The organism is Ruegeria sp. HKCCA4633, assembly GCF_013034605.1.
In the GTDB taxonomy this organism is placed as follows: Bacteria; Pseudomonadota; Alphaproteobacteria; order Rhodobacterales; family Rhodobacteraceae; genus Ruegeria.
Window position 1 is genome coordinate 57,672 of record NZ_WQGJ01000010.1, and the last position, 55,051, is coordinate 112,722.

Genomic DNA, 55,051 nt, shown 5'->3' on the forward strand with positions numbered 1-55,051 from the left:
GTTGCCGACTTCCTTGCGCGTGAGTATCAGGTGGACAAGCAAGGGGCCCGCGCCGCGTTGTTTGGGCATGAGCCGGATATGAGCGGCAATGACCGGGTCAGCGATGACATAATCGCTCGGGTCGGTCCCTGGGGTTCGGTGAGGAAAGGCTGATATGATCGGATTGTTGCGCCTGTTGCTGATCTTGCTGGTGGTCCAGACGATTGCCTATGTGGCGCTGTCTTTCTATTCGCGCGGCATTCGGCGGCGTAAGCTTGAGGACTGGTGGGATAAAAAAGGCAAAACGGGCAACAAAGAAGCCTTTGTCGAACGCGGATTGCATGTGTATGACAATTCGTTCCGGCGTAAACTGATCCTGGGTGTCTATATTGTGCCGTGGGTGGCGATTGGCGCGCTGATCTACATTGTGAATTACATGTGAGGATTTAGGCATGGCCTATGTGAAATGGGCGTTCATTATTATCTTCTGGGGTACGATTGCGGCGGTCTTGCAATACTCATTGCCGCAGCATGACATTGTGCGCATCGTCAATACCTATGAAGAACGGCAGGATCTGAACGACTGGACCCGGATTTTCTGGTCTGAACCCCAGGACCAGTCCGCAAGCCTTGCCAATCGGGACGTGCAGTTCATTCAGGCCGTTCGCGAAAGCGGTAAACCCATCGTCTATCGAAACGAGGATACTGGATGGGGTTGGCCCCCCTATTTCAAGTTCGATACCGCAAACCTGTATACCGAAGCCAATGATGCGAAATCGACCAAAGAGAATCCGAAATGGGTGGTTGTTACTCACTACGGCTGGCGCAACGAGTTTCTGTCGATCTTTCCAAACGCCATCTTCATCAACCATGTAGATGGGCCGGATGCGCGGATTATCCCCTGGTTCAACATCATATTCCTGACGATTTTCGCCGCGGTGGTCTGGGCGATATGGGTGCGCTGGCGCAGGTTCCGGGAGGCCCGGATCGACCCGATGATCGAAAACGTGGAAGACGGGCTGTATGCGGCGGGTGACGCAATTGAAGAACGGCGCACCAGGTTTCGACGCTGGCTGGACAGCTGGAAGTCAAAGTAAAGCGCAAGGGGCGTGCAATCAGCACGCCCTTCCGCCGTCACCTGACTATGAACTCTGCGTGCAGCGCGCCCGCTGCTTTTATGGTTTTCAAAATGTCGATCATGTCCTGAGGCGACACGCCCAGCGCGTTCAATCCAGCAACCACTTCGGACAGAGTTGTCGCCTCGGGGATTTCGGCAAGACCGGTGCCTTCTTCCTCTTCGATGCCAGCGATGGTGCGGGGCACGACCACTGTTTCACCTCTGGCAAACGGGTTGGGTTGCACTGCAATCGGGGCCTCTTGCACTGTTAACGTCAGATTACCCTGAGAGACAGCAACGCGCGAAATGCGGACCTCTTGACCCATAACGATGGTACCCGACCGCTGATCGACGACCACGCGCGCTTTTGTTTCCGGTTCAACCAGTATGTTTTCGATTCGCCCGATGGCATGGGCCGTTGATACCGCTTGCGTCGCGGCAATGTTAAGTTCAACCGTTCCCGAATCCCGCATGATGGCCACGGCCCTGTTGAACTCGGTATTGATCGCGGATTCGATCCGTGCGGCTGTGGTGAAATCGGGTTCTCTCAGAGCAAGACGCATTTGGGTCAGGGTCGACAGGTCAAAGTCAATTTCACGCTCAACCCGTGCACCAGATGGTATGACGCCCGACGTCGGCACCCCGCGCACCACCGAAGCGGCCTCACCTTCGGCAGAAACGCCGCCCGCCAAAATTGTGCCTTGAGCGACAGCATAAATTTGACCGTCGGCTGCGTTCAAAGGTGTCATGATCAGCGTTCCGCCCAACAGGCTGCTGGAATCGCCGATGGCCGAAACAGTCACATCGATCTGACCGCCCACCCTGGAGAAGGGTGGGAGGCTGGCTGTGACCAAAACCGCTGCCACGTTTTTTGGTCGAAAATCTTCGCCGTTCACGTTGACGCCCAGACGTTCGAGGATGTTGGACATGATTTCTTCGGTGAAGGGGGCATTGCGCAATCCATCACCGGTTCCATTCAAACCTACGACTAGGCCGTAGCCAACCAGATCGTTGCCGCGCACGCCGTCAAAATCGACCAGGTCCTTAAGACGGATTGCCCCCGCCCAAGCCAGGCTGGGAAGGAAGACCAAGATAAGTATCAGCGCCCTCATCTCAGAAAATTCACCAGCGATAGGTTCGCGTTGCGAACAGTTACGGAATACAAGCTTTCCAATTGGAACTGCACAGTTTGCAGTTTTGCCGCCGTTTCATAAGGGTCCGCCGCGATCAGTTCGTTTCGGCTGTATTCAAGGCTGGTGCGAGCAGCCGAATTGCGTGTCGCTGCCTCTTCTATACGGGCCTCCGCCGTGCCGACTTCGGCCCGGAGTTGCACGGTATCATCCTGCGCGTTGGCCAGATCAACACCCAACTGCGTGAACAGCATCGTGCGTTGATCTGGGGAAAGCGCCAATGCGCTGTCTGTGGCCAATGCGGCCACTGCAACGTCCCTGAGGGCGGCTTTGAAAGCCGGGTCCGTTGCAGTGATCGGCAGAGTGACGCTTTCATTTTCTGATACCTGCATCGGGGAAAGCGTGTTGTTCGATCCTTGGTAAATTACGGCGTCAAACCCGGCCGGGTCATTGAACCATGTGTCTGCTGCCAGACGGATATCTGACACAGTCGCAAGCCCGGTCAACTGCGGCCTCAGCGCCGCCAAAAGATCGTCTGATGATTGCAAAGGCGATACGTCGGTGGCCGTGCCGGAAAACAGGCTACGTCCACCGACGCGCGTGTTCAGCGCCGAGATCATCGTGTCCAGTTCGTTTTTCGCCTGCACCGATGCTTGTTCATGGTTCGCAGGCTGATTTGCGGTTCCATAAGCCAACAAGGATGCGGTCATTTCTCCGACAGAATCGCTGAAGGTTGTCAGGCTTAACTGCATGGCATCGGCGAACAGAGCCGCCTCAGATGTTGCTATGCCAAAGGCGTCGAGCCTGGCGAGGCTGCGATCCAAGTCGAGAAGCTGCGAATAATCGCCCCCCAACCGGCCTGAGATATCCTGTACCTGTCCAGTGGACATCTCAAACGAAAGCGTTTCGATCTGTGTTTTTATGTCTGTGGCACGCGTGCGCAAGGTCATACCGCGCGCCAGATCGCCGATAGATGTCAAAGTCATAGTTACAACCTCAGTAGAGTTTCAAGCAATTCATCCACGACCGAGATAACCCGTGCATTTGCGGCATATGTCTGTTCAACCTGCATGAGACGTTGCAGTTCCTGATCTGTATCTACACCTTGCTCGGCCTCGATCTGGGCCATTTGTTGTTGGGCGCTATTGGCGAAGGCCTGGCGTTGATCTGCTGCATGCGCATGTGCACCCGCTTTAGAGAGCAAAGCCTCGGTCAACTCGGCGGCACGCATGTTTCCTGTACCGAACACTCCGCCAGGTATCGGACGCGCGTCACTCAGGATGTTTCCGAAGGCACTTAGTTGAGCGGCTTGTCCGGGATCACCTGCTGTCACAGCGCCCAGACCCGAACGCAGCTTCCAACTGTCTCCGCCAACGTCAGGATCCACAGTAGAATTGATTGCAATCCGAGAGGCGAGCCCGACAAAAGCGGTAGGATCAAACCGGTTGCCATTGTCGGTAAACAGGCCCGGATCGCTAACCAGGGCGGTGAGGTCCAGCCCCGACGTTTCGAACCGTTCGATCAGGTCGCGGGCAACAGTGTCCAGTTGCATCTGTGCCTCAATAGCCAGTTCATCGCGGATAGTGAACTGGGCCATCAGCGCTCCGCCACGAATCTGTGCGGTGTCACCGCTTGTGCGCACAGGGTTTCCGTTCATCTCCAACCCTGACAGAAGGCCGTTTGCCACCGTCATATGCGGCATGGTCTCACCCGTTGTGGAAAAGGTGAACTCTGACGCTTTGCCCTCCAGCAGTATTAAGCCGCCATCGGAATATAGCGACACCTGATCATTTACGCGCGGCACGACGTTGACCGGAATCATCGTGTTGACTTGATCGATCAGGACATGTCGTTGATCCAACAGGGCACCAATGTCTCCACCCGAGTTTTTAATGGCAGGAATCTTGGCGTTCAGGTCTTCGATATCCTGCAAAGTCCGGTTTAGGTTTTCAACTTGAGCGCCGATCTTGCGATCTGCATCCGAGCGCGCCTGCCGCACGCCTTCAGATGCTTTATTCAGCGCGTTGGCCAGATCGCCTGCCGAGCGCGCGACCTGATCTAGTCGTTCGACCGAATCAGGCAGGCTGGCTGCAGTTATGAAGCTGTTTTCCAAGTCCGACAGGCGCGTGGACAACGAGGACCCGTTTGCTGGAGACCCGACTAGTTGTTCGAAACGCGTATGAAAATCCGAAACTGCGGATTGTAACGCAAGTTCGGCGTCCGTTGTCGATGGGCACCTTGTCCGGGATCAGTTCGTCCAACAGTTTTCGGTTGGCTTCGGCGCGCACCGGGTCACTGAGCCGGGTCATTTCGGACAGCAGGCGACGCAGGGACTTCAACGTCAGCAGGCGCGAGAAATTCTGTTTGATGATCTCAAGAAGATGGGTGGCCAAAATCTCGGGAGGCGAGACGATGGTAGCGCCGCTCAGCGCCGCGTCTTCCTGATCTTTCGGAAGAATCCAGCGGGCAGGTGCGCCATAGACGGGCTCGGTCACATCGTTGCCTTCTGGAAGCAGATCAAACCCGTCCTGTACAAGGGCCAAAACAAGATCCGGATTGAGAACGCCGCGCGCCTGTTCGACACCGTGAACCTTGATCACATAGGTCCCGGTTGGCAGATCGGCGCGGTCCGTCAGACGTATTTCAGGCAGGATCAACCCAAAGGTTGACGCCACATAGGTGCGCATATTGGCGATCCGGGCATCTAGGCCAGTACCTGGGTTCAGCACCATGCTGACCAGATCGGGGGCGAACTCAAGGTGCACATCGTCCAAATCAAGGATATCTCCGATGGCCTGAGTAATTGGTGTATCCGTTTCGGTCGCGGGCAGCTGCGCCGCGGTTTCTTCCTCTTGCCGTTTGCGATGGACGGAATAGGCCGCGTATCCCAAGACACCTACCCCAAGAATGAAGGGCAGAAACGGTAGTCCGGGCACCAACGCAAACAGGACCATCAGAACCGCCACTGTGGACAGGGCCGCCGGGTGGCGGCCCAACTGCGAGAAGATGGCGTTGTCCGTAGCCCCTTGCGTGCCGCCGCGTGCCAGCAACAAAGCGGAAGCGATAGAGATGATCACGGCCGGAATTTGCGACACCAACCCGTCGCCAACGGTCAGGATCGCATAAGTCTCGAACGCCGATGCCACGGGCATTCCGTGCACGATTACGCCCATGATCAGACCCATCACAAGGTTCAGCAAAGTGATCAGCAGACCGGCAATGGCGTCACCCTTGACGAATTTCGACGCACCGTCGAGCGAGCCGAAAAACGTTGTTTCCTGCTGTTCGCGTTCGCGTCTTTCCTTGGCCTGCTGGTGGTCAATGGCCCCGGCGGACATGTCACTGTCGATGGCAAGCTGTTTGCCCGGCATCCCGTCCAGGGCAAAACGCGCGCCGACCTCGGCCATCCGGGCCGCACCTTTGGTGATGACCATGAAGTTTACAATCAACAGGACGCCAAACACCACAAGGCCCAGAAAAATACTGCCGCCCATGACGAAATTGGCAAACCCTTCGATCACATCACCCGCCGCGTTTGGGCCGGTATGTCCTTGCCCGATGATCAGTTTTGTCGAGGACACATTCAGCGACAACCGCAGCATAAGGGATGCCAGAAGGATCGTTGGGAAGGACGAAAAATCCAGAGGTCTTTCGATGAACAGGGTCAGTGTGAAAATCAGGATGGCCAAGGCAAACGATGCGGCAAGCCCCACATCCAGCACCCAGGCTGGCATCGGAAGGATCATCATTACGATGACCGTCATCAGAGCCAGTGCCAGAAGAACTGTGGGTGAAAACAGGGATCGGGCGTCGATTTTGGGCACACGAAACTCCTAGTTGAACGCGATAAATGCGGTGGCGGCGCCCGCGGTCGGGACCAAAGAGCCCAATGCCCCACCGTGCTTCACGCTTGACCGCAGGGGGATCAAAGGTGTTCCTGTCCCGGTGAACGGATCGCGTGACATGGCTGCAAGCCGAGGCGAGGTCTCGCCGCTAAGCTGGGCCAGCACGGCCTGAAACCGCCCCGTGTACGCTTTGGCCAGCGATTCCGTACGGGAGTGATAGGCCCCGGCGGCAGCGGGCCACGTGCCAAGCTCGGTATACAGGGCTTTCAGGAAGCGGGCGGCGTAGCTGGCGTTCTCATCGGGGTCGAACATCGCGTCGATCGAGCGGAAGTCTTTTCCGTGCCAGCGGTAGTTGATCTGGAAACAGCCGACATCAAAGCTGCGCGCACCTGCTTTGAAGATCTTGAAAACATGGGCTTTGGCTTCATCTTCGGTCGTGAACCAGTATCCCTGACCTTCGGCGTTGATGGTCCATGGCCAGGGTGAAAAATGCCCCGCCAGTGTACGGCCGGTTTCAACACGTGAGATTGCGCGCAACACGTCCAGAGGCACCCCTTCGGACAAAGCCGCACGTTGCGCGGCTTGATCGCACAGATCCCGTGTATGGGCATTGGGCGCGGCAAACACTGCCTCAGCCAGCGCGCCAAGCAGGAACATGATGAAAAACGAAAGCTTTCGAATTGGCATTCTGCCGGTCCGGGATTCTGAACTGTCCCGGCCAAGCTAGCCAATAATCGGTTTACAGAGGGTTATCGCCGCTTCAGTTTCGATCGATCCTGCGCCCAAAGACAACGCTGGTATTGGTGCGCAGGACGCCGGGAATCTTGGCCAGGTCGTCGACCAGAATGTCCAGATCTTCCAACCGGGGTGCTTCAGCCGAAAGCATAAGGTCGAATTCACCGTTGATTGACAGACACAATTTGACTTCGGGGTAGGCTTCGAGCCGTTTGATGATGCGGGTCGTTTCTTTTTGCTGCACCTCCAGCATGACGATCACCTGAACCTTGGGTGTATCTTCCGTCGCCCCAAGGCGCACGGAATACCCCGTGATGATGCCGCGCTGTTCCATCCGGTTGATCCGCTCATGTACCGTCGTGCGCGCGACGCCCAGTGTGGCTGCGATCTGTGTTGTCGATGCACGCGCATTGGCTTGCAGTGCGGCGATGATGCGACGGTCTAGCTGGTCCATTGGGGCTCCGGTATGCTATGACTCCGGGTTTAGTTCAGATCGAAGCTCTTGCTCAAGGCTCACGCGGGAAGTGCGGGTGCAGGTCGTCAATGACAATTGGATGCACATGCGGGCCTGACCCGGCCAGGTGCGGGTGATCGGGCGGTAAATCCGGATGATCGTGAAGGATCGGTTCCTGATCAAGCCGCGGCCAAAGGCTGATTGCACCTACAACGCCCACCACGGACAATGTCGCCATGCTGCTGAGGGTAACGGTCGGCCCGTACACGGTCATCAGCCATCCTGCCAGTGGGTAAAGAACCAACCAGCAGCCATGCGAAAGGGTGAACTGTGCGGCGAACACGGCAGGGCGGTCTTCGGGCTGCGCCGACCGGGTTAATAAGCGGCCCGAAGGTGTGAGCGTTGTGGAATATCCGAAACCTGTAAAGGCCCACAACAGGGTCAGCAGACCCAGTGACAAGGGAACAGTTGCTGCAAGAACCGCAGCGACGGCCATCGATCCTGTAGCAAAAACGGCCCCCGAGAGCATGACGCGACGGTCTTCGATCCGATCCAGAAGGCGAGGCAAAGTAAAGGCTGCCAGCATCGATCCGCCTCCGAACCCGGCCAAGGCTATGGCCACGGCGCTTTCCGACAGGCCCAGATTGGCGCGCACGATGACCACAGTGTTGACGATAACCGTCGAACTCAACGCGGCTGCGCTCCAACTGAGCGAAAGCAACCCACGCAACCGGGGTGTCCTCAGATAAATGCGAATGCCGCGTGTCGTGCGGTCATAAATGCCGCGGGGTTTGGTTGGCCTTGGAGAAGGCAGCCCGACTGAAATCACAAGTAAAGCAGAAGCCAAAAAACCCAATGCAGTGCCCCAGAACAGGCTGTTGAAGCTGACAAGCAGCAGCAGGGTTGCGGCAAACATGGGGCTGAGCAAGCTTTCCATGTCATAAGCCAGGCGCGACAGAGACAACGCGCGTGTGTATTCAGCCTCATCAGGTAACACGTCAGGAATCGTTGCCTGAAAGGCAGGCGTGAATCCCGCCGAGGCTGATTGTAGTACGAAAATCAATACATAGACCTGCCAGACTTCAGTTACAAAAGGCAGGCATACCGCAACAGCAGCGCGGATAAGGTCCAGAAAAACCAGCATTTTGCGACGATCCAGGCGTTCGGCAAATGCGGCCGCCAATGGGGCGACGGTGACATAGGCCACCATCTTGATCGTCAACGCGGTGCCCAGCACAAGGCCAGCGGCGTCCCCTGCCAGTTCAAAAGCAAGCAAACCCAACGCAACCGTGGCCAACCCGGTTCCGGTCAGGGCGACGATCTGGGCGAGGAACAGGTGGCGGTAGGTGCGGTTTCTAAGAATGCTCAGCATGGTTCAAAGGTATTTCGTAATCGTTTTGAAGTCTTCGATCCCGCTGCCACCGTCTTCAGAAGACAGGCAATGGTCGATATGATCATGGATCAAAGCGCGCTTGGCATTGGTGACGGCCCTTTCAACAGCGAAAAGCTGTTGTGCGACGTCTGAACAGGGGGCGTGTTCTTCCAGCATGGCAATGACCTTGGCCAAATGACCGTGGGCGCGTTTCAGCCGGGCCGTGATTTGTGGGTGCGACTCATGTTTGTGATTTGGCATGATTTATCCTTATCCCCCCCTTGAGGATAAAATCAATTGCTTGGTGATGAAATGACCGCGATTTTTGGACGGCGTTGAGTTTATGGACCAAACCGCCTATCTCGGAGGCGAAAGCGCTCAGAGGAATAGTTGCGTGGCGAACCATTTGTACAAAAACGATCTGCCGGACGGGCTGGATTTGGGGCCCATTGTGGCCATTGACTGCGAAACCATGGGGTTGAACCCGCATCGCGACCGCTTGTGCGTGATCCAGATGTCGGGTGGTGACGGCAACAGCCATATTGTTCAGGTTGAACGGGGCCAGACCGCAGCGCCGAACCTGTGCGCCATGCTGGAAAACCCCGACGTGCTTAAGCTGTTCCACTTTGGGCGTTTCGACATTGCCGCGATGTATCACACCTTTGGCGCGTTGGCTGCACCGGTTTACTGCACCAAGATCGCCAGCCGGTTGGTGCGCACTTATACGGACCGGCACGGGCTGAAAAACCTGTGCCAGGAACTGATCGGTGTCGATATCTCGAAACAACAGCAAATGAGCGATTGGGGCGCTGAAACCCTGACGGACGCTCAGTTGGACTATGCGGCATCGGACGTTCTGTACCTGCACCGCCTGCGGGACGAATTGAACAAACGGCTGGCCCGCGAGGACCGGACCGAGATGGCGCAGGCGTGTTTTGATTTCTTGCCAATGCGTGCGAAGCTGGACCTCGCCGGTTGGCCCGAAACGGATATCTTTGCGCACTCATGACCGATACCGAAGCCTTTCTAAGAACTGCCCGACAGGTTGTCACTGATGAAGCCCGCGCCCTTGACGTGCTGGCCGAAAGCCTTGATGAACACTTTGCCGAGGCTGTGCAACTGATCCTGCAAGCAACGGGTCGCATCATTGTCAGCGGGATCGGCAAATCAGGCCATATCGGTCACAAGATTGCTGCGACTCTGGCCAGCACGGGTACGCCGGCCTATTTTGTTCATCCGGCCGAGGCCAGCCATGGCGATCTGGGGATGGTATCCAAGGGCGATGTTGTCCTGGCGATCTCAAACTCGGGCGAGGCTCCGGAACTGGCCAACATGTTGGCATTTACCCGACGCTTTGGCATTCCGCTGATCGGCTTGTCCAGTAAGCCCCAGAGCACGCTTATGAAGCAGGCGGATGTACATCTGCTGATCCCGTCAATGGGTGAGGCATGTGGCTTTGGCATGGTGCCTTCGATCTCGACGACATTGACTTTGGCAATGGGCGATGCGCTGGCGATTGCTTTGATGAAGTACCGGGATTTCAAGCCCGAGAATTTCCGCGACTTCCACCCTGGCGGTAAACTCGGCGCGCAGCTCAGTAAGGTGCGCGACCTGATGCATTCGGATATGCCTGTTGTCGCATCGGGCACTCCGATGAGCGAGGCTTTGCTGGTCATGAGCCAAAAAAGCTTTGGTGTCGTTGGTGTTACCGATGACGCAGGCCGTCTGCTGGGCATTGTCACCGATGGCGATTTGCGTCGTAACATGGACGGGCTGTTGGACAAGAGCACGCAAGATGTCATGACCCGTGATCCGATGACCATTGCTCCCAACGCACTGGCCGAAGAAGCGGTCGCGATCATGAATGATCGCAAGATCACTTCGCTGTTTGTGGTCGACCCCGAGGCGGATGGACAAGCACAGGGCTTGTTGCATATCCACGATTGTTTGCGCGTCGGTCTGGGCTGAGGGGGGGCGAAGTGGACAGATATTCCCGCATGGTGCAGTTCCTGAAGGTCCTGTTGCCGCTTGCGGCCATCGTCTTGCTGTCCACTGTCTTTCTGCTGTCCCGCAGCATCGAAACAAATGTGTCAGTGCCTTTCGCGCAAAATGACATTGATGAACGGCTGGCGCAGCAAGTCGTGACCCAGCCAAATTACCAGGGTACAACCCGCAAAGGCGAAGATGTGCAAATTGAAGCCACGCAGGCCACCCAAGGCAGCGAAGGGTCAACTCCGGCAGCGTCTGAATTCCGCGGCCGGTTTGGTTTACTGAATGGCGGAACGATCACATTGGATTCCAACTCTGGGTTAATTCGTCCGGATGAGGGCACGGCCACCTTTGTCGGCGACGTGGTGATCACCACAGCGGATGGTCTTCAGGTCACAACAGATCTGCTCAACACGTCGCTGGACGAAATTCGCGGCGACACACCGGGGCAGGTGAACGGAACCGGGCCGATCGGCAACTTTTCCGCCGGGCGCATGACCTTTGGAACTGAAAAAAAGGATGGTCCCGTCCATATTGTTTTTACAGATGGCGTGAAGCTGATATACGAGCCTGAAAAGGCAGAAAGATAACCTGTGTTCGATTTTCGTTTTGTTCCTCTGTGTCTCGCTGTAATTGTGGGTGCCGGGTCCGCGACTGCGCAAGAAGCGCAGGTGGCCTTTGGTTCTGCGAATGCCGACCCAAGTCTGCCGGTCGAGGTGACGTCTGAAACGCTGAATGTGAACCAGGAAGACGGCTCTGCCGAGTTCCTTGGAGATGTCATCGTTGTACAGGGTGAAATGCGGCTGACAGCTGAACGGGTTTTGGTGATCTACAATCAGGAACGCTCGGCCATCGAACGGATGGAGGCAAGCGAAAACGTGGTTCTGGTCAGCCCACCTGACGCTGCTGAAGGCGATTGGGCAGAATACACAATCGACTCGGGCGTGATCGTGATGAAGGGGAACGTCCTTCTGACACAGGGCCCCAGTGTTATCAGCGGCGATCAGATGAACGCCAATCTGACGACGGGTACCGCAACGATGACAGGGCGTGTCAAAACGATCTTGCAGCAGGGCAACAACTGATGGCGCGCCCCGAGCTTTCTGTGGCCGAGGGCAGTTCAGGCCTACGTATCGAGAAGCTGCGAAAGTCTTATCGGAAAAAGACGGTTATCCGAGAGGTTTCCATGACACTGGACCGGTCCGAGGTCGTGGCGCTGCTGGGACCAAACGGATCGGGTAAAACCACAACTTTCTATTCCGTGGCGGGTCTTGTGTTTCCCGAGGCGGGTAAAGTGACAATCGACGGCCAGAATGTCACGACCTTGCCGATGTATCGGCGCGCTCGAATGGGGATCGGCTATCTGCCACAGGAAATGTCGATTTTCCGCGGGATGAGCGTCGAGGACAACATCGCCGCCGTTCTGGACATCACTGTCGCACACGCCCATCGGCGGAAAGAGCGGCTGGAAGAACTGCTGTCTGATTTCTCTATCGAGCATTTGCGCCGGGCCCCGGCCTTGGCGCTTTCGGGTGGTGAGCGCCGCCGTGTCGAGATCGCGCGCTGTTTGGCAGCAGATCCGAAATATCTGCTCTTGGACGAACCCTTTGCAGGCGTCGACCCGATCAGTGTCGGGGATATTCGGCATCTGGTGGCTGACCTGAAAAAACGGGGAATCGGTGTTCTGATCACAGATCACAACGTCCGGGAAACGCTGGAAATTGTGGATCGCGCCTATATCCTGCATGATGGCCAGGTGCTGATGTCTGGCACACCTGATGAAGTTGTCGAAAACGAGAATGTGCGTCGGGTCTATTTGGGCGAAAACTTCCGTATTTCATAGGGTTGTGCTGAATGGCATCCGGTTCACGACGGAAATCGCGTATATACACGCCTGTTTTGATTGACTCTTCCTTCGTCTCTTGCCTCAATTGGTCTATGGCATTTACTCGGTTCCAGTCTGGATCTCGATGTCCCTTCTTCGAAGGGCAGGTTTTAAGGCAACCGCAGAAAATGTCGCGACCCCCCACCCGATAAAAACAAGTTCGTCGCGGACTGCGACGTCAGAATGGGTGTGAATTGTGAAGGAGATCACATGCGTTACCAAATCAGCGGAAAACAGATCGACATCGGCGCGGCCCTGCAGACACACGTGCAGACCGAGCTGGGCGAGGTTGTGGGCAAATATGCTCAGCGGCCAACAGATGCCAACGTCGTCTTTTCCCGTTCAGCGCATGAATATGTATGCGAAACAACTGTGCATCTGTCGACGGGCCTTACCGCCCAGGCCAAGGCGCACGCAACTGAGATTTATGCAGCATTCGAGGCATGCTGTGACAAGATGGAAACCCAACTGCGCCGCTATAAGCGCCGACTGAAGGATCACCACAAGGACCGTTCAGAGCCGGTTGAACTCTTTGGTGCGTCCTCTTATATCCTCGCCTCTGACGAATCGGACACGGCAAACGAACCCGAATCGCTGCAGCCCATGATTGTGGCTGAGATGGAGACGAAAATTCCGTCTCTGAGCGTTGGGGAAGCCGTGATGCAAATGGAACTTGCTGGCGCTCCGGTGCTGGTGTTCAGGAATGAGAACAAGGATGGATTGAACGTTGTCTACCGTCGCGATGACGGTAACATCGGCTGGATCGATCCGTAACAGGCAAGAAAACGGGACCGCACCCGCCAAGGCGGGTGCCGTTCCATGGAGCGTGATCATGGAGCTTTCGAGCATTCTCAAGCCCGAGGCAGTACGTGTACTCTCGGCCGCTTCCAGCAAGAAGCGGTTGTTTCAGGAAATCGGCGACGTCGCCGCCGCGACCCGGAGCCTTGATGCTCAGGCCGTCGTTGATTGCCTGCTTGAGCGCGAAAGCCTTGGCCCCACTGGCGTTGGGCATGGTGTGGCTTTGCCGCATGCGCGCCTGGCCGGGCTTGAAGCGGTTTCGGGCGTGTTTGTCATGCTGGAAAAACCCATCGATTTCGGGTCGGTTGATCGACAGCCTGTAGACATCGCTTTTGCGCTGTTTGCGCCGGAAGAGGCGGGCGTGGATCATCTCAAGGCGCTGGCATTGGTGTCGCGCACGTTGCGAGATACTTCGGTCTGCACCAAGCTGCGAGCGAACCCAGATCCGGTTAAGCTCTATGCGATATTGACCGAAGCTCAATCTATGCAAGCTGCTTAAAAGACTAAAAAAGCCCCCGTTTTCCGGGGGCTTTTTTAGGCAGATCTGGATCAGCCGCCGGATCCCATTTCCAGCGTCCACCAGATTTTTCCACCGCTTTCCTGATGCCAGGCGAACCCCATCTGGGTTGCCTTAGGGTCCATGATGACAGCGCGCGGTCCCGGTTCTTGCATCCAGGCTGCCAGTGTCTCGGTCTCGGTCTCGTAGGTTTCGGAAATGGCCTCGCCCAGAAATGTGCCGAAATACCCGACCCGCGCGGCCCGATCGATCGGCGAAGAACCATCTGACCCAAAGTGCCAGGGCCGGTTTTGTCGGGCCATATCCTTGGAATGCGTTGCTGCCGCCGCGTTAAGCTGAGAGTTCAACTGCACTGCCTGCAGACCCTGAGCCTGCCGCAGAGCGTTGACCGAATCCAACATACGGAACTGCAGCTTTTCCGGGTTGCCGCGAATCTTGTAAACCGTCGGCAAGGGGCGGCCATCTGCGCCAATGGCCGTGGTGCGGGTGTCAGTACATGCCGCAAGTGCGACAAAGCAAATCAACAGTAAAGAAACGATACGCGTCATGATCGACCTGATAATTGTGTTGTCACCCGGCATAGCGTGCCTGACTGCGCTGAGCAAACGTACATTCGTCATTACTCGCGTGATTCTGCCGGTTTGGTTTGCGACTGAAGCATTCTCGCAATAGAATAGGCCAGATTTCAGAACTCTCCAGAACACAGGACCCATTGTCATGGACAAAAAGCGTTTTCTGTCGCCCACACGCCGGGGGTTTCTGACCGGTGCTACCGCGTCGTTGGCGTCTCCGGCGCTGGCCCAGTACATTCCGGGTGATCCGCTGCGCCCCGCGCCTGAACCCGAGCCGCCCGTGCGTCGCAACGTGTCCGGTTTCCGGGCTTTGGACTGGCAGCCGTATTTCTCGAACACCAGAAACGGCGCTATTCTGGTCGATACCGTGTCTCGCGCGCTGCATTATTGGTCAGATGATCAATCCGTATACAAACTCTATCCATCTTCGGTGCCTTTGACCGAAGAGATGACCCGTCGCGGGCGCACCAGCGTGATCCGCAAAGTTGAAGGCCCCAGTTGGTCGCCGACACCGTCGATGAAGAGAAGAAATCCGGAATGGCCCGACTATATCCCGCCGGGGCCAGATAACCCTCTGGGAACGCACGCTTTATATCTGGGCTGGAAATATTATCGCATTCACGGCACCCACGATACGCGCAAAATTGGGCGACGTTCGTCGAATGGCTGTATTGGCCTCTTCAACGATGATATTGCTGAACTGTTTTCTATGGCGAAGGTCGGCACGCAAGTGTTGCTAATTTGACGACATTTTCCTTCGCGAAGCCGCTTAGCGCTCAAGTTGCAATTGCAATCCAGCGCCAATGCTGATTAGAAAAAAACACGAGGTAAGTCTTAGGTGCGCGGTTCCGGGCATTGGAACCGTGCAAATTCTGGAGGTTAATATGAAAAAACTCGTTCTCGCCGCAGCTCTGACCGCCGCAGCTTCGACCGCATACGCTGGCAACCTGGAAGAGCCGGTTGTTGAAGCACCTGTTGTTGTTGAAGAAACTCAAGGTTCGTCGCAGGGCATCATCCTGCCGCTGATCCTGCTGGTTGTTGTTGCTGCTGCTGTTGCTGCAAGCTAAGCCAACACGGAATTCTTGAAAAAGGCGGTGGAGCAATCCACCGCCTTTTTTATTTCCGACTGTTTGTCTCGGCCCTCGGGGATTCATTGTTGAACGAATCGCCCGTCCACCGTGGCGATCGCCCGAGCGAAATTATTCCAGCCAACCGCGCAGGTTATCTTCGACCACCTTCCCAAGGGCCGCTATGTGCGCATCGTCGTCGTTCAGGCATGGAATATAGGTGAAGGTCTCGCCTCCCGCCTCTTCAAAGCTTTCCTTGATCTCTTCGTTGATCTCTTCCAGCGTTTCGATGCAATCGGCTGAGAACGCGGGCGCGATGACGGCAATGTTTTTCTTACCCTGCTTTGCCAGATCCGCCACATGATCCACGGTGTAAGGCTTCAGCCATTCCTCGGGACCGAATCGAGATTGGAAGGTCGAAACCAGTTGATCATCCGACCAGCCCAACCGCTCTTTCAGCAGACGTGATGTCTTGGCGCACTGGCAGTGATAGGGATCGCCTTGCTGAAGATAGCGATCTGGCATTCCGTGGTACGAACAGACCAGAATGTCGGGTTTTGTCTCCATTGCCGCATAGGCGCGCTCGACAGATTGCGCCAGCGCGTCGATGTAACTGGCCTGGTCGAAATAGGCGGGCACAGTGCGAGATGCTGGTTGCCAGGCCTCTTCCATCAACGCACGGAAGAACTGGTCATTGGCTGTGGCCGTCGTTGCGCCTGCGTATTGCGGGTAGAGCGGGAAGAACAGAATGCGGTCACACCCTGCCGCCACCATTTCACGTACCTTGGACTTGGTTGAAGGGTTGCCATATCGCATACAAAAATCGACCATCACCTGATCGCCATAGCGGTCATGCATCGCCGCCTTAAGCTTGGCGGTCTGATCCTTGGTGATCGTCATCAAAGGGCTTTCGCCTTTGTCGTGATTCCAGATCGATTTATAAGCTTCGCCTGAGCTAAAAGGCCGTTTGCTTAGGATTATGGCCTGCAGAATCGGCTGCCATTTCCATTTCGGATAGTCGATGACGCGCTGGTCCGACAGAAACTCGTTCAGATAACGGCGCATCGGCCAATATGTATAGTCATCCGGTGTACCCAGATTTGCCAGCAGAATGCCGACGCGGCCCATCCTGATCTTGGGATGATCCGTAGGAGCGTGTGCAGGGCGGATAGCGTCGAACATATGGGACTTCCTAAATTTCTTATGGTCCGGCCTGAGATAAGGGGATTTATCCGCACGTCAATCAGGCAGTTTGCCCTCGGTGGTGCGCAAGGCGTCAGCCAGACGGGCTTGGGCCGATCCTGGGCGCAGGGGTTTGGGTTGGCTATCGTGCGGCGACCAACCGGTCAGACAGATCAATTCGAAAGTGGCGGTCAAGCGGCCTGAGTCGGTCGAAAAGTGATCCGCATAGATACGTTGTGCGGCCTCGAACACGGTCCGTCTGGTCGGGCGTTTTAGCCGTGCAGACAAAGCGTTGGTTTCGCCCATATGGCGCAGATCGCGCATCAGATGCCAAATGTCGCGGTATTCCGCCGTCAGAGGTATCGAATCCGCCACGGGCAAGGCCAGACCTGCCCGCTGTAGCAGCCCGCCCAGATCTCTCAGCTCGGCCATTGGTGCGACACGGGGGCTCAGCCCGCCTGTACTTTCGACTTCGGCTTGCCCCAAAGCCGCGCGCAGTTCGTGAAGTGTTTCGCCGCCCAAACATAAGACCAGCAAAAGCCCGTCAGGTTGCAGCGACCTGTGGCATTGAATCAGCTGCCCAACCGGATCATTGGCGCAATGCAGGGCCATCGCGTGGATGACCAGATCATGGGCGCCGGGCTGCAGTGCCAGAACGTCGTCATCCTGGACCAAGGTAGCTCCCGAAAAAATGCCGTCCCAAAGCTGTGGAAACGGGCTCACGATCGCAGGCGCTGTAAAGGCTTTGTTAACTATAGAGAGCCGATCCTGCGCCTCGTCAATCGCGGCGCGATGCAGGAAGAAGGCGTCATCCTGTGCACGTCCGCGGTGGCGCAGGATAGTTTTGCGATCAAACAGAGAGGGTGCGTTGGACTCGGGCAACTTCATAGCTCGCAAGTATCGCATCGCGCGGCGGATTCAAACCGCACTCGCACTGATTTACCCGCCTCGTTGTATGGGATGCGGCGCGCTTACCGCGTCAGATTTTGGCCTGTGCGGGGCGTGTTGGCGCGAAACGCCCTTTATTGGAGGCACCGTATGCGAAAGCTGCGGAGTGCCGCTGATGGGCACACAGGATGGGTATCGGATCGAGTGTGACGGCTGCCTAAAAGCCCCGCCGCCCTGGAAGGCTGGCAGATCAGCGTTGCTGTATGATGGAAAGGCGCGTGCGCTGATCCTGGCTTTGAAACATGGCGACCGGCCCGAGCTAGCCCGCCCGGCAGCGCGTTGGATGGCGCAGGCAGGGCATGAGCTGTTGCGACCGGATATGGTGATTGCCCCTGTGCCGCTGCATTGGTCCCGTCTACTCAAACGGCGTTACAATCAATCGGCCCTGTTGGCGCAGCACCTGGGTCAGGACAGTGGGCTGGACTGTGTGCCGGACCTGCTGGTGCGAAAAAGACGGACACCGGTTCTGGATGGCAAAACGGCGCAAGAACGGGCCGAGATCCTGAAAGATTCGATTCGCATCCACCCGCGCAGGGTACAGCATCTGAACGACCGGGACGTGTTGCTAGTGGATGACGTGATGACATCTGGCGCAACACTGGCGGCCTGCGCCCGTGTATGCCAGGATGCAGGAGCAAATCATATTTTCGTGTTGGCTCTAGCGCGCGTTGCCAAGGATGCCTAATTCGCCCAAGATTGCGCGAAACCCAAAGGGAACGGAAAATGAAGCCGGTAGAAATTTATACCTCGCCGCTATGCGGTTTTTGTCATGCGGCCAAACGTCTGCTGAAACAGAAAGGCGTTGAATTCAAAGAAGTCGACGTGCTGATGCATCCCAAACGCAAACCCGAGATGATCAAACGGGCCGGTGGCAAGCGCACGGTGCCGCAGATCTTCATCGGAACACAGCATGTAGGCGGCTGTGACGATCTGTATGAACTGGAACGTCAGGGCAAGCTCGACCGGTTGCTGGCGGCCTGATGAAGACCGCGCTGCTGCAGATCACCTCGTCGGACGATCCGGCCGAAAATCTGAACACGGTGCGCGCCATGATGGCCGAGGCGGCTGGGCAAGGCGCGCGGTTTGTTTTGACGCCTGAGGTTACGAACTGTGTTTCGACCAGCACAACGCGGCAGCGCGAGGTTCTGCAGCATGAAGAAGACGACATCACCCTGGCGGGCTTGCGCGAAGAGGCCGCCAGACTGGGTGTGTGGCTTTTGATCGGTTCGCTGGGGATTAAAACCCATGACACGGATGGACGCTTTGCCAACCGGTGCTTCATGATCGACCCGCAGGGTCAGGTCGTGGCGCGCTATGACAAAATCCATATGTTTGACGTGCAGGTTTCCGAATCCGAGACCTTCCGCGAATCGAAGAACTACCGCCCGGGCGAGAAAGCCGTGATTGCCGAGACCGATTTTGGCAAGGTGGGGCTGACCATCTGTTACGATATCCGCTTCCCCAATTTGCACGCTGCTCTGGCGCAGGCGGGGGCACGCATCCTGACGGTTCCAGCGGCGTTTTCGCCTGTCACAGGGGCCGCGCATTGGGAATCGCTGTTGCGCGCCCGCGCGATCGAGACCGGGTGTTGGGTGCTGGCTCCGGCACAGACCGGAGAACATCCCAAGACGCGCGGAAAAACCCGCTACACGCACGGCCACAGCATGGTTGTCGCCCCGTGGGGGGAGGTGCTGATCGACGCAGGTACCGATCCGGGCATTCACATTTTCGATTTGGATGATAGTTCTGTGACAGAGGCGCGCCGACGTGTGCCCTCTTTGACGCATGTGCGGCCTTTCGACAGGCCCTGATCCAGAACCGGACTTATGACGGACGAAAAAAATGCCCTGGCGGTCACGCTGTTCAGCGAGATTCTGACTGCAGACCAATTGTTGCGCAACCGGCTGAGCCGGGTGCTGCCCAAGGGCATGGAAATCTCGCATTTCTCGGTGCTGAACCATCTGGTGTTTGTGGGGGATGAGCGGACCCCGGCGCAACTGGCCAGCACCTTCCACGTCACGCGTGGAGCCATGACAAACACCTTGGCCAAGCTGGAATGGGCCGGATACATCCACATCCGCCCCGACTGGGACGACGCCCGCCGCAAGATGGTGGCGATCAGCCCCGCCGGTCGGCGGGCACGGGATCAGGCGATTTCGTCGATTGCCCCGCTGATCAACCGCGTGGTCGGAGAACTGGGGCTGGAGCGCGTCCGCAGCACGCTGCCGGTGTTGAGGGATTTACGGTTGCAGTTGGAGGGAGAGTAGGGGTAGACGCTTTCCAATTTTCGACGTCCGTCAGTTTCTAGTTTTAAGCTAGAACTGGCCATGTTTGAATAACCTGCGCGACAAAACACTAAGATTAAGCGGCCGTTTTAGTTTGCACCTGTCTCTATGGGTTCTAAACCAATTGGAATGAACCTCAATTCTTCGTCAATGTTCTCATGAAGCCGTGTTCCCATTACGGCTCGCATCGTTCCCAGCGTGTTATCAACATAAGGAAAGCCGCGAACAAGCTGACCCCACATCTTACGGCCACATACTCGAATTTCCGGAACATTTAGCGCGCGAACGCTATGAAGCCATATCATTGCACCCGCCGCATCAGATGGCTGCCCGATTTTCTGGAATTTCTTTACACCATTTACTAATTTTAACGAACACATGTCACATTGATACATAACGTCCTCATCCCGAGGGATGCTTAGGTCGAGTGCTGCGGCTGGAATCACACCGCTATCTAACATTCTAAGCCTTAAAATATTTGCTATAACCAACATTGTTGAAATTTCTTCGGCATCAGCACCTTCTAAGCCAGCCGTGAAGCGCTCGATATCGTTTTTCATTGCATCCGCGGATGCGTTTAAAACTCGTTTTTTCAACCATCCAAACATAATTTTTCCAATCGTTTTAATACCAATCTATTGGCTTTTTTGGACGTGTTGGCAGGCAACAGCAACGGGAATGCCAACTTCGATCGCCTCGAATTATTGTTTGGTTTTTTATGCTCTTTCTTTCCACACCAGTTTTATGACCCCGGCTTCACGCTCGCCGTCACATAATTCACGCTCAAGTCCCGGTCCGAGATCGACCAGCTCCACAAGATCGGGTTGAACACAAACCCCTTGCGATCCACCGGGTCCAGCCCGGCCTGGCGCAGTAGCTCGAACAGTTCGTCAGGTGTGATGAACTTGTTCCACTCATGCGTGCCGCGCGGCAACCAGCGCATGACCACCTCGGCCCCGAAGATCGCCATCGCGTATGATTTCGGATTACGGTTTATGGTGGAACAAATCTGCAGCCCACCGGGTTTCAGCAAGTGTTGCGTGGCGGTCAGGAAGCTTTGCGGGTCGGCCACGTGTTCAACCACTTCCATGTTCAGCACGACGTCGAACTGCTCACCAGCGGCTGCCATGTCCTCGGCAGTGGTGTGGCGATAGTCAATCTCCAAGCCCGATTGTTCCGCATGGATGCGAGCGACAGGAAGATTGCGTTCGGCGGCGTCGGCACCCACGACCGCCGCGCCCAAGCGCGCCATCGGTTCACTGAGCAACCCACCACCGCAGCCGATATCCAGCAGGCGCAAACCCTCGAACGGGTTTTGCGCGGTCAGATCACGGTCAAACTCACCTGCAATCTGCTGTGTGATATAATCCAGACGGCACGGATTCAGCATGTGCAGAGGTTTGAATTTCCCGTGGGGATCCCACCATTCCGCCGCCATCGCCTCGAATTTTGCGATCTCGGACGGGTCCACAGTGTTCGGATGCGCTTGCATTCCTGTCTCCGTATGCTCTTTTACGCTTAAGGACTATATAGGGCCATAATGGACAAGTACCCGGACCAAAAGCGCGCAGTTCAATATCTGTACCCGCCGATCGACCCGTTCGATCAGCGCATGGTCGATATGGGCGATGGGCACCGTATCTATGTGGAACAATGCGGCAATCCCGATGGGATACCGGTTGTTATCCTTCACGGAGGCCCAGGGGGCGGCTGCAGCCCTGCTATGCGGCGCTATTTTGATCCGCGTGCGTACAGGGTGATTCTGTTTGATCAACGCGGATGTGGTCGGTCGCGGCCCACAGCATCGGTCGAAAACAACACGACGTGGCATCTTGTCGCTGATATCGAACGGCTGCGCGAACTGTTCGAAATTGATGAGTGGATCGTTTTTGGCGGCAGCTGGGGGGCGACGCTGGCTCTGATCTATGCGCAGACGCATTCTGATCGGGTCAGCCGTCTGGTGCTGCGCGGTGTGTTTCTGGCCACGCAGGCCGAGTTGGACTGGTTCTACGGCGGTGGGGCCGGACGGTTCTGGCCCGAGCACTGGCAAAAATTCACCGCTCTGCTGCCCGAGGGTGAGCTGGACGATACAATTGCTGCTTATAATAAGCGCCTGTTCTCGGGCGATCGCGCGACCGAGATCCTGTATGCACGCGCCTGGTCGCATTGGGAAAATGCGCTGGCCTCGATCCATACCAACGGATCGGTGGGCGAAAGTCCGGGTGAATACGCCCGCACCTTTGCGCGGCTCGAGAATCACTATTTCATCAACAAGGCGTTTCTGGAGAGGGATGGGCAGATTCTGGATCAGATGGATCGGATCGCCGATATTCCCGGACATATCGTTCAGGGGCGGTACGACATGATCTGCCCGCCTCAGGCCGCATGGAATCTGGCTGAACGCTGGCCCAATGCCGAGTTGAAGATGGTGCGGCAGGCGGGCCATGCGTTGTCTGAACCCGGCATCAGCGCCGAGCTTGTGCGCATCATGGATCGCGTGGCGGAGGGTGTGGCATGACCCGGATTGACCGCCGTGCCTTGTTTGCGTCAGGTGCCGCTGCCGCGCTTTTGGCGGCGACCGGTGCGTCCTTGGCGGACACGCCGAAGAAAGGCGGCACGTTGCGTCTGGCCGTACCGCGCGACGACAGCCTTGAACAAGTTGCACGCGGGGCTGTTTTCGACTCTTTGACCGAGATCGCGCCCGACGGAACGCTGCGGGGTGAGCTTGCAACAGGGTGGCAGACCGACGCCGACGCACGGGTCTGGACCTTTGATCTGCGTGATGATGCGGTTTTCCACGATGGTACACCGTTGGAAATTACGGACGTTCTGGCCGTTCTGGCGGAAGTTGGTCGCGCCGAAGCCATGGCCCCCAATCGCGTGCACTTGGAACTGGCTCAGGCCAATCCGGGTCTGCCCTTTATGTTGGCAGACAGCCGGTTTGTCGTCAAACGATCGGGTCAAACTGTGTCGCCATTACATGCCGCCAACGGCACTGGCTGTTACCGCGTCGAACGGGCCGAAGACGGGCGACATTTCCTCGGTCGCCGTGTGGTGGGGCATTACAAGGATGGTCAGGCCGGATGGGTCGATGCCATCGAGGTTATCGTAATTCCGGACGCGGGGGTTCGGGCCGAAGCGCTGCGCGATGGTTATGTCGATGTGGCGGCTCTGCCGGATAAGGCGGAAATGCAGGGTGTCCGCGGTCTTCGGTTTCACCCGTCCGAAGCGGACATGGCCCTTGCTGTAGCTGGTGCTGTCGGAATGCCGCGCCATATTGCAGGACCTTCGGTTTTAGACGACGGCCGTATCGCAGAACGGTGGTGGATGGCGTAAATTCGGCTGCGAATCCCGCCGGGGGTTGCAGACTCGGACCATCCTGCGTATATGCAGTTTCAACAGCGGCGCGTTGGACTTCTGGTTCAAGGCTCCACCGGAAAATTCGACGGGCCGCGCGCCCGTTTTTTTGTGCCCGATTAAAGGGTAGAGCACCTGATGACAAACGACTTGATAGCCAAAGCTGCCATTGACCGGCGACTGGCCGAGATCATCGCCCCCGTGATCGAGGATCTGGGGTACGAACTCGTGCGTATCCGCCTGATGAGCGGTAAGCAGACCACGCTGCAGATCATGGCGGACAAGCCCGACGGCGGCATCGAAGTGGACGACTGTGCCGAGATTTCGAACGCGGTCAGCGCCACGCTGGATGTCGAAGACCCGATCCTTGATGCCTATACGCTGGAAGTGTCCAGTCCCGGTATCGACCGCCCTCTCACGCGCCTCAAGGATTTTGAGACGTTTGAAGGCTATGAGGCCAAGATCGAAACGGCCGAGCTGATTGACGGTCGCCGCCGCTTCAAAGGTGAATTGGCCGGGATCGAAGGGGATGAGGTTCTGATCAACATCCCCGAGGGAGATGAGACGATCACCATCGGTCTGCAATTCGACTGGTTGAGCGACGCCAAGCTGGTCCTGACCGATGATCTGATCAAGGAAATGCTGCGCCAGCGCAAGGACGCCGGCGCCCTGAACGAAAACGCTTTCGACGAGATTGAGACCGAAGGGTCCGAAGAGGAGACGAACTGATGGCAATCACCTCAGCCAACCAGCTGGAGCTGCTGCAGACCGCCGAGGCCGTGGCCCGCGAAAAGATGATCGACCCCGGTCTGGTTGTCGAAGCGATGGAGGAATCGCTCGCCCGTGCCGCCAAGAGCCGTTACGGCGCGGAAATGGACATTCGCGTGTCCATCGACCGTAAGACCGGCAAGGCGACCTTTACTCGTGTGCGCACCGTGGTCGAGGATGAAGAGCTTGAGAACTATCAGGCGGAAATGACTGTCGAACAGGCGCGCCAGTACATGGAAGCGCCCGAGGTTGGTGACGTCTTCGTCGAAGAAGTGCCCCCCGTGGAAATGGGCCGTATCGCAGCGCAGTCCGCGAAACAGGTGATCCTGCAAAAAGTCCGCGAAGCGGAACGTGATCGTCAGTACGAAGAGTTCAAGGATCGTGCGGGCACCATCATCAACGGTGCAGTCAAGCGCGAGGAATTCGGCAATGTCATCGTCGATCTGGGCGGTGCCGAGGCTGTTCTGCGCCGCAATGACAAGATCGGTCGCGAAAGCTATCGCCCAAATGACCGCGTTCGTGCGTATATCAAGGAAGTGCGTCGTGAGGTTCGTGGCCACCAGATCTTCCTGTCGCGCACCGCGCCAGAATTCATGGCGGAACTGTTCAAGATGGAAGTGCCGGAAATCTATGACGGCATCATCGAGGTCAAGGCCGTGGCCCGTGACCCCGGCTCGCGCGCGAAGATCGCCGTGATTTCGTATGACGGTTCGATTGACCCCGTCGGTGCTTGCGTCGGTATGCGCGGCAGCCGCGTACAGGCGGTTGTGAACGAATTGCAGGGCGAAAAGATCGACATCATTCCGTGGAACGAAGATCAACCGACCTTCCTGGTGAACGCGCTGCAGCCCGCCGAGGTCTCCAAGGTGGTTCTGGACGAAGAAGCCGGCAAGATCGAAGTTGTGGTCCCCGAGGAACAGCTTTCGCTGGCCATCGGCCGCCGTGGTCAAAACGTACGTCTAGCCAGCCAGCTGACGAATCTGGACATCGACATCATGACAGAAGCCGAGGAATCGGCGCGTCGTCAGAAAGAATTCGAAGCCCGCACCCAATTGTTCATGGAAACGCTGGATCTGGACGAGTTCTTCGCTCAGTTGCTGGTGTCCGAAGGCTTTACTAACCTCGAAGAGGTTGCCTATGTCGAAATCGAAGAACTGCTGGTCATTGACGGCGTTGATGAAGGCACGGCACAGGAACTGCAAACCCGTGCACGTGAATTCCTGGAAGCGCAGGCCAAGGCAGCACTGGACGCAGCCCGTGCGCTGGGCGCTGAGGACAGCCTTATTGAATTCGAAGGCCTGACACCCCAGATGGTAGAAGCGCTGGCCAAGGACGATGTGAAGACTTTGGAAGATTTCGCAACCTGCGCGGACTGGGAACTGGCCGGTGGCTGGACCACGGTTGATGGCGAACGCATCAAGGATGACGGTGTACTTGAACCTTTTGGCGTGACGCTGGAAGAGGCACAGGACATGGTCATGACCGCGCGCATCCTGTTGGGTTGGGTTGATCCGGCCGAGTTGGAGCAGGCGGAAGAGGATGTCGACGGCGACGGAGAAGACGAGGAGGTCGAGGCCTGATCTCAGGCCTCGGGTGGCGCGTATGGGTCGCGGTGGCGTCCATAAAGATCGGTCTGACGGACCCGAACGCAAGTGCATTGCCACGGGCGAGGTTCAGCCGAAATACGGTCTGATCCGCTTTGTGACGGGACCGGACGGTCAGGTTTATCCCGATGTTGCGGCAAAGCTGCCGGGGCGTGGGGTCTATGTGGCGGCAGATCGCGCCGCACTGGACAAGGCCGTTGGCAAAAAGCTGTTTGCGCGCGGGTTCAAGGCGCAGGTTTCTGTGCCGAGCGATCTGAGCGACGAAGTTGAAAAACAGATCGCGCGCCGCGTGGTTGAGTTGCTCAGTCTGGCGCGCAAGTCTGGTGACGCGGTTGCCGGTTATGAAAAGGTCAAGACGTGGCTGGACCGAGAAGAAGCGCAGGTGCTGCTTCAGGCCATTGATGGATCGGGGCGCGGCAAGTCCAAACTCAGCACGCCGCACTTCGGAAAATACATTGGTTGGCTGACTGCGGACGAATTAGGGCAGGCATTTGGACGCCAAACGGTGATTCATGCTGCCATGGCCTCTGGCGGACTCGCCAAACGTGTTGTAGAGGAAGCGCAGCGCTTGCGTGGCTTGCGCGAAACGGATGACGGCGGCAGGGGCCGCGCGGAAGGGTAAGAAGCTTTATGAGCGATAATGACGGCAAAAAGACATTGGGTCTTCGTGGCGGGGCACGCCCCGGAAATGTGAAACAGAGTTTCAGCCACGGACGCACCAAGAATGTCGTGGTGGAAACCAAACGCAAGCGCGTGGTGGTCCCCAAGCCGGGCGCGGCAAAGCCAAGTGGCGGTGCTGCACCTTCGGGTGATCCGTCGCGTCGCCCGGCGGGTATATCCGACGCGGAAATGGCGCGCCGCATGAAGGCGCTGCAAGCAGCCAAGGCGCGCGAGGCTGAAGAGGCCGCCGCCCGTGAGGCCGCTGAAAAGGCGCGCGAAGAAGAGCGCGCCCGCCGCCGTGCGGAACAGGAAGCCAAGGAGCGCGAACAGCGCGAAGCCGAAGAGCGTGCACGCCAGAAGGCGGAAGAAGAAGAGCGCAAGCGCAAAGAGGCGGAAGAAGCTGCCAAACGTGCTGCTGCAGCGCCCGCGCCGGAAGAGCCGAAAGCGGCACGCGCTCCGACCAGCAAACCTGCGCCTGCTGCGACTCCGCGTAAACAGGATCGTGAACGCGAGCAGCGCGGTCGCGGCAAAGGTCGTGAAGATAATCGCCGTTCTGGCAAGCTGACACTGGGTCAGGCCACTGGTGGCGAAGGCAACCGCCAACGCTCGATGGCTGCGATGAAACGCAAGCAAGAGCGTGCGCGTCAGAAAGCCATGGGCGGCACGGTTGAGCGGGAAAAGGTGATCCGTGACGTGCAGCTGCCCGAGGCCATCATGGTCTCGGAACTGGCCAACCGTATGGCCGAACGTGTGGCTGACGTTGTCAAATCGCTGATGCAGATGGGCATGATGGTCACACAGAACCAGACCATCGACGCTGACACGGCTGAACTGATCATCGAAGAATTTGGCCACAAGGTCACGCGTGTTTCTGACTCGGATGTTGAAGACGTCATCAAAGAGGTCGAAGACAGCGATGAAGATCTGAAGCCGCGCCCGCCGGTCATCACCATCATGGGTCACGTTGACCACGGTAAAACCTCGCTGTTGGATGCAATCCGCGATGCGCGTGTTGTGGCGGGCGAGGCCGGTGGCATTACCCAGCATATCGGCGCCTATCAGGTGAAAACCGAGGGCGGCACCACGCTGACCTTCCTGGATACACCGGGCCACGCAGCGTTTACGTCGATGCGTTCGCGCGGTGCTCAGGTCACGGATATCGTGGTTCTGGTTGTTGCGGCTGACGACGCAGTGATGCCGCAGACGATCGAGGCGATCAACCACGCCAAAGCGGCAGAAGTGCCCATGATCGTGGCGATCAACAAGGTCGACAAGCCGGACGCAAACCCGGACAAGGTGCGCACCGATCTGCTGCAACACGAAGTGATCGTCGAGAAAATGTCGGGTGAGGTTCAGGACGTCGAAGTGTCCGCGATCACCGGTCAGGGTCTGGACGAGCTGCTGGAAGCCATTGCGCTGCAAGCCGAAATTCTGGAACTGAAAGCCAACCCCGACCGCGCCGCCCAAGGTGCTGTGATCGAGGCGCAGCTGGATGTTGGTCGTGGTCCTGTGGCCACCGTTCTGGTTCAGAACGGCACGTTGCGCCAGGGCGACATCTTCGTTGTGGGTGAGCAATACGGTAAGGTCCGCGCGCTGATCAACGACAAGGGTGACCGCGTCAAAGAAGCTGGCCCATCGGTTCCTGTCGAGGTTCTGGGCTTGAACGGCACGCCCGAAGCCGGTGACGTTTTGAACGTGACCGAGACCGAAGCACAAGCCCGCGAAATCGCCGCTTATCGCGAACAAGCTGCCAAGGACAAACGCGCCGCCGCTGGTGCCGCAACGACCCTTGAACAGCTGATGCAAAAGGCGAAAGAAGACGAGAACGTGGCCGAGCTGCCGATCCTCGTCAAAGCTGACGTGCAGGGGTCTGCCGAAGCTATCGTTCAGGCGATGGAAAAAATCGGCAACGACGAAGTGCGCGTGCGCGTGCTGCATTCGGGCGTGGGCGCGATCACCGAGACCGACGTCGGCCTGGCCGAAGCATCAGGCGCGCCAGTCATGGGCTTCAACGTTCGTGCCAACGCATCGGCCCGGAACACCGCGAACCAGAAGGGTGTTGAGATCCGCTATTACTCGGTGATCTATGACCTTGTGGACGACGTGAAAGCAGCTGCATCCGGCCTGCTGAGCGCCGAGATCCGCGAGAAGTTCATCGGCTATGCCGAGATCCGCGAAGTCTTCAAGGTCACCGGCGTCGGCAAAGTTGCCGGCTGTCTGGTCACCGAAGGTGTTGCCCGTCGTTCGGCAGGTGTCCGCCTGCTGCGCGACAACGTGGTGATCCACGAGGGCACGCTGAAGACGCTCAAACGCTTCAAGGACGAAGTGGCCGAGGTTCAGTCGGGTCAGGAATGCGGTATGGCGTTCGAGAACTACGACGATATTCGCCAAGGAGACGTTATCGAAATCTTCGAGCGCGAAGAGGTCACCCGGACACTGGATTGATCCGGTTCAAAACGAAATTAGAGAAAGCGGCCCCCTTGGGCCGCTTTTTTGTTGGTTCTTGTTGGGTTTCAACATCTGCCGCGTGGGCAAAACCAATCTTGGATTCCGCACCTTTTCTGACGCAGCATCCTGACGCATTCGCGGCAACTACATTTCCTCTCAACACTGCGTTGGATGGTGCCTTTGTTCCAAATGTATGGACATCTTCGGGTGCAGCAGCGGCTGAATAGTACGAGTTCGCCTTTTAGTTGGTCGCGCTCTCAAACCGGGATCCCGTTTAGCCAAGTAGGGGGTTGGACTTGAGGCACTCGGCGGCAAAATCCACAAAGGCGCGCACTTTCGCAGACACGGTTCGGCCCTCTTGATGCACAAGATGGATGGGAACCTCGGGCGGTTCATAAGGCTTTAAAACAGTCTTGAGTCGCCCATCTGCTATGTAGGGTGCCACCTGATAAGACAGAAGCCGCCCGATGCCATGGCCTCGCAAGGCCAACTCGATCACAGCATCATTTGTATTCATGCTGATGCGCGGGCTCACGCGTTTGACAGTTGTCTTTCTGCCCGTTTGAAAATGCCATTGGGCCGATGGATTGAGCGCAGTTGAGTTGATTATGGCACGATTGGATAAGTCTTCGGGTGTTTCCGGTTCGCCGTGTTGGTCAAGATATGCCGGCGACGCAAATAGTACCTGCCTCACTGCGCCGCATTTGACAGCCATGAGGCTTGAATCCGCCATGTTGCCGATCCTGATGCCGACGTCGAGGCCCTCATCAATCAGATTGACCACGCGGTCAACATAGAGGGTACGTGCCGAGAGCTTTGGGTACAGATCCAGAAATTCGCCCAAAAGCGGAGTAATGAACATACGACCAAACAAGACCGATGCAGTGACACTTAATTCCCCGGTGGGTTCGGAATAGGAACCGATTGCAGCGCGCTCGGCCTCTTCAAGATCAGCCAGAATACGTTTGGCATCCTCAAAAAACCTTTGCCCACTATCAGTCAGCATAACTGAGCGCGTTGTGCGCACAAAAAGACGTAGCCCGAGGCTTTCCTCAAGCATGGAAACCATTCGGGTCACTGTTGGCGGCGACATTCTGAGGTGACGGGCCGCAGCGGCAAAGCCTTTCAGCTCGGCCACTTTGACAAAGACGTTTAGCGCGTGAAATCTGTCCAAAATATTATTCCATATTTTGGAATAATATATTGCCAATTATCCTAATTCCGCAACACAGAAGCTCTGATTAACTTCACCTCAGTCCCAGGGCATAGCCCAGATCAAGGTGGAGAATACGATGGTACGACCCTTTGCAGAGATCAGTTTCACGCCCTCCGTACGCGAAACGCAGGCCAAGAATGGGTCAGCGACCGGTTACGCGAAGTTTCTGGCAGGTGCCCGTCAGGAGGACCTGATCAGCCCGGTTGAGGCCAGCTTCATCGCGCAAAGGGACGGCTTCTATCAAGCTACGGTCTCGGAAACCGGCTGGCCTTACGTACAATTCCGCGGTGGACCAGTTGGTTTTTTGAAGGTGTTGGATGAACGGACACTTGCCTACGCCGATTTTCGGGGCAACCGGCAGTATCTCAGTACAGGCAACCTGCTGATCAATGACCGCATCTCGCTGATCCTAATGGATTACCCCAATCAGAGACGTCTCAAGATCTGGGGTCGGGCGATGCTCATTGATGCCGAGACTGATCCGGCCCTGATGCGGCGCCTGAGTGCGCCAGGCTATCGCGCTCATCCTGAGCGGGCGATTGTGATCAAGCTTGAGGCGATGGACTGGAACTGCCCGCAGCACATCCCCCAACGCATGACCCTTGAAGAATTTGAAGATTATCTGGCCCCGTTTCGCACTGAACTGGCAGCGCTGAAAGCGCGAAACGCAAGGCTCGAAGAGGCGCTCGGCTAGCAAAACTGACCGGTGTCAAACCCCGCGCGTTAAGACGCGCGCCCTAGAATGACGAAAGGAAATACCCATGCCGCGCAATCTGAAATCCATCCTGAGCGCCAGTATTCTTGCGCTTTCTATTGTTGGGCCATTGGCACCAGCCCCTGCAATCGCCGCAGAGACCCAAGTTGAAGCTACTCAGGCCATCAGTTTCCGTACGGAACAAATCGGCGACATCAATATCGCCTATCGTGAGGCCGGAGATCCGAACAGGCCCACTGTCCTGCTGCTTCATGGGTTTCCGACCTCTTCACACATGTTCCGAAACCTTATTCCTGAACTGGCCAAGCGCTACCACGTGATTGCGCCCGATTTTCCAGGATTCGGGGCATCGGATATGCCGATGGCCGAAGACTTCGAGTATTCCTTCGCGAATATATCGAAAATGATGACGTCGCTGCTCGACCGAAAGGGCGTAGATCACTACGCGGTCTATCTGATGGATTACGGCGCTCCGGTTGGTTTTCGTATGTTTGCGGAACGGCCCGAACGAGTCACGGGCTTCATCATTCAAAACGGGAATGCCTATGAGGAAGGGCTGCGCGAATTCTGGGACCCAATCAAAGCCTATTGGGCCGAGCCATCGCAAGAGAATGGCGATCAGCTTCGTGGATTCCTCACTCTGGATGCTACCAAATGGCAATTCACCCACGGTGTCCAGAAACCGGAACTGATTAACCCGGACAATTTCTGGCACGTCCAATACTTGCTCGACCGCGAAGGCAATCAGGAGGTACAACTTGAACTTTTCCTGGATTACGGCACCAACGTTGCCGAATACCCAAAATGGCAGGCGCTGTTTCGCAAGCATCAGCCACCGGCGCTGCTGATGTGGGGCAAGAATGATCACATCTTCCCTGCCGAAGGTGCCTTTCCCTATCAACGTGATCTGAAGGATCTTGAGTTTCACCTGCTCGATACTGGACACTTCGCGCTGGAAGAGTATGGACCCGAGATTGCCACGCAGATGACTGCCTTTCTGAATCGTATCACCAACGCCAGCAACTGACGTAGAAATGGCCGCACCATGCTCAAGGGTGCGGCCTTATGCATGGAGACGAACAATGAACACGCAGGCAAATACAGCCAGACAGGCAACGGTTGAAGTCGTACACGGCTTTGTCGACGGTGGCACCGGAGGAAATCCCGCAGGTGTCATTTTGGACGCTGATGAATTGAGTGAGCAAGACATGCAGGACATTGCAGCAAGGGTTGGATTGTCCGAAACGGCCTTTGTCTCTCGGTCCGAGACCGAAGGCTTCAAGCTGGATTTCTTCACACCGAACCGACGCATCGCTCATTGCGGTCACGCGACAATCGCAGCCTTTTCGCACCTTGATGCGTTAGGTCGGATCCCCAACCCCGATACTTCCAAGGAGACGGTTGATGGGCCGAGGCGCATCCTCATGAAAGAAGGTGCCGCCTACATGGAGCAATTGGCCCCACGCTATTCAGGAGTTGAAGAGTGGGCCAAAAAGGGCGTGAAAATCGATGATGTTCTGAACTCACTCGGGATCGACAATTCTCAAATTGATCGGAGGTTCCCACCGCTTCTGGTCAATACCGGTAATAGCTTCATCGTTGTTGGTCTTTCAAATGCCAGGGCTCTTGCCAATGTCAAACCAGATTATGCCAAAATCACTCAAATCAGTGAGCAGCTGGATTTGATCGGCTACTACGTCTTCACAAACGATCCCTTAGCGACAAGTCGAGATGCCACGACTCGCATGTTCGCGCCCAGATACGCGATTGAAGAGGAAGCAGCGACCGGGATGGCCGCGGGGCCGCTGGCATGTGTATTGCACGATTTTGGCGATTCATCTCAGCGTTCATTCCAGATCGAGCAAGGAGTGTTTATGAACCCTGCAAGCCCGAGCCTAATTAAAGTTGAATTGGAGGTTGAGGATGGCGCAATCTCGGGCCTCATGGCGGGTGGCTACGGCAAGGTCGCGCGCTCGCTTCAAATTGCTTTCTAGCGACAAAAAAGCTGATCACGTGTGACGTTCGTTGGGGCCAATTCCGCGTAGGACGAGTTTACGAAATGAGTTCATCCCATTGGCGTATGGACTGCTTTTCCATCGCAATGCGACACGAGTATTTGCGTTTCGGAACAACAATTCGTGCTGCTCGCGGGGGCAGCACGAAATTTCAATGGCCGGGTTGCGCTTGGGGCTGGCATTTGCAGTTCCGGTACAAACCTCGGTTCGTGTTTGATTATTTGGCTCTCGGCGAAGGGGACAAATCTTTTGGGCGCCCGATGTCCTTGACTAACGCGACACCGATAAAAACGTCCCCGGATGCATGATGATGTCAAAATGGTGCATCCCACGTTTCAGATCGAAACTGACGGAATGCCCGGCTTTGCGCAGCTGTTCGGCATAGTCCCGGCTCTGGCGGATGAACTCGGGCGTATCGCGTTCGGCCACGGTCACGTGATAGCGCGGGCCGGGGCGGGGCAGGTGGCGGGTGGGGGACAGGTCGTTCACCTCAACCGGGGTCAATTGCAGGGGGTCGTTGATCGGCGTCAGGCTGATCGGTTCAAGATCATAAATTCCGCTGATCAGGATCACGTCGCGCACACGCAGCCCCGCGCGCGCCAGTTTGTTGGCTGAGCTTGCCATTACCATGCTGACCAACTGAGCCCCGGCGCTGTGCCCGGACAAGGTGATCCGCGACGGGTCAAAACCCAGATCAGATGCGTTGGTTGCTAGCCAGAGCAAAGCGTCGCGACATTCTTCGACCATCTCTCCGATCCGTGCATTCGGGGCGAGTGTGTAGTTCAGCGTCGCAAACGACTGTTCAGCCTCGATCAGGGCAGGTGCCATCATCGCCGAATCGCGCTGGCTGAGGGCTTGCCAATAGCCCCCATGAATAAAGACATGCAGCGGAGCACCAGCACCTTTTGCGGGAAAGAAATCCAGAACCTGAGCGGTTCCATCACCGTAAGAGATGTTCCCGATCACCTCCATCTGCGCGCGATGCTGTGCACTGAGCGCGGCGTAGCTGTCCAGATAGGGTGTGAGGTCTCCACCGATCATTGACGAGGGCGAATACTCCTGATCCAACTCGGCCTGTGTGAACCCCCGGTACAGCATTGCTCACTCCTGATCCGCATACATCAATTCGGTGCGTAGGTCGTAGAGATCATGGAAAAAGCGTAAATCCAAGGCCTTGCGCAAAAACGACACGCCACTGGAGCCGCCGGTGCCGGGTTGGTTGCCGATCACTCTTTCCACCGCTGTGACGTGATCGAAACGCCAGCGCTGGAATAGGGATTCCACGTCCATCAGCTTTTCCGCCAGTGCATAAAGATCCCAATACTGCGACCTATCCCGAAACACCTGCAGCCAGATTTTGACCACGCGCGGATCACCGGAATAGGGCTGTGCAAAGTCGCGGTCTAACAGGTCCTTTGGTACGTCAAAGCCCTGGCGGGACAGCATGAACAACACCTCGTCGTACAGAGATGGTTTGGTCAGCGCATGATTCAGCATCGCCATAACTTCGGGGTCATGCTGATGCACTTTTAGGGTCGCGGGGTCCTTGTTGCCCAGTATGAACTCGATCTGCCGGTACCCATAGCTTTGAAACCCTGAAGAGTTGCCCAGAGCCTGCCGAAACGTCATGTAATCGGCGGGCGTCATGGTCAGCAGGGTTTCCCACGCCGCGATCAACTGTCGCTGGATCGCCTTGACCCTGTCGAGGTTCTTCATCGCCGGGCCGAACTCGTCCTGTTGCAGGAAATGACGTACTTCCACCAGTTGGTGGTGCATCAGTTTCAACCACAACTCGCTGACCTGATGGATGATGATGAACAGCATCTCATCTGGTTGCGCAGGGTCCTGAAAGGTCTTTTGCAGGTTCAGCAGTGTCTTGAGCTGCAGGAAATCGCCATAGCTTTTGCGATGGGTCTGCGCGAAATCGGTGACCAGAGTGTCTTCGATCCCGCGTTCAAGAAATCGATCATCCTTATCGCTCATGTGCTTCTCCCTGCGCCGGCGTCCCCCCATGTGTAGGGGGTGAATCGGCGCAGGGCCAGAGTGTCAGGTCCAGTCGAGGACCACCTTTCCTGACCTACCCGATTTCATCGCGGCAAAACCCTCGGTAAACTCGTCGACTTTCATCTGGTGTGTGATCACGCGAGAAATATCCAGCCCGTTTTGCAGCATGGCAATCATCTTGTACCAGGTCTCGAACATCTCGCGCCCATACACGCCCTTGATGGTGATGGCCTTGAACACGATACGCGACCAATCGACCGGTGATTTCCCGGGCGGAATGCCCAGCAAGGCGATCTTTCCACCCATCACAAGAGCTTCGACCATTTGGTCAAGCGCGGCTTGAGACCCGGACATTTCAAGACCGACGTCGAAGCCTTCTTTCATTCCCAATTCGGTAATGACGTCTTGCAGGTCTTCTTTGGACACGTCGACGGTGCGGACAGTTGGCACCACATGTTCAGCCAGCTTCAGGCGATCTGGATTGATATCGGTAATCACAACATTCCGCGCACTGGCATGGCGCGCAACTGCGGCGGCCATGATTCCGATCGGGCCTGCGCCAGTGATCAGAACATCTTCGCCCAGCAGATCGAAGCTCAGCGCTGTATGAACAGCGTTGCCGAGGGGGTCGAGAATGGCTCCGATCTCATCCGGTATATCGTCGGGCAGTGGCACGACATTAAAAGCCGGCAATTTCAGGTACTGCGCAAAGGCCCCTTGCTCATTCACACCGATCCCGCGAGTGCCGGGGTCGAGGTGGAACTTGCCCGCGCGGCTCTGGCGGCTGTCGGTGGTGATCAGATGCCCCTCTCCGGAACACCGCTGACCGATCTCAAGCCCCGTCACGTTGCGCCCGATCTCGACGATCTCACCGGCGAATTCGTGGCCGGTGATCATCGGAACCGGCACAGTGGCAGAGGCCCATTCATCCCAGTTCCAGATATGAATATCGGTCCCGCAGATGCCGGTTTTGTTGATTTTGATCAGCACCTCTTCCGGCCCGATCTCGGGCACCGGGGCCTGCACCATCCACAGGCCCTCTTCGGGTTTGGATTTTTCCAGTGCCTTCATGGTGTTGGGGCGCATTAGATCACCCCCAGTTCTTTGCCAACCTTGCCAAAGGCGGTCAGCGCGCGATCCAATTCATCCTTGGTTTGAGCCGCATTCATTTGCGTTCTGATCCGCGCTTGTCCGCGTGGAACAACCGGGAAGAAGAAACCCGAGACATAGACGCCCTCATCAAACAGCTTTGTCGCCATGTCCTGCGCCAGCGTCGCTTCGCCCAACATCACCGGGATGATCGGGTGTTCGCCGGGCAGTAGATCAAAGCCCAGATTTTCCAGCCCCGCGCGCCAGTATTTGGCGTTGCCAAACAGCTGGGCACGCAGCATGTCGCCTTCTTCTACAAGACGGATCGCCTCAAGCCCTGCGGCGACGATGGAAGGCGGCAGCGAATTTGAGAACAGATAGGGCCGCGCCCGCTGCCGCAGCAGGTCGATCACTGGCTGCGGCCCGGCGATGTAACCGCCGATTGCCCCCCCAAGTGCCTTGCCCAAAGTTCCTGTTAGAATGTCGACATCAACACCGAAGTGGTCCGGCGTACCCGCACCGTTCGGCCCCATGAAGCCGGTGGCGTGGCAATCATCAACCATGACAATGGCGTCATACTTGTCCGCCAGTTCGCGAATCTTCGGCAGGTTAGCCAGATAGCCATCCATCGAGAACACGCCATCCGTTGCGATCATGATATGCCGTGCCCCGTCCTCGCGTGCCTGTTTCAGCCAGGCTTCGAGGTCGTTCATGTCATTGTTCAAATAGCGATAGCGCTTTGCCTTGCACAACCGCACTCCGTCTATGATCGAGGCGTGATTCAAACTGTCTGAGATAATCGCGTCCTCGGGGCCGAGCAGCGGTTCGAACAAACCGCCGTTGGCATCAAAACAGGCAGCAAACAGGATCGCGTCGTCCTTGTTCAGGAAAGTCGCCAGCTTCTGTTCCAATTCACGATGAATATCCTGCGTCCCGCAGATGAACCGGACCGATGCCATGCCGAATCCTTTGGGCTCCATCACGCCCTTGGCGGCGTCGATCAACGCCGGATGATCGGCCAGACCCAGATAGTTATTGGCGCACAGGTTGATGACCTGTTTGCCGCCCACCGTAATCTCACCGCCCTGAGGCGAAGTGATCATTCGTTCGCGCTTGTACAAACCTTCGGATTCGATCTGCGCGAGTGTGTCCGTGATGTGGGACAGGAATGCATCTGCCATGGCGACCTCCGTTCAACTGAGTCGTACATCTAACATAGCGGATGAATTTCCCAAATAGGGGAAATTCAATATGAAGGAAAAATTTCCGTGAAGGCGGAATTTTGCCGGATTCAGGCGTTTTTCACGATCAAAAAGACTCGTGCGGGCCCTTTGGCAACAATGGAATGCGCGATGTCTGCAGCGTAACGCGCGGTGTCTCCTTGGTTCAGGTCCGACATGGCGCTGCCGGACGTGACCCTGACCCTGCCTTCCAGCACCGTCAGCTGCTCGTGCGCTCCGCGGGCGTGGGGTTGGCTGTTCAAAGCTCCGCCTTCACCAAACTCAATTTCATAGACCTCGTGACCTCCGGCTTCTTCCGGCGGGGAAAGGATGCGAATACGGCAGTTTTGCCCCATATTGTCGATACTGGGGACCTCAGAGCTTCGCAGAACCTCGATCTGGTCACTGGCTTGTGCGCCTTCCAACAGACCTGCAAAATCCACCTGCAAAGCGCGGGTCAGGTTCCAAAGGGTCGAGATCGTAGGGCTGCTTTCGCCGCGCTCGATCTGGCTGACCATGGACCGGGAAACGCCGCTGAGTTTGGCAACCGCCTCAAGCGACAGTCCTTTTGCCCGGCGTGCCTCTTTCAGGCGTGCAGGCAGGAGGTTCAGGATATCGTCTGTGTTTTCCGTCATGACGGAATCCATGCGTGTTGCGCAACGTAATGTCAATTCCGGGCGTGACAGTGAGTCTAATTTGAAGATCATGCTGCAAGTGCATAATGCGCGCGGGTTTTGGAGGAGAAAATATGACTGACGTAGTGATTCTGGATGGTGCGCGTACCGCCATCGGCACATTTGGTGGCGCTTTGGCCTCGATGGCTCCGATTGATCTGGCAACTGTTGCCACCGAAGCAGCCCTTGAACGTTCGGGTGTTGAAGGCGCGCAGATCGGCAGCGTTGTCTTTGGTCATGTCATCAACACCGAACCACGCGACATGTATTTATCACGCGTGGCTGCGATGCAGGCGGGTATCCCCAACGGTACGCCGGCCATGAATGTGAACCGTCTGTGCGGGTCCGGGGCTCAGGCCATTGTATCCGCCGTGCAGTCCCTGATGCTTGGCGATGCGGAATTTGCTGTGGCGGGCGGTGCCGAGAGCATGTCGCGCAGCCCTTACATCGTGCCTCAGGCGCGGTGGGGCGCTAAGATGGGTGATGTTACCTCGCTCGATATGATGCTGGGCGCACTGAATTGCCCGTTTGGCACAGGGCATATGGGTGTCACGGCCGAAAACGTGGCCGACGAACATCAGATCAGCCGTGAGCAGATGGACGAGTTTGCCATGACCAGCCAGACCCGTGCGGCTGCTGCGATTGAGGGGGGATTTTTCGAAAGCCAGATCGCTCCGGTGCAGGTCAAGGTCAAACGCGACATGGTCGATTTCCAGGTCGATGAACACCCCAAAGCGACTACAGCCGAGGCGCTGGCCGGGTTGAGGCCAGTGTTCAAGAAAGACGGGCGCGTCACGGCCGGGAATGCCTCGGGCATCAATGACGGCGCGGCTGCGATGGTTCTGGCAACGGCGGACGCGGCAGAAAAAGCCGGTTTGAAACCGAAAGCACGCGTGATCGGCTATGCCCATGCCGGTGTGCGACCCGAAGTTATGGGTATTGGCCCGGTCCCGGCGGTGCAAAACCTGTTCAAGAAGACCGGTTTGTCGGCAGGTGATTTCGATGTGATCGAAAGCAACGAAGCTTTTGCCGCACAGGCACTGGCCGTCAATCAGGAGCTGGGTCTGGATGCGGCCAAGGTAAACCCCAACGGCGGTGCCATTGCGCTGGGCCATCCGGTTGGCGCGACCGGCGCGATCATCACCCTCAAGGCGCTGTACGAGTTGGAGCGTACGGGTGGGTCAAAAGCGTTGATCACCATGTGCATTGGCGGTGGTCAGGGGATTGCCCTTGCCATCGAGCGGCTCTGAACGACAACGGAGCAGGGGGGCTGTCTGCCCCCCATTGCGCTTTTGGCGCAATTCCCCCCGAAGGTATTTTTAGCCAGATGAAGCAGGCGGGTTTGAATTAGCCCAGCACCACGGCAATCAGCGTTGCGGCTATTCCAAAGAGCGCACCTATCGTGGCAGGTAGGGCATATGCACCAAAGCCGTTACTCTTTTTGTCGTCTTTTTGGGTTTGCGCGATCAGTGCGTTTTCAACAAGCGCTGGCAGGCGCGGGCCGAAACGGGCGAGCACCATTGCGGTTTTCCCAAAATCCCTCAGAGCGGCGCGAGGGCCGATAGATCGCTTGATGTAGTCTTCGACTACAGGGCGGGCGACCTCCCAGATGTTCATGTGGTCGTCGAGTGAGCGCGCGACACCTTCGACCACCACCATGGTGCGTTGCAGCAGGATCAGCTCGGTTCTTGTTTCCATGCCAAAGCGCTCGGTCACCTCGAATAGGTAATTCAGCAGGCGGCCCATCGAGATATGTGAAGCATCCATGCCGAAGATGGGTTCGCCAACTGCACGCAGGGCGCGGGCGAATTCATCTACGTCCTGGTTTGCGGGGACATATCCTGCTTCGAAATGTACCTCGGCCACGCGTTTATAATCGCGGCGGATGAAACCAAAGAGGATCTCGGCATAAACCCGGCGCGTGTATTCGTCGATATGGCCCATGATGCCATAGTCATAGGCGATGATATCGCCATTGGCGGCAACCTTCAGGTTACCCTGGTGCATGTCGGCATGGAAATACCCGTCGCGCAGGGCGTGCAGCAGGAACAGGCGCAGGACGCGTTCGGCCAGATCGCGGCGGTTGTGGCCTGCGGCGTCGAGGGCTGCGTTGTCGCCCAGCGGGATACCGTCGGCCCAGCTCAGTGTCATCACGCGACGCGCAGACAGCGACCAGACCACGGGCGGCAGCCAGAACCCGGCATCATCCTTGGTGTTGGCGGCGTATTCCGATGCAGCAGAGCTTTCCAGCCGCAGATCGAGTTCGCCACGGACAACGCCATCGAAATGTTCGATCACTTCCATCGGACGCAAACGGCGCGCGCCGGGGGCGAAAAGCTGCACGATACGGGCCGCGAAATAGAAAGCGTCTACATCCTTGCGGAACGCGCGTTCGATGCCGGGTCGCAGGACTTTTACGGCAACATCCTCGCCCGTGCTGACCAGTTTGGCTTTATGGACCTGCGCGATTGATGCGGCGGCGATTGGTTCGCTGAAATCGCTGAACATCTCGGCAACAGGCTGCCCAAGTTCTTTTTCGACCTCGGCCATGGCCTCAGACTTAGAAAACGGGGGTAGTTTGTCCTGAAGAACGCGCAGCTGTTCGGCCAGTTCATTGCCGACGACATCGGGGCGGGTGGACAGCACCTGACCAAACTTGATGTAGGCCGGACCAAGCGCTGTCAGAGCACGGGTGGCAGGCGGCATGTCAGGATCGCCTTTGTAGCCCAGCCACTGGAACGGCTTGCCCAACGCGTGGGCGATAAACCGCAGCGACCGGGGGGCCTCAAAAGCGTCCAGAACCACGTTCATGGCACCGGTGCGCTCTAAAGTGGCGCCTGTGCGGATCAGGCGGATAATATTGTGAGGACCGCGCATCAGATTTTCCAGCCGGAATGCAGCGCGGCGATGCCCATGCTCAGGTTTCGGTACTTGGCGTTCTCGAAGCCAGCAGCGCGGACCATGCCCAGAAAGGTTTCTTGATCGGGGAATTTACGGATAGATTCCACAAGGTACTGATAACTGTCATAGTCATTGGCGATCAGCTTACCCATGCGTGGGATGACGTTGAAGCTGTAGAGATCGTAAAGCTTTTGCAGCCCGTCATTGGGCAACTGGCTGAATTCCAGCACCATCAGGCGACCGCCGGGTTTCAGTACGCGGAACGCTTCGTTCAGGGCCTCTTGCGGGCGGGTGACGTTCCGGATGCCGAAAGAGATCGTGTAAACATCAAAGGTGTTGTCTTCAAACGGCAGGGCCATCGCATCCCCGACCACCCAATTCAGGCTGTCCGACATCTGGTCGGCTTCGGCGCGTTGGCGGCCTTCGACCAGCATAGGTTCGGTCAGGTCCAGAACAGTGGCGTGGCCGTGGCCTGCGCGTTTGAGGAAGCGGAAAGAGATGTCCCCTGTTCCGCCCGCCACATCCAGCAGCCGTTGGCCAGGGCGTGGGGCCAGCCAATCCATCATCGCGTCTTTCCAGACTCGGTGGATGCCCATCGACATGACATCGTTCATCACGTCATATTTCGAGGCCACCGAGTTGAATACGCCCTGCACGCGCCCGGCCTTGTCAGCCTCGCGCACGGTTTCAAACCCGAAATGAGTGGTCTTGTCGCTGTTGTCGGACATTTGCCTTGCCGTTCGTCGAATTTCGCCTCTGTTATAGGGCCATAAGAGGCGCGCACAATGCGGCCCTTTGAATTAGGAGCCGTGTAATGCCCGAATTGCCCGAGGTCGAGACAGTAAGACGCGGCCTGAGCCCTGCGATGGAAGGCGTGGTGATTGAACAGGCAGACGTAAATCGCCCTGATCTGCGCTGGCCCTTCCCCGAGCGTATGGCCGAACGGCTTACGGGTCAGCGGGTGGATCGTTTGCGGCGGCGCTCGAAATATATTCTGGCCGATCTCAGCAGTGGAGAAACGCTGCTGATTCATCTGGGCATGTCGGGCCGCATGACAGTATCAGGTGATCCTTTGGGGCGGTTTGTACATGAGCACCCGATGCCTGAGAAGCATGACCATGTCGTCTTTCACATGGCCAACGGTGCCCGCGTGACCTTCAATGACCCACGTCGGTTTGGCGCCATGGACCTGATGCCGACAGCAACGGCGGATGACCACAAGTTGCTGTCGGTTCTGGGGCCAGAGCCCTTGGGCAATGACTTCCACGAAGAGCACCTGATCGAGGCCTTCAAAGGCAAGAACACCCCGGTCAAATCCGCGCTCTTGAATCAGGGAATCGTTGCCGGATTGGGCAATATCTATGTCTGCGAGGCGCTTTATCGCGGCAAGGTGTCGCCACGTCGCAAAGCCGGGCAGATTTCTGCATCCCGTGTTGCCGCATTGGTTCCGATCATCCGGCAAGTGTTGCAGGACGCCATAGAAGCAGGCGGCTCTTCCTTGCGAGATTTCCGCCAAGCTGATGGAGAACTTGGATATTTTCAGCACAGCTTTGACGTCTATGGGCGCGAGGGAGAGCCTTGCCGGACAGAGGGCTGTGGCGCGACAATCAAGAGAATCACACAGTCCGGTCGCTCATCCTTCTATTGTGTGCAATGCCAAAGATAACTTGATCCAACGAAATCGCGTGATAAGGAATCGTATCTGAACGGAACAACCGGAAGCTTTCACCTCATGGCTTTTGAGACGATCATCGTCGAAATCGAAGACCACGTCGCTCTTATCAAACTCAACCGACCGGATGCGTTGAATGCGCTCAATACCCAGTTGCTGGGTGAGTTGTGTGCCGCGCTGGAAGATGCAGACAGCAACGACAAGGTGCGATGCATTGTGATTACCGGATCGGACAAGGCCTTTGCCGCCGGTGCGGACATCAAGGAAATGTCCGAGATGAGCTTTGTGGACGTCTACAACGTGAACCTGTTTGCCGATGCCAACGACCGGGTTTCGGCGATCCGCAAGCCTATCATCGCCGCTGTTGCGGGCTATGCGTTGGGCGGCGGATGCGAGCTGGCGATGCTGTGCGATTTCATCATCGCCGCAGACACTGCCAAGTTCGGACAGCCCGAGATCAATTTGGGTGTCATCGCGGGGCTCGGTGGAAGTCAGCGCTTGACGCGGTTCGTCGGCAAATCGAAATCGATGGATATGAACCTGACGGGCCGGTTCATGGATGCAGAAGAGGCCGAGCGCGCAGGTTTGGTAAGCCGAGTTGTGCCCGCCAAGAAGTTAATCGAAGAGGCAACTGGAGCGGCTCAAAAGATTGCTGAGAAGTCGCAGATTACCGCCATCGCAGCCAAAGAAGCCGTCAATCGCAGTTATGAACTTCCGCTAAGTGAAGGCATGTTGTTCGAGCGTCGCGTCTTCCATTCGATGTTTGCGACTGAAGACCAGAAAGAAGGCATGGCGGCGTTTCTGGAAAAGCGCGCGGCGCAATTCCGCGACAAGTAAGGCGTAGCTAGCCAAGGTTCGGGGGCGGGCTTTTGCCCGCCTTTTTTTGTCCGGTTCGCAAGCGCAGAGAATCGGCTTGGCAAACCCGAAAAACTTGGATACATACCGCCGCCATACATGCGCGTGCGGCCCGCTTGGCCCGACTCACACTCGTGATTTCTGATCCGGTGCGGATATGTCCGTGGCGCGCAACCCAAGATAACCGTACCGAACGAAGGTCAGAAACACATGGCAAATTCGCCCCAGGCAAAGAAACGCGCACGTCAGAACGAAAAGCGTTTCGCAGTCAACAAAGCGCGTCGTTCGCGCATCCGTACTTACCTGCGCAAAGTCGAAGAAGCGATTGCTTCTGGCGACAAGGACGCGGCAACCGCTGCTCTGCGTGCCGCTCAGCCTGAACTGATGCGCGGTGTTACCAAAGGTGTGTTCCACAAAAACACCGCAGCCCGCAAGATGTCGCGCCTGTCGGCCCGCGTCAAAGCACTGGGCTAAGTCCACTGATTGACCAATGGTCATGTCAGCAAGGCTGATCTAAATACAAGGCGTCGCGTGAAGCGGCGCCTTTTTTCGTGTTGCCGGAAAACCGCGCCTTCACAAAACTGAGAGATTCTTTCGGCCAAAGAACCGAGTCAATAACAGAGTTTCGTTGCCGCGCCCCGCAAGGAGTTGTTACCACTGTAATCAGCGATTCACTCGCTTGGGGGGACAGGCTGTTTCTTCGGTCGAACTGACGGGCATCAGGACGATCCGGAGAAGTTGTCGACGACTGGCTGATGTCAGGCTGCCGATTTGTCGAGAAATCCGGGACAAGCCCGGTGTGCTCGGCCCTGTCTAAAAAATTGAGAGTGCGACGTGCAACCCGGTTTTCCGGACGCTCAACTATTGCCGGGCTTTTAGCGGGGACATGTGTGCATTTGAAAGACATCCCGCCAAACCGGGTTGGTTTTGGCGCTTGGATACCTGTGTGCGAGTGAACGCTTAACCGGGCTACCGGGTTTGTATGAATAAGGCCGACAGGCCAATAAGAATGGGATGCGTGAGGCGCTGAATGACACAAGAGAAATGGGGACTACTGCGTAACAAATTGCTGAAGGCCGTCGGTCGGAACAACTACACCACCTGGATCGAGCCTTTGGAATTTAAGGAGCTGCAGAATGGTGTGGCGGTTTTTTCCGTGCCGACCAATTTTATGGGCAACTATGTCAGTCAAAATTTTGCAGACCTCATTTTGTATGAACTGAACACGGCAGGTGAAACCGTGCAGCGGCTGGATTTCCGGGTTGCCGCCAATTCGCCCGCACGTCCGAAACCAAACTTGCAAGCGGCCCCGGACGCGCCTGCAGATCCTGTTGTCGCGCCCGTGGCTGAGGTTGCCTCGGATGCGCTCGAGTCCTTGCAGGCCGCGCCTTTGGATTCCCGCTTTACCTTTGACAGCTTTGTTGTGGGCAAGCCCAACGAACTGGCGCATGCCGCCGCCCGCCGTGTCTCGGAAGGCGGACCTGTCACCTTCAACCCGCTGGTTTTGTATGGTGGTGTGGGTTTAGGTAAAACCCACCTGATGCACGCCATCGCGTGGGAGCTGAAGACAAAACATCCTGAGCTTAACGTGCTTTACCTTTCGGCCGAGCAATTCATGTATCGCTTTGTTCAGGCGCTGCGTGAACGCCGGATGATGGATTTCAAACACTTGTTCCGCTCGGTCGATGTGTTGATGGTGGATGACGTGCAATTCATCGCGGGCAAGGATTCGACGCAGGAAGAGTTCTTTCACACCTTCAATGCGCTTGTGGATCAGAACAAGCAGATCATCATTTCGGCCGACCGCGCCCCGGGTGAGATCAAGGATCTGGAAGACCGTGTGAAATCGCGCCTGCAATGCGGTCTGGTCGTCGACCTGCATCCAACTGACTACGAACTGCGCCTGGGCATCCTGCAGAACAAGGTGCAGCAGTACAGCAGCACCTATCCCGATCTATCGATTGCCGATGGTGTTCTGGAGTTTCTGGCGCATCGCATCTCGACCAATGTCCGCGTTCTGGAAGGTGCTCTGACCCGTCTGTTCGCCTTCGCATCGCTGGTGGGCCGCGAAATCGATATGGAGCTGACACAGGACTGTCTGGCTGACGTGCTGCGTGCCTCAGAACGAAAGATCAGCGTTGAGGAGATCCAGCGGAAAGTGTCCGAATATTACAATATTCGCCTTTCCGACATAATCGGGCCCAAGCGCCTGCGGTCTTATGCGCGTCCGCGCCAGGTGGCGATGTATCTGTGCAAGCAGCTCACCAGCCGCTCGTTGCCCGAGATTGGCCGCCGTTTTGGCGGGCGAGACCACACAACGGTCATGCACGGCGTGAAACGTATTGAAGAGCTGAAACTGACCGACGGTCAGATCGCCGAAGATGTAGAAATGCTGCGGCGGTCGCTGGAAGCCTGATCTGAGCATTTCATGAAGAAAACGCCCCGGTGCTTTGCGTCCGGGGCGTTTTCTTGTGCGCATTAATCCACGGTTGGACCAGAACTGAGGCTAGTTTGGCACGATGCCCTTGACGCTAAGGGCTTTCCAACCCAGAAATCCGTAAAAAATCCTTGTGCCTCAGGGTGGAACCGCTAACGTGCCAGTCCCGCCCATGTCGGTACGCAAGTCAGAGGAACTGAGGGTATGAAGATCAGCATTGAACGCGGCACCCTTCTCAAGGCCGTTTCGCAGGCTCAATCCGTTGTGGAACGGCGCAATACCATTCCCATACTTGCCAACGTGCTGATTGAGGCGGAGGGCGATCAGGCCCAGTTCCGCGCCACCGATCTGGATATCGAAGTGCTCGATAAAGCGCCCGCGCAGGTCGAGAAAGCCGGTGCGACCACTGTTGCGGCGACCACCCTGCATGAGATCGTGCGGAAACTGCCGGATGGGGCGCTGGTGACTCTGACCGCAGACAGTGCTGCAGGTCGGTTGACCGTCGAGGCAGGCCGGTCAAATTTCTCGTTGGCGACGCTGCCGAAAGAAGATTTTCCGGTCATGGCGTCCTCGGAATATCAATCGAATTTCACCGCGTCAGCGGCGCTGCTGCGTCGGCTGTTCGACAAATCGAAATTCGCCATCTCGACGGAAGAGACCCGGTACTACCTGAACGGTGTCTACATGCATGTGGCTGATGGCTCTGACGGCGGCAAAGTTCTGCGTTGTGTGGCCACCGACGGTCACCGTCTGGCGCGTATCGATGCAGATCTGCCGGATGGGGCCGCAGACATGGCGGGAGTGATCGTGCCACGCAAAACCGTGGGCGAGCTGCGCAAGCTGCTGGACGATGATGAAATGGATATCGCCGTTTCGGTCAGCGAAACCAAAGTACGTTTTGCCACGCCGGATATAACTCTGACCTCGAAGGTCATCGATGGCACATTCCCCGATTACACACGCGTCATCCCGCAAGGGAACACGCGCAAGCTTGAGGTCGATGCGGCCGAGTTTGCGCAGGCTGTAGACCGGGTGGCGACAGTGTCGTCCGAACGGTCGCGTGCGGTAAAGCTGCAACTGGACGGCGACAAGCTGGTCCTTTCGGTTAATGCACCAGACAGTGGCGCTGCTGAAGAAGAACTGGCCGTCGCCTATGGGGATGAACGGTTGGAGATCGGGTTTAACGCCAAGTATTTGCTAGAGATTGCGTCTCAGGTCGATCGTGAGAATGCAGTGTTCCTGTTTAACTCTGCGGGTGATCCGACCCTGATGCGCGAAGGCAATGACCAGAGCGCGGTTTACGTTGTCATGCCGATGCGCGTCTGATCGCGCTGGCGCGCGATGCCTTCGGCGACCGTATTTTTGACAAGAAGAAGGGAGGGGTCATGGGATTGGCCCTGACCGAGCTTACGGTCTCGCATTTTCGATCTCACAAACTGGCGCGGTTGTCTTTGGATGGGCGGCCCGTCGCGATTCATGGGCCGAACGGAGCCGGCAAGACCAACATCCTTGAAGCGGTATCTTTGTTTTCGCCTGGGCGCGGAATGAGGCGCGCGAGCGCGGCAGAGATGACGCGGCGGCCCGAGGCGTTGGGCTGGAAGGTGTCAGGGGTGTTGGGTGCGCAGGGGCAGCGATATGAGATCGAAACCTGGTCCGAGGGCGGTGCGGCGCGGCAGGTTCGGATTGACGAAAAAGCCTCGAGCCAGATCGAGCTTGGTAAACTGGCGCGGGTTGTTTGGCTGATCCCATCGATGGACCGGCTTTGGATCGAAGGAGCCGAGGGGCGGCGGCGGTTTCTGGACCGTATCGCGCTGAGTTTTGATCCGACCCATGCCGAAGCGTCTTTGTCATATGAAAAAGCAATGCGGGAACGGAACCGTCTGTTGAAAGAGCAGGTGAGGGATGCCCATTGGTATGCGGCCTTGGAGGGTCAGATGGCTGAGTCCGGACATCGCATCCATGCTGCGCGCCTTTCGGCGTTGGATTATCTGCGTGCCGCGCAGGATCGGGCGGAGACGGCTTTTCCGTCGGCTGAGCTGGAATTGATCCAGACTGAAGGCGCGATGCCTGAGACAGCAGAGGATCTGCGTGACGCCTTAAGTGAGAGTCGCTTCCGGGATCTGGCTGCGGGCCGGACTTTGGTAGGGCCGCATCGGTCAGACGTGTATGGGGTTTTTGCTGCAAAGGGCGTTCCGGCCAAGGATTGCTCGACAGGCGAGCAGAAAGCGTTGCTTGTGTCTTTGATTTTGTCGAACGCGCGTGCGCTGGCAGAGATGGTTGGGGCGCCTCCGATTGTACTGTTGGACGAAGTGGCTGCCCATCTGGACGCAGGTCGGCGCGCGGCGCTTTATGATGAGATTTGCGCTCTGGGGGCTCAGGCCTGGATGACGGGCACCGGGCCTGAGTTGTTTACTGAATTGGGGGACCGGGCCCAAACGGTGGTTGTCACCGAAGGGGATGAGGGCTCGGTCGTGACCGCTTAGGCCGGTTCGCTGACTTTACGTTCCCACAGGAAGCCGCGCATAACTTCGTCGACCGGGGTTTTGGCCATGTGGTTGACGTAGTTCGACATGGTTTTCTGTGCCAGGCCCAGCACCACATCCAGAACAGCGCGGTGTGAATAGCCCGCATCGAAGAACGCCTGCAGCTGTTCCTCGGTCGGGTTGCCACGTGTTTCCATAACTTGCAGAGTGAAGGTGCGCAGTGCCTCGAGCTTGGCCGAAGGCAGCGGAGTTTCATTGCGCAGCGCCTCGGTGATTTCGTCCGAGACTTTCATCATCTTGGCGATACCGGTGTGCGCGGGCACGCAATAGTGGCACTCGTTTTCCACGTTGATGGTCTGCCAAACAACGGTTTTCTCATCGTTGCCGAAATCGGTTTGCAAGAAGAGGCCGTGCAGAACCTGATAACCTTCCAGGTGCTGCGGGCTTTCGGCCATCACCTTGTGCAAACCGGGCAAGCGACCAAACGCGGCCTGCGATTTTTCGAGAAGAGGTTTGGACCCTTCGGGAGCGGTTTCGAGGTCGTGCGACGGAAAATTGGCCATGTCGGAACTCCTGTTTTTGGCGCGATGAATCGTATTTAGAGTTTATTGAACGATCGCTCAAGTATATACTTGAGTGAACGTTCAAGAATTGGTGATGCTGATGCCCCGGAAACCCGCATATGATCGTGATGCTCTGATTGCTAAAGCAAAGGACATCTTCTGGCGTCAGGGCTGGGCCGGGACGTCGTTGAAGGATTTGGAGCGGGAATTGAAGCTAAAGCCCGGCAGTTTTTATGCGGCATTCGGCTCGAAGGATGCGCTCTATGCGCTGACGATGGAAAGCTACACCCGGGAAGGCGTGGCACGCCTAAAGGCCTTGGCTGAAAAGTTGGGGCCCAAAGGGGCGTTGAAAGCGCAGCCCCGTTTGGTGATCGAAGCGGTCGAGAGCCCGACGAAAGCCTGCATGTTGGCAAAGACATATGCGGAGTTGCAAGCGAAAGATCACGATCTTGCAGATCAAGCTGCGCGGCACATGACTGAGATGAAAGCGTGTTTTGCCGAGCTGTTCCGAAGCGCTCAGAATGCTGGTGAAATTCGGTCTGAACATGACCCGGATCGACTGGCGGCGCGGTATCAGTCTGACATTCTTGGGCTGCGATTGTCGGCTGAGCGCGAGGATGTCGACGCAGAGGAAATCGCTGCGGATATTGCCGCTGACATTGATCGCTTGTGAGCCTGTAACCAGCAGGCAAAAAACGACCCTCGCAAACACAAAATCTTGGGGGATCGCGTGACATTCCCCACCAGAAAACGTATAAGTTACCAAAATAATATAGGTACTGACTGAATGTCCGAAGACGCACAGGCTCCTCAAGAATACGGCGCAGATTCCATTAAAGTTCTCAAAGGGTTAGAGGCCGTTCGCAAGCGCCCCGGCATGTATATCGGGGACACGGATGATGGCTCGGGCCTGCACCACATGGTGTATGAGGTGGTCGACAACGGGATCGACGAAGCCTTGGCGGGGCATGCTGACCATGTCACGGTAAAAATCCACGCGGATTCCAGCGTTTCTGTCAGTGATAACGGGCGCGGAATTCCGGTCGATATTCACCCGGAAGAGGGCGTTTCAGCGGCTGAAGTCATTATGACCCAACTGCACGCGGGCGGTAAGTTCGACAGCAATTCCTACAAGGTGTCGGGCGGTCTGCACGGCGTGGGCGTTTCGGTTGTGAACGCCCTGTCCGATTGGCTGGAATTGCGCATCTGGCGTGCGGGCAAGGAACATGTCGCACGCTTTGAGGGTGGCGAGACAGCGGAACATCTGAAGGTCGTGGGTGATTGCGGCGATCGAACAGGAACCGAAGTGCGGTTTCTGGCCTCGACCAACACGTTTTCGAACCTCGAATACTCATTCGACACGCTGGAAAAGCGTCTGCGCGAGTTGGCCTTCCTGAACTCAGGCGTGCGGATCATCCTGATTGATGAACGCCCTGCCGAGCGGTTGGAGACCGAGCTGTTCTATGAGGGCGGTGTCAAGGAGTTCGTCAAGTATCTCGATCGGTCCAAGACCCCGGCCATGCCCGAGCCGATCTATATCAAGGGTGAGCGTGACGACATCGGCGTGGAAATCGCGATGTGGTGGAATGACAGCTACCATGAGACGGTTCTGCCCTTCACCAACAACATTCCGCAGCGGGATGGCGGTACGCATGTCGCCGGTTTCCGGGGCGCTTTGACTCGGACAATCAACAATTATGCGCAGTCCAGCGGGATCGCAAAGAAGGAAAAGGTCAGCTTCACAGGGGACGATGCGCGTGAGGGTCTGACCTGCGTGCTGTCGGTAAAGGTGCCAGACCCGAAATTCTCATCCCAAACCAAGGACAAGCTTGTCTCGTCCGAGGTTCGCCCGGCGGTCGAAGGTTTGATGAATGAAAAACTGGCCGAGTGGTTTGAAGAAAACCCCAATGAAGCCAAGGGTATCGTCGGCAAGATCATCGAGGCTGCTCTGGCCCGTGAGGCTGCCCGAAAGGCCCGTGAACTGACTCGCCGCAAGACGGCGATGGATGTGAACTATCTGGCCGGTAAGCTGAAGGATTGTTCCGAGAAAGACCCGTCCAAAACCGAAGTTTTCCTGGTCGAGGGGGACTCGGCAGGTGGTTCCGCGCAAACAGGTCGGGATCGTCTGACTCAGGCTGTTTTGCCCTTGCGCGGGAAAATCCTGAACGTGGAACGCGCGCGGTTTGATCGAATGCTGTCGTCGCAGGAAATCGGCAACCTAGTGATGGCGCTGGGCACTGGTATTGGCCGCGATGAGTTCAACATCGAAAAGCTGCGCTACCACAAGATCGTCATCATGACCGACGCCGACGTGGACGGTGCACATATCCGGACGCTGCTGCTGACCTTCTTCTACCGGCAGATGCCGGAACTGATCGAGGGCGGGTACCTTTATATCGCTCAGCCACCGCTTTATAAGGTTTCACGAGGTAAATCAGAGGTTTACCTGAAGGATCAGGCCGCGCTGGACGACTATCTGATCAATCAGGGCGTCGAAGGGGCCGTGTTGAAGCTTGGCTCGGGTGAAGAAATCATCGGCCAAGACCTCACGCGTGTCGTGGACGAAGCGCGCCAGTTGAAACGTGTTCTGGACGCCTTCCCGACGCATTACCCGCGTCACATTCTGGAACAGGCTGCCGTAGCCGGGGCCTTCGTGCCAGGTGCCGTTGATGCCGACCTGCAAGGCGTGGCTGACAAAGTTGCTGCCCGTCTCGACTTGATCGCGCTGGAATATGAACGCGGCTGGCAAGGCCGGATCACTCAGGATCACGGCATCCGACTGGCCCGTATCCTGCGCGGTGTGGAAGAGGTGCGCACGCTGGACGGCCCCATGCTGCGTTCGGGCGAAGCGCGAAAAACCGGCAGCTTCACTCAGAGCCTGCAAGAGGTCTACAACACCCCGGCAACGCTGGTGCGTCGCGACCGTTCCCAAGTGATCCACGGACCGCTAGACCTGCTGCGCGCTATCCTGGAAGAGGGCGAGAAGGGTCTGTCGCTGCAACGCTACAAAGGTTTGGGTGAAATGAACCCGGATCAGCTGTGGGAGACAACACTGGACCCGGACGCCCGCACGCTGCTGCAGGTGCGCGTGGACGATATGGTCGAGGCCGACGATCTGTTCACCAAGCTGATGGGTGACGTGGTCGAACCACGCCGCGAATTCATCCAGAAAAACGCGTTGAGTGTTGAAAACCTGGATTTTTGATCGTTTGTAGGGACGCGCACAAACCTTCACGCACCCCATAAGTTTGCACGATTTGCCCATAAGTTTGCACTGTTTCACGATAATAGTGCAGAGGAGAGCAAATAAATCGCCTTATGCGGGTGTCGAGGGATAGGTTTCAGTTGCTCAAGGATTGAACACCTGATCGCGATACCAGATCAGGTTCTCCTTGTGCCCAGCAGTTTGACCAGAGATCTGCTTGGAATGTCCAGAAAACGAGCTCATTGCCGGTGCGGACAATTTACTCGAAAACCTAGGTGTCCCGTCGTCCTTGAAAGTCACCAGACCCTTGTCAAATGCTGTATCCCATGATGCTGACAGCAAATAGCTTTATTCGGATACCCTAAGGTCTGTAGCTCGTTCAGCTCTCTTTTCGGGCAGTGTTGCAAAGCGAATACCCTTTAAGAAGAGTTTGTCGCGCAAATCATTCATCCGACGCAAGTCATATGCGCTTCCTTCGGGCACGATCATGAGAATTTCTGGCACAAGCTTTTCGATAAGGGCCAAGTGCCCCAGTGTACCGATGATATCGCGGCGGTTTACTTGACTACGATATGCTTTTGTTTCGATTGCAAACCGGCGTCCGTCTGCACAATCCACGACTAGATCGGGGCTGACCGGTTCTATAACTTTGCCTGAACGAATGGTGGGGATGCCGAGTTTGTCCAGCGTACGCCTGGTCGGAAGATGCGACCCTTCGACGAGGCGAATGATCTCCAGCTTCTCAGATGCGGGATTGGCGGCTGAGTTTGAGAAGATAGTGACCAAGCAGGGAGGTCATCGGCTGTTGGTTGAGATTAATAAGTTGAAGAAAAAGAAGACGCCTTCATCTTAAAGTAGGCCCAGAACTGTCTTGTTGTTGGAGGCTCTACATAACAAGAAATGCTGGAACAGCTTAGGTATACCGCTGAGTTAGTCACTGATCCAAGGTTTGCAGAGAAAACGGCATTCCCAAAACTTGCTTACTAAATTCCCAAAGATGATCAAAAATATTCCCAAAAAAATTCCCAACTATGCGGTCGTGCCCGTGTAGTCTGCTCGTTTAGAAAGAGGCATCACGTCTAACAACGGAACGAGAACATGCCTAAGCACTCAAGATACCGCGAAAACCATTACGTCTCCGAGCCCACGAAGTTCACTGCGCACGCACGTGAACGGATGATGTCCAGATCTATTCCTGAGGGAATTGTCGGTATCATTCTGGAGTACGGAGAACCTGCATGCACTATCGATGGCGCCGAACGAGTGGCTCTCACAAAGCGCGGGTTGAAGGAGTATCGCAAACGCTATGGAGTTGCGCTTGCAAAAGCCTTGGAGCCATTTCGACGTGCATATGTGGTCGTTGACGGTAGCGCCGTCATTACGGCGGCGTTCTCTAAATCACCAATGCACGGTTGACCCTACTAAGGCTGTTGAGAAAAAGCGATGAACACTCAAAATACAGATCAGAACGACCCGTGCGGACTTCCGAGTGGGGCCTTTGAAAAGCAGCTGGCAGAAAATCAACTGCGGGTGGAGCAGGCGAAAGCCCTGAGCAAAAAGCTGGAGCAGGAGAGCAAAGTTCAACCAGGCCAAAGGCCTTTGTTTGCTCAGAACCTCGGAAAAATGTTCCAAGTCGCCCGGAAACGCGATGGCCTTACTCTCAAGGACTACTTCGAGATTGCATTCGGTGCGCACTGGGAGAGTTATTACAAGAAAAGGAAGCGGTTTGTGTTGCTGGAGGGTGAACTAGCCTCAGAGGGCACATTTAACGCCGAAGGTCGAAAATACTTAAGGTTAGCGCAAGCGATGTCCCGTACGCGGGGAGACCAAACGCGACAAATTGCTGAAAGCAGAAACCTGTTCGCTGTCTTGCCTCTAGTTCAAGGCACTTACTTGGACAATACGCGCGCAGCATCGATACGACATTCAACTGTGCAAGAAGAACATCTTCTCACACTATTTGAGAAATTTGTTTCCGTCATGGTCTCCTCTGTAAATCTGGATGACTACAGACAGAGTATAACATCGTCCAACCTAGGTGTTCCGCCGGAATGGCCTCGAAGCGGTGAACTTTCACTGATATCAGGCGCTGGTTGGGGGCAAATCTTTGACATGGACGCCGACTATGTATTCGACGCGCCTTTTCAACGACTGGCTCCAACGGTGGCTATTTGTGATATTGGTACACCGGCTGCCAAACATCCCTATTGCGTCGTCAAGGTGCCAAAACGACGGGTAGACCGTCTCGGTCTGGATGCTGCCGTCGAATTCTCGATCTATGACTTTTTTGGGCTGACCGACAGACTCTCGATTGGGGAGGACGACTTTGAAGACGGCGGTAACTGGGCGCTGTTTAACGAGTTGTATGAGGAACATCACTGGGACTGGTACGCGGAGTTCCGAGACATCGCTAGAAAAAGGCCGGATCTTTCGAAAGCTTTGCAAGCCGTGAATTTTAAGCTCGAAACCGTGTTACGACTATCGCTGCAATTGCGATTTGACGCCAGTTTTCAGGTCTGGAAACCAGCCTTTGTCCTTAGGCTGGCGGACGATCCAGGGACCTGGAATTATGAGATGAACGAAACTCGCATCCAGCCCGATCCATCCATTTTTGGAGACCTCAGTGGGAAGGTTGAATTGCCCGGGAACATGGCACCATTTAGAGACCTCAAACGCTTCGAGACGGCGGAAGACTATATTTTCATCGTGGCGTGGCCAAAATGGAACGGGGTCAAGGACGACCTCTTTCAAGCGATTGCAAACAACGAAGTCGAGCGCCTTTCGGGCGAGAATGATCTTTTCGCTTCCGTAAACGGCGTAAATTTTGGAACGATGTTCGTTCCCGGAAGAGAGGCTGTGAACTTTCTGCTCGAGCCGGTTGAGGCAGCGCGCTATTCGATTGATTACCTAATCGATATTCCGGAGAGACAGTTCACGCCGTTCCCCGTTGGCTCAGTCGCGGAGGCACTGTGTTTGAATCTGCGCTGCGCTCAAAAGGAGGAGCGGTTGGATATGCTGCTTGCCAAGGACGCACAGCTAAGGATTTCGAATGTAGATGAGTTCCTTGGGCAACTACGGTCGGAATATGACAAATGGGTTGCGGGTTTCCCGCACGCGCCTGAATAAGGCACCTATTCTAATATTGATGCTGCGCAAATCGTCATTCCAGCCATCAACGGGAGAAACATTCGTTTTCCTGAAACTGTCGAAAACGCGCACCGGTTTTGTGGCAGAAAGCCGGGATTTCGAGATTTAACATAAGTCGCGATTATAGAGCGGTTGCGTTCTAG

The 55,051-nt window shown here is 56.6% G+C and carries 59 protein-coding genes and 1 pseudogene (1 of these 60 running past the window's edge); 37 read left to right on the plus strand and 23 right to left on the minus strand.

The features are described 5' to 3' along the window. The 3 genes in view from GOV85_RS18975 to GOV85_RS18985 are tightly spaced (at most 10 nt apart) and all read left to right on the plus strand, a layout consistent with a single transcriptional unit that may run on beyond the window. Positions 1–153, plus strand: partial view of a DUF6638 family protein gene (locus GOV85_RS18975; RefSeq protein ID WP_171181085.1) — the end only. Its footprint begins 1,185 nt before the window's first position; the window shows 153 of its 1,338 coding nt (coding positions 1,186–1,338); its start codon lies beyond the left edge, outside the window; the stop codon is at positions 151–153. Between the two features lies 1 nt (position 154). Further along, a complete protein-coding gene (locus GOV85_RS18980; protein WP_171181087.1) occupies positions 155–421 on the plus strand; it encodes a hypothetical protein in 267 nt (88 codons plus the stop codon). A gap of 10 nt (positions 422–431) precedes the next feature. Next, the gene (locus GOV85_RS18985) at positions 432–1,076 is read left to right on the plus strand and encodes a DUF1523 family protein (RefSeq protein WP_171181089.1); all 645 of its coding nucleotides are present in this window, start codon (positions 432–434) and stop codon (positions 1,074–1,076) included. Positions 1,077–1,113: 37 nt separating this feature from the next. Here GOV85_RS18985 and GOV85_RS18990 read toward each other — a convergent pair whose 3' ends face one another. From GOV85_RS18990 to GOV85_RS19025, 8 genes and pseudogenes are all read right to left on the minus strand, one after another. Next, positions 1,114–2,208, minus strand: a complete 1,095-nt coding sequence (locus tag GOV85_RS18990) for a flagellar basal body P-ring protein FlgI (protein ID WP_171181091.1) — start codon at positions 2,206–2,208, stop codon at positions 1,114–1,116. Continuing rightward, positions 2,205–3,212: a flagellin gene (locus GOV85_RS18995; protein WP_171181094.1), complete on the minus strand. Its 1,008-nt coding sequence runs from the start codon at positions 3,210–3,212 to the stop codon at positions 2,205–2,207. The genes GOV85_RS18990 and GOV85_RS18995 overlap by 4 nt, the downstream gene beginning before the upstream one ends. A 2-nt stretch (positions 3,213–3,214) precedes the next feature. After that, positions 3,215–4,360: a flagellar basal body rod C-terminal domain-containing protein gene (locus tag GOV85_RS19000; protein ID WP_254442999.1), complete on the minus strand. Its 1,146-nt coding sequence runs from the start codon at positions 4,358–4,360 to the stop codon at positions 3,215–3,217. A 91-nt stretch (positions 4,361–4,451) separates the two neighbouring features. After that, positions 4,452–6,050, minus strand: a pseudogene (locus tag GOV85_RS19005) (flagellar biosynthesis protein FlhA); the annotation flags it as partial. A gap of 9 nt (positions 6,051–6,059) precedes the next feature. Continuing rightward, the gene (locus GOV85_RS19010) at positions 6,060–6,728 is read right to left on the minus strand and encodes a transglycosylase SLT domain-containing protein (RefSeq protein ID WP_254443000.1); all 669 of its coding nucleotides are present in this window, start codon (positions 6,726–6,728) and stop codon (positions 6,060–6,062) included. A 103-nt stretch (positions 6,729–6,831) separates the two neighbouring features. Beyond that, positions 6,832–7,260: an Lrp/AsnC family transcriptional regulator gene (locus GOV85_RS19015; RefSeq protein WP_171181099.1), complete on the minus strand. Its 429-nt coding sequence runs from the start codon at positions 7,258–7,260 to the stop codon at positions 6,832–6,834. A gap of 52 nt (positions 7,261–7,312) precedes the next feature. Then, positions 7,313–8,632 carry an MFS transporter gene (locus GOV85_RS19020; protein WP_171181100.1) on the minus strand — a complete coding sequence of 440 codons (1,320 nt, stop codon included), beginning with the start codon at positions 8,630–8,632 and terminating at the stop codon, positions 7,313–7,315. A 3-nt stretch (positions 8,633–8,635) separates the two neighbouring features. Then, positions 8,636–8,893: a metal-sensing transcriptional repressor gene (locus tag GOV85_RS19025; RefSeq protein ID WP_171181110.1), complete on the minus strand. Its 258-nt coding sequence runs from the start codon at positions 8,891–8,893 to the stop codon at positions 8,636–8,638. A gap of 133 nt (positions 8,894–9,026) precedes the next feature. Between GOV85_RS19025 and GOV85_RS19030 the strand changes: the two genes are divergently transcribed. The 7 genes from GOV85_RS19030 (at position 9,027) to GOV85_RS19060 (ending at position 13,803) form a co-directional block, all read left to right on the plus strand. Then, complete coding sequence (locus tag GOV85_RS19030; protein WP_171181112.1) at positions 9,027–9,641, plus strand: ribonuclease D; 615 nt, start codon at positions 9,027–9,029, stop codon at positions 9,639–9,641. Next, entirely contained in the window at positions 9,638–10,600 is a 963-nt protein-coding gene (locus tag GOV85_RS19035; protein WP_171181114.1) for an SIS domain-containing protein, read from the plus strand. The genes GOV85_RS19030 and GOV85_RS19035 overlap by 4 nt, the downstream gene beginning before the upstream one ends. An 11-nt stretch (positions 10,601–10,611) precedes the next feature. After that, positions 10,612–11,211 carry an LPS export ABC transporter periplasmic protein LptC gene (gene lptC, locus GOV85_RS19040; RefSeq protein ID WP_171181116.1) on the plus strand — a complete coding sequence of 200 codons (600 nt, stop codon included), beginning with the start codon at positions 10,612–10,614 and terminating at the stop codon, positions 11,209–11,211. 3 nt (positions 11,212–11,214) lie between these two features. Beyond that, on the plus strand, positions 11,215–11,706 hold the full coding sequence (locus GOV85_RS19045; RefSeq protein ID WP_171181118.1) for an LptA/OstA family protein: 492 nt from the start codon (positions 11,215–11,217) through the stop codon (positions 11,704–11,706). Continuing rightward, a complete protein-coding gene (lptB, locus tag GOV85_RS19050; protein WP_171181120.1) occupies positions 11,706–12,464 on the plus strand; it encodes an LPS export ABC transporter ATP-binding protein in 759 nt (252 codons plus the stop codon). The genes GOV85_RS19045 and lptB overlap by 1 nt, the downstream gene beginning before the upstream one ends. Before the next feature lie 252 nt (positions 12,465–12,716). Next, positions 12,717–13,280, plus strand: coding sequence for a ribosome hibernation-promoting factor, HPF/YfiA family (gene hpf / locus GOV85_RS19055; protein ID WP_171181122.1), 564 nt, complete (start codon positions 12,717–12,719; stop codon positions 13,278–13,280). Positions 13,281–13,338: 58 nt separating this feature from the next. After that, positions 13,339–13,803: a PTS sugar transporter subunit IIA gene (locus GOV85_RS19060; RefSeq protein ID WP_171181242.1), complete on the plus strand. Its 465-nt coding sequence runs from the start codon at positions 13,339–13,341 to the stop codon at positions 13,801–13,803. A gap of 50 nt (positions 13,804–13,853) precedes the next feature. On the opposite strand, the gene GOV85_RS19065 is transcribed toward GOV85_RS19060, so the two are convergent. After that, on the minus strand, positions 13,854–14,369 hold the full coding sequence (locus GOV85_RS19065; RefSeq protein WP_171181124.1) for a CAP domain-containing protein: 516 nt from the start codon (positions 14,367–14,369) through the stop codon (positions 13,854–13,856). Here GOV85_RS19065 and GOV85_RS21715 point away from each other — a divergent pair. The 3 genes from GOV85_RS21715 (at position 14,368) to GOV85_RS19075 (ending at position 15,460) form a co-directional block, all read left to right on the plus strand. After that, a complete protein-coding gene (locus GOV85_RS21715; protein ID WP_256368706.1) occupies positions 14,368–14,493 on the plus strand; it encodes a hypothetical protein in 126 nt (41 codons plus the stop codon). The genes GOV85_RS19065 and GOV85_RS21715 overlap by 2 nt on opposite strands. 45 nt (positions 14,494–14,538) lie before the next feature. Next, a complete protein-coding gene (locus GOV85_RS19070; RefSeq protein WP_171181126.1) occupies positions 14,539–15,138 on the plus strand; it encodes a L,D-transpeptidase in 600 nt (199 codons plus the stop codon). Positions 15,139–15,277: 139 nt separating this feature from the next. After that, positions 15,278–15,460 (plus strand): hypothetical protein, encoded by a 183-nt coding sequence (locus tag GOV85_RS19075; RefSeq protein WP_010442520.1) that lies wholly within the window; start codon positions 15,278–15,280, stop codon positions 15,458–15,460. A 132-nt stretch (positions 15,461–15,592) separates the two neighbouring features. On the opposite strand, the gene hemH is transcribed toward GOV85_RS19075, so the two are convergent. Next, positions 15,593–16,642, minus strand: a complete 1,050-nt coding sequence (gene hemH / locus GOV85_RS19080) for a ferrochelatase (RefSeq protein ID WP_171181128.1) — start codon at positions 16,640–16,642, stop codon at positions 15,593–15,595. Positions 16,643–16,699: 57 nt separating this feature from the next. Next, complete coding sequence (locus GOV85_RS19085) at positions 16,700–17,530, minus strand: SAM-dependent methyltransferase (RefSeq protein ID WP_171181130.1); 831 nt, start codon at positions 17,528–17,530, stop codon at positions 16,700–16,702. A gap of 16 nt (positions 17,531–17,546) precedes the next feature. Between GOV85_RS19085 and GOV85_RS19090 the strand changes: the two genes are divergently transcribed. The 4 genes from GOV85_RS19090 to GOV85_RS19105 are packed head-to-tail and all read left to right on the plus strand — an operon-like array spanning position 17,547 to position 19,857. After that, positions 17,547–18,275: a ComF family protein gene (locus tag GOV85_RS19090; RefSeq protein WP_371810807.1), complete on the plus strand. Its 729-nt coding sequence runs from the start codon at positions 17,547–17,549 to the stop codon at positions 18,273–18,275. 38 nt (positions 18,276–18,313) lie between these two features. Further along, the gene (gene grxC, locus GOV85_RS19095) at positions 18,314–18,571 is read left to right on the plus strand and encodes a glutaredoxin 3 (protein WP_171181132.1); all 258 of its coding nucleotides are present in this window, start codon (positions 18,314–18,316) and stop codon (positions 18,569–18,571) included. Then, positions 18,571–19,401 (plus strand): carbon-nitrogen hydrolase family protein, encoded by an 831-nt coding sequence (locus tag GOV85_RS19100; protein WP_171181134.1) that lies wholly within the window; start codon positions 18,571–18,573, stop codon positions 19,399–19,401. The genes grxC and GOV85_RS19100 overlap by 1 nt, the downstream gene beginning before the upstream one ends. Positions 19,402–19,416: 15 nt before the next feature. Beyond that, a complete protein-coding gene (locus tag GOV85_RS19105; RefSeq protein ID WP_170334681.1) occupies positions 19,417–19,857 on the plus strand; it encodes a MarR family winged helix-turn-helix transcriptional regulator in 441 nt (146 codons plus the stop codon). A 107-nt stretch (positions 19,858–19,964) separates the two neighbouring features. Here the strand turns inward: GOV85_RS19105 and GOV85_RS19110 are convergent, their stop codons facing one another. Then, on the minus strand, positions 19,965–20,483 hold the full coding sequence (locus GOV85_RS19110) for a hypothetical protein (RefSeq protein ID WP_171181136.1): 519 nt from the start codon (positions 20,481–20,483) through the stop codon (positions 19,965–19,967). 134 nt (positions 20,484–20,617) lie between these two features. Then, on the minus strand, positions 20,618–21,367 hold the full coding sequence (gene ubiG, locus GOV85_RS19115) for a bifunctional 2-polyprenyl-6-hydroxyphenol methylase/3-demethylubiquinol 3-O-methyltransferase UbiG (RefSeq protein ID WP_171181138.1): 750 nt from the start codon (positions 21,365–21,367) through the stop codon (positions 20,618–20,620). Positions 21,368–21,415: 48 nt separating this feature from the next. On the opposite strand from ubiG, the gene pip reads away from it, so the two are divergent. The 6 genes from pip (at position 21,416) to infB (ending at position 28,709) form a co-directional block, all read left to right on the plus strand. Next, positions 21,416–22,393, plus strand: a complete 978-nt coding sequence (gene pip, locus GOV85_RS19120) for a prolyl aminopeptidase (protein WP_171181140.1) — start codon at positions 21,416–21,418, stop codon at positions 22,391–22,393. Then, positions 22,390–23,211: an ABC transporter substrate-binding protein gene (locus GOV85_RS19125; RefSeq protein ID WP_171181142.1), complete on the plus strand. Its 822-nt coding sequence runs from the start codon at positions 22,390–22,392 to the stop codon at positions 23,209–23,211. The genes pip and GOV85_RS19125 overlap by 4 nt, the downstream gene beginning before the upstream one ends. Before the next feature lie 159 nt (positions 23,212–23,370). Then, on the plus strand, positions 23,371–23,961 hold the full coding sequence (rimP, locus tag GOV85_RS19130; protein WP_171181146.1) for a ribosome maturation factor RimP: 591 nt from the start codon (positions 23,371–23,373) through the stop codon (positions 23,959–23,961). Further along, positions 23,961–25,580 carry a transcription termination factor NusA gene (nusA, locus tag GOV85_RS19135; RefSeq protein ID WP_171181168.1) on the plus strand — a complete coding sequence of 540 codons (1,620 nt, stop codon included), beginning with the start codon at positions 23,961–23,963 and terminating at the stop codon, positions 25,578–25,580. Before rimP ends, nusA begins: the two co-directional genes overlap by 1 nt. A gap of 22 nt (positions 25,581–25,602) precedes the next feature. Further along, positions 25,603–26,226 (plus strand): RNA-binding protein, encoded by a 624-nt coding sequence (locus GOV85_RS19140; protein WP_171181171.1) that lies wholly within the window; start codon positions 25,603–25,605, stop codon positions 26,224–26,226. Between the two features lie 8 nt (positions 26,227–26,234). Beyond that, positions 26,235–28,709: a translation initiation factor IF-2 gene (gene infB, locus GOV85_RS19145; RefSeq protein WP_171181173.1), complete on the plus strand. Its 2,475-nt coding sequence runs from the start codon at positions 26,235–26,237 to the stop codon at positions 28,707–28,709. Positions 28,710–28,986: 277 nt separating this feature from the next. Here the strand turns inward: infB and GOV85_RS19150 are convergent, their stop codons facing one another. Then, on the minus strand, positions 28,987–29,886 hold the full coding sequence (locus GOV85_RS19150; protein WP_171181175.1) for a LysR substrate-binding domain-containing protein: 900 nt from the start codon (positions 29,884–29,886) through the stop codon (positions 28,987–28,989). 118 nt (positions 29,887–30,004) lie between these two features. Here GOV85_RS19150 and GOV85_RS19155 point away from each other — a divergent pair, with 118 nt between their 5' ends. The 3 genes from GOV85_RS19155 to GOV85_RS19165 all read left to right on the plus strand — a co-directional run bounded on the left by GOV85_RS19155 (position 30,005) and on the right by GOV85_RS19165 (position 32,637). After that, on the plus strand, positions 30,005–30,622 hold the full coding sequence (locus tag GOV85_RS19155; protein WP_171181179.1) for a pyridoxamine 5'-phosphate oxidase family protein: 618 nt from the start codon (positions 30,005–30,007) through the stop codon (positions 30,620–30,622). Between the two features lie 67 nt (positions 30,623–30,689). Further along, a complete protein-coding gene (locus GOV85_RS19160; RefSeq protein WP_171181181.1) occupies positions 30,690–31,670 on the plus strand; it encodes an alpha/beta fold hydrolase in 981 nt (326 codons plus the stop codon). 55 nt (positions 31,671–31,725) lie between these two features. Then, the gene (locus GOV85_RS19165) at positions 31,726–32,637 is read left to right on the plus strand and encodes a PhzF family phenazine biosynthesis protein (RefSeq protein ID WP_171181183.1); all 912 of its coding nucleotides are present in this window, start codon (positions 31,726–31,728) and stop codon (positions 32,635–32,637) included. Between the two features lie 291 nt (positions 32,638–32,928). Here GOV85_RS19165 and GOV85_RS19170 read toward each other — a convergent pair whose 3' ends face one another. From GOV85_RS19170 to GOV85_RS19190, 5 genes are all read right to left on the minus strand, one after another. Then, a complete protein-coding gene (locus GOV85_RS19170; RefSeq protein ID WP_171181185.1) occupies positions 32,929–33,756 on the minus strand; it encodes an alpha/beta hydrolase in 828 nt (275 codons plus the stop codon). 3 nt (positions 33,757–33,759) lie between these two features. Further along, positions 33,760–34,641, minus strand: a complete 882-nt coding sequence (locus GOV85_RS19175; protein WP_171181187.1) for a tryptophan 2,3-dioxygenase — start codon at positions 34,639–34,641, stop codon at positions 33,760–33,762. Positions 34,642–34,704: 63 nt separating this feature from the next. Then, complete coding sequence (gene tdh / locus GOV85_RS19180) at positions 34,705–35,733, minus strand: L-threonine 3-dehydrogenase (RefSeq protein ID WP_171181246.1); 1,029 nt, start codon at positions 35,731–35,733, stop codon at positions 34,705–34,707. Between the two features lie 14 nt (positions 35,734–35,747). Next, entirely contained in the window at positions 35,748–36,932 is a 1,185-nt protein-coding gene (locus GOV85_RS19185; protein ID WP_171181189.1) for a glycine C-acetyltransferase, read from the minus strand. Between the two features lie 110 nt (positions 36,933–37,042). Further along, the gene (locus tag GOV85_RS19190) at positions 37,043–37,606 is read right to left on the minus strand and encodes a helix-turn-helix domain-containing protein (protein WP_171181191.1); all 564 of its coding nucleotides are present in this window, start codon (positions 37,604–37,606) and stop codon (positions 37,043–37,045) included. 113 nt (positions 37,607–37,719) lie between these two features. Between GOV85_RS19190 and GOV85_RS19195 the strand changes: the two genes are divergently transcribed. Then, complete coding sequence (locus GOV85_RS19195; RefSeq protein WP_171181194.1) at positions 37,720–38,895, plus strand: acetyl-CoA C-acyltransferase family protein; 1,176 nt, start codon at positions 37,720–37,722, stop codon at positions 38,893–38,895. Positions 38,896–38,992: 97 nt separating this feature from the next. Here the strand turns inward: GOV85_RS19195 and ubiB are convergent, their stop codons facing one another. Together ubiB and ubiE are read right to left on the minus strand one after the other, a co-directional pair. Continuing rightward, complete coding sequence (gene ubiB, locus GOV85_RS19200) at positions 38,993–40,522, minus strand: 2-polyprenylphenol 6-hydroxylase (RefSeq protein WP_171181197.1); 1,530 nt, start codon at positions 40,520–40,522, stop codon at positions 38,993–38,995. Further along, on the minus strand, positions 40,522–41,274 hold the full coding sequence (ubiE, locus tag GOV85_RS19205) for a bifunctional demethylmenaquinone methyltransferase/2-methoxy-6-polyprenyl-1,4-benzoquinol methylase UbiE (RefSeq protein WP_171181199.1): 753 nt from the start codon (positions 41,272–41,274) through the stop codon (positions 40,522–40,524). The genes ubiB and ubiE overlap by 1 nt, the downstream gene beginning before the upstream one ends. 86 nt (positions 41,275–41,360) lie before the next feature. Between ubiE and mutM the strand changes: the two genes are divergently transcribed. The 6 genes from mutM to recF all read left to right on the plus strand — a co-directional run bounded on the left by mutM (position 41,361) and on the right by recF (position 47,993). Beyond that, positions 41,361–42,212: a bifunctional DNA-formamidopyrimidine glycosylase/DNA-(apurinic or apyrimidinic site) lyase gene (gene mutM, locus GOV85_RS19210; protein ID WP_171181201.1), complete on the plus strand. Its 852-nt coding sequence runs from the start codon at positions 41,361–41,363 to the stop codon at positions 42,210–42,212. 66 nt (positions 42,213–42,278) lie between these two features. Then, positions 42,279–43,055 (plus strand): enoyl-CoA hydratase, encoded by a 777-nt coding sequence (locus tag GOV85_RS19215; RefSeq protein ID WP_171181203.1) that lies wholly within the window; start codon positions 42,279–42,281, stop codon positions 43,053–43,055. Between the two features lie 228 nt (positions 43,056–43,283). Next, positions 43,284–43,547 carry a 30S ribosomal protein S20 gene (rpsT, locus tag GOV85_RS19220; protein WP_039541017.1) on the plus strand — a complete coding sequence of 88 codons (264 nt, stop codon included), beginning with the start codon at positions 43,284–43,286 and terminating at the stop codon, positions 43,545–43,547. Between the two features lie 556 nt (positions 43,548–44,103). After that, entirely contained in the window at positions 44,104–45,489 is a 1,386-nt protein-coding gene (gene dnaA, locus GOV85_RS19225) for a chromosomal replication initiator protein DnaA (RefSeq protein WP_171181206.1), read from the plus strand. Positions 45,490–45,714: 225 nt separating this feature from the next. Continuing rightward, a complete protein-coding gene (dnaN, locus tag GOV85_RS19230) occupies positions 45,715–46,836 on the plus strand; it encodes a DNA polymerase III subunit beta (protein WP_171181209.1) in 1,122 nt (373 codons plus the stop codon). A gap of 59 nt (positions 46,837–46,895) precedes the next feature. After that, complete coding sequence (recF, locus tag GOV85_RS19235) at positions 46,896–47,993, plus strand: DNA replication/repair protein RecF (RefSeq protein ID WP_171181210.1); 1,098 nt, start codon at positions 46,896–46,898, stop codon at positions 47,991–47,993. On the opposite strand, the gene GOV85_RS19240 is transcribed toward recF, so the two are convergent. Beyond that, positions 47,990–48,556, minus strand: coding sequence for a carboxymuconolactone decarboxylase family protein (locus GOV85_RS19240; RefSeq protein ID WP_171181213.1), 567 nt, complete (start codon positions 48,554–48,556; stop codon positions 47,990–47,992). The genes recF and GOV85_RS19240 overlap by 4 nt on opposite strands. A 100-nt stretch (positions 48,557–48,656) precedes the next feature. Here GOV85_RS19240 and GOV85_RS19245 point away from each other — a divergent pair, with 100 nt between their 5' ends. Together GOV85_RS19245 and gyrB are read left to right on the plus strand one after the other, a co-directional pair. Continuing rightward, on the plus strand, positions 48,657–49,229 hold the full coding sequence (locus GOV85_RS19245) for a TetR/AcrR family transcriptional regulator (RefSeq protein ID WP_171181215.1): 573 nt from the start codon (positions 48,657–48,659) through the stop codon (positions 49,227–49,229). Between the two features lie 114 nt (positions 49,230–49,343). Further along, the gene (gene gyrB, locus GOV85_RS19250; protein ID WP_171181218.1) at positions 49,344–51,761 is read left to right on the plus strand and encodes a DNA topoisomerase (ATP-hydrolyzing) subunit B; all 2,418 of its coding nucleotides are present in this window, start codon (positions 49,344–49,346) and stop codon (positions 51,759–51,761) included. A 348-nt stretch (positions 51,762–52,109) separates the two neighbouring features. Here gyrB and GOV85_RS19255 read toward each other — a convergent pair whose 3' ends face one another. Next, positions 52,110–52,547, minus strand: coding sequence for a hypothetical protein (locus GOV85_RS19255; protein WP_171180985.1), 438 nt, complete (start codon positions 52,545–52,547; stop codon positions 52,110–52,112). 312 nt (positions 52,548–52,859) lie between these two features. Here GOV85_RS19255 and GOV85_RS19260 point away from each other — a divergent pair, with 312 nt between their 5' ends. Both GOV85_RS19260 and GOV85_RS19265 read left to right on the plus strand, forming a co-directional pair. Next, positions 52,860–53,177, plus strand: a complete 318-nt coding sequence (locus GOV85_RS19260) for a hypothetical protein (RefSeq protein WP_171181220.1) — start codon at positions 52,860–52,862, stop codon at positions 53,175–53,177. Between the two features lie 27 nt (positions 53,178–53,204). Then, a complete protein-coding gene (locus tag GOV85_RS19265; protein ID WP_171181222.1) occupies positions 53,205–54,887 on the plus strand; it encodes a hypothetical protein in 1,683 nt (560 codons plus the stop codon). The last annotated feature ends 164 nt before the right edge of the window (positions 54,888–55,051 follow it).

Excerpts from the sequence above, each read along its gene's own strand:
- hemH (WP_171181128.1), bottom strand. The coding sequence starts at position 16,642 with ATGTTCGACGCTATCCGCCCTGCACACGCTCCTACGGATCATCCCAAG.
- GOV85_RS19185 (WP_171181189.1), bottom strand. The coding sequence starts at position 36,932 with ATGGCAGATGCATTCCTGTCCCACATCACGGACACACTCGCGCAGATC.
- dnaA (WP_171181206.1), top strand. The coding sequence starts at position 44,104 with ATGACACAAGAGAAATGGGGACTACTGCGTAACAAATTGCTGAAGGCC.
- GOV85_RS19020 (WP_171181100.1), bottom strand. The coding sequence starts at position 8,632 with ATGCTGAGCATTCTTAGAAACCGCACCTACCGCCACCTGTTCCTCGCC.
- GOV85_RS19035 (WP_171181114.1), top strand. The coding sequence starts at position 9,638 with ATGACCGATACCGAAGCCTTTCTAAGAACTGCCCGACAGGTTGTCACT.
- ubiE (WP_171181199.1), bottom strand. The coding sequence starts at position 41,274 with ATGTCCGACAACAGCGACAAGACCACTCATTTCGGGTTTGAAACCGTG.
- GOV85_RS19155 (WP_171181179.1), top strand. The coding sequence starts at position 30,005 with ATGGTACGACCCTTTGCAGAGATCAGTTTCACGCCCTCCGTACGCGAA.
- GOV85_RS19215 (WP_171181203.1), top strand. The coding sequence starts at position 42,279 with ATGGCTTTTGAGACGATCATCGTCGAAATCGAAGACCACGTCGCTCTT.
- GOV85_RS19060 (WP_171181242.1), top strand. The coding sequence starts at position 13,339 with ATGGAGCTTTCGAGCATTCTCAAGCCCGAGGCAGTACGTGTACTCTCG.
- GOV85_RS19160 (WP_171181181.1), top strand. The coding sequence starts at position 30,690 with ATGCCGCGCAATCTGAAATCCATCCTGAGCGCCAGTATTCTTGCGCTT.
- GOV85_RS19010 (WP_254443000.1), bottom strand. The coding sequence starts at position 6,728 with ATGTTCCTGCTTGGCGCGCTGGCTGAGGCAGTGTTTGCCGCGCCCAAT.
- GOV85_RS19105 (WP_170334681.1), top strand. The coding sequence starts at position 19,417 with ATGACGGACGAAAAAAATGCCCTGGCGGTCACGCTGTTCAGCGAGATT.
- lptB (WP_171181120.1), top strand. The coding sequence starts at position 11,706 with ATGGCGCGCCCCGAGCTTTCTGTGGCCGAGGGCAGTTCAGGCCTACGT.
- GOV85_RS19125 (WP_171181142.1), top strand. The coding sequence starts at position 22,390 with ATGACCCGGATTGACCGCCGTGCCTTGTTTGCGTCAGGTGCCGCTGCC.
- recF (WP_171181210.1), top strand. The coding sequence starts at position 46,896 with ATGGGATTGGCCCTGACCGAGCTTACGGTCTCGCATTTTCGATCTCAC.
- nusA (WP_171181168.1), top strand. The coding sequence starts at position 23,961 with ATGGCAATCACCTCAGCCAACCAGCTGGAGCTGCTGCAGACCGCCGAG.
- rpsT (WP_039541017.1), top strand. The coding sequence starts at position 43,284 with ATGGCAAATTCGCCCCAGGCAAAGAAACGCGCACGTCAGAACGAAAAG.
- GOV85_RS19085 (WP_171181130.1), bottom strand. The coding sequence starts at position 17,530 with ATGAAGTTGCCCGAGTCCAACGCACCCTCTCTGTTTGATCGCAAAACT.
- GOV85_RS18990 (WP_171181091.1), bottom strand. The coding sequence starts at position 2,208 with ATGAGGGCGCTGATACTTATCTTGGTCTTCCTTCCCAGCCTGGCTTGG.
- GOV85_RS19195 (WP_171181194.1), top strand. The coding sequence starts at position 37,720 with ATGACTGACGTAGTGATTCTGGATGGTGCGCGTACCGCCATCGGCACA.
- GOV85_RS19240 (WP_171181213.1), bottom strand. The coding sequence starts at position 48,556 with ATGGCCAATTTTCCGTCGCACGACCTCGAAACCGCTCCCGAAGGGTCC.
- pip (WP_171181140.1), top strand. The coding sequence starts at position 21,416 with ATGGACAAGTACCCGGACCAAAAGCGCGCAGTTCAATATCTGTACCCG.
- GOV85_RS19070 (WP_171181126.1), top strand. The coding sequence starts at position 14,539 with ATGGACAAAAAGCGTTTTCTGTCGCCCACACGCCGGGGGTTTCTGACC.
- GOV85_RS19265 (WP_171181222.1), top strand. The coding sequence starts at position 53,205 with ATGAACACTCAAAATACAGATCAGAACGACCCGTGCGGACTTCCGAGT.
- mutM (WP_171181201.1), top strand. The coding sequence starts at position 41,361 with ATGCCCGAATTGCCCGAGGTCGAGACAGTAAGACGCGGCCTGAGCCCT.
- GOV85_RS19110 (WP_171181136.1), bottom strand. The coding sequence starts at position 20,483 with ATGTTTGGATGGTTGAAAAAACGAGTTTTAAACGCATCCGCGGATGCA.
- GOV85_RS19260 (WP_171181220.1), top strand. The coding sequence starts at position 52,860 with ATGCCTAAGCACTCAAGATACCGCGAAAACCATTACGTCTCCGAGCCC.
- rimP (WP_171181146.1), top strand. The coding sequence starts at position 23,371 with ATGACAAACGACTTGATAGCCAAAGCTGCCATTGACCGGCGACTGGCC.
- GOV85_RS18995 (WP_171181094.1), bottom strand. The coding sequence starts at position 3,212 with ATGACTTTGACATCTATCGGCGATCTGGCGCGCGGTATGACCTTGCGC.
- hpf (WP_171181122.1), top strand. The coding sequence starts at position 12,717 with ATGCGTTACCAAATCAGCGGAAAACAGATCGACATCGGCGCGGCCCTG.
- grxC (WP_171181132.1), top strand. The coding sequence starts at position 18,314 with ATGAAGCCGGTAGAAATTTATACCTCGCCGCTATGCGGTTTTTGTCAT.
- GOV85_RS19190 (WP_171181191.1), bottom strand. The coding sequence starts at position 37,606 with ATGACGGAAAACACAGACGATATCCTGAACCTCCTGCCTGCACGCCTG.
- ubiB (WP_171181197.1), bottom strand. The coding sequence starts at position 40,522 with ATGCGCGGTCCTCACAATATTATCCGCCTGATCCGCACAGGCGCCACT.
- GOV85_RS19245 (WP_171181215.1), top strand. The coding sequence starts at position 48,657 with ATGCCCCGGAAACCCGCATATGATCGTGATGCTCTGATTGCTAAAGCA.
- GOV85_RS19065 (WP_171181124.1), bottom strand. The coding sequence starts at position 14,369 with ATGACGCGTATCGTTTCTTTACTGTTGATTTGCTTTGTCGCACTTGCG.
- infB (WP_171181173.1), top strand. The coding sequence starts at position 26,235 with ATGAGCGATAATGACGGCAAAAAGACATTGGGTCTTCGTGGCGGGGCA.
- gyrB (WP_171181218.1), top strand. The coding sequence starts at position 49,344 with ATGTCCGAAGACGCACAGGCTCCTCAAGAATACGGCGCAGATTCCATT.
- dnaN (WP_171181209.1), top strand. The coding sequence starts at position 45,715 with ATGAAGATCAGCATTGAACGCGGCACCCTTCTCAAGGCCGTTTCGCAG.
- GOV85_RS19175 (WP_171181187.1), bottom strand. The coding sequence starts at position 34,641 with ATGAGCGATAAGGATGATCGATTTCTTGAACGCGGGATCGAAGACACT.
- GOV85_RS19100 (WP_171181134.1), top strand. The coding sequence starts at position 18,571 with ATGAAGACCGCGCTGCTGCAGATCACCTCGTCGGACGATCCGGCCGAA.
- GOV85_RS19140 (WP_171181171.1), top strand. The coding sequence starts at position 25,603 with ATGGGTCGCGGTGGCGTCCATAAAGATCGGTCTGACGGACCCGAACGC.
- GOV85_RS19075 (WP_010442520.1), top strand. The coding sequence starts at position 15,278 with ATGAAAAAACTCGTTCTCGCCGCAGCTCTGACCGCCGCAGCTTCGACC.
- GOV85_RS19165 (WP_171181183.1), top strand. The coding sequence starts at position 31,726 with ATGAACACGCAGGCAAATACAGCCAGACAGGCAACGGTTGAAGTCGTA.
- tdh (WP_171181246.1), bottom strand. The coding sequence starts at position 35,733 with ATGAAGGCACTGGAAAAATCCAAACCCGAAGAGGGCCTGTGGATGGTG.
- GOV85_RS19015 (WP_171181099.1), bottom strand. The coding sequence starts at position 7,260 with ATGGACCAGCTAGACCGTCGCATCATCGCCGCACTGCAAGCCAATGCG.
- GOV85_RS19170 (WP_171181185.1), bottom strand. The coding sequence starts at position 33,756 with ATGCTGTACCGGGGGTTCACACAGGCCGAGTTGGATCAGGAGTATTCG.
- GOV85_RS18985 (WP_171181089.1), top strand. The coding sequence starts at position 432 with ATGGCCTATGTGAAATGGGCGTTCATTATTATCTTCTGGGGTACGATT.
- GOV85_RS21715 (WP_256368706.1), top strand. The coding sequence starts at position 14,368 with ATGATCGACCTGATAATTGTGTTGTCACCCGGCATAGCGTGCCTGACT.
- GOV85_RS19025 (WP_171181110.1), bottom strand. The coding sequence starts at position 8,893 with ATGCCAAATCACAAACATGAGTCGCACCCACAAATCACGGCCCGGCTG.
- GOV85_RS18980 (WP_171181087.1), top strand. The coding sequence starts at position 155 with ATGATCGGATTGTTGCGCCTGTTGCTGATCTTGCTGGTGGTCCAGACG.
- ubiG (WP_171181138.1), bottom strand. The coding sequence starts at position 21,367 with ATGCAAGCGCATCCGAACACTGTGGACCCGTCCGAGATCGCAAAATTC.